Here is a 56,251-nt window from a genome sequence, read left to right as displayed (position 1 = left end):
GTACAGCGACAGGATGATCAGGATCGCGACGACGAGGACGTTGCCCATGGCCGACGCCGCGCCGATCTCGCGGTTGCGGAACGCCTCGAGGTAGGTGAACAGCGGCGGGATCATCGTCTGTCCGCCGGGTCCGCCCTCGGTGAGCACGTAGATGAGGCCGAACGAGTTGAACTGCCAGATGAAGTCGAGCGACGTGACCGCGAAGATCACGGGTCGCAGCGCGGGAAGCGTGACGTGCCAGAAGCGCCGGAAGACGCCGGCGCCGTCCACGGCGGCCGCCTCGTGCTGCTCGGCCGAGATCGCCTGCATGCCGGCGAGCAGCAGCACCGTCGTCTGCGGGATGCCAGACCAGACGCCGACCACGATCACCGCGGGCAGCGCAGTGGAGAAGTCGCCGAGCCAGTTGACCCCCGGGAGGCCGAACCACTCGAGCATGCCGTTGAGCGGACCGGAGTTCGGGTTGTAGATCATCCGCCACACGATCGCGATCACCACCGGCGGCATCGCCCACGGGATGAGCGCGAGAACGCGGGTGACGCCCTTGAGGCGCAGGTCGCTGTTGAGCAGCAGCGCGAGGCACATCGCGCACACGAGCGTCAGCAGGGCCACGGATGCCGACCAGATGAGGCCGATGCCGAAGGAACCCCAGAAGCGCTGGTTGTCGGCGAGGTCGATGTAGTTCTCGAAGCCGTTGAAATTGATCTCGGCGTTGCGCTTGAGCGTGGCATCGGTGAAGCCGATCGCGACACCGCTGACCAGCGGGATGACGGAGAAGATGATGATCGGCAGCAGCGCGGGGACGACGAGTGCGATCGCCTCCTTGCGCTGGGCGCGCGTGCGTGCGCCGATCTGGCGCACCTTCTGCGGGGGCTTCTGCGCCCGTTCGGCGGTGATGCTCATCCGGCAGCCCTCCCCAGGTCGACGGGCGCGAGTGGGATGCCCGCGCGCTCCGTGCTCTCGAGCGTCGATCCGCGCACCACGAGCCGCGGCGCGACGGCGACGGTCTGGGTCGGCCGCTCGGCGTCGGCGATGCGGGCGAGCAGCAGCTCGGCCGCGACTCGACCGCGCTCGGCGGCCCCCATGTCGACGCTGGTCAGCCCGGGGCGCATGACCGCGGCGAGCTCGGTGTCGTCGATGCCGGTGACGGCGAGATCGCCTGGCACCGAGAGCCCGAGGTCTTCCGCGGCGCGCAGCACTCCGACTCCGATGAGGTCGTTCGCGGCGATCACCGCGTGCGGACGCTCGGCACCGCTGAGCAGCGGGATCGCCGCCTCATACCCGGCGGCGATCGTGAAATCGGTCGCGACCACGCTCTGTGCCCGCACCTCGGGGTGCGCGGCGACAGCGGCGGTGAAGCCGTCGCGCCGGAACGCACCAGGCGTCGTGTCGACGGGGCCGTTGATGAACGCCAGGTCGCGGTGCGAGCGCTCGGCGAGGTGGTCGACGACCTGTCTCATCGCGGTGAGCGAGTCTGCCCGTACGGTGTCGAACCCGGCATCCCCTGGCACCCGCCCCAGCACCACGACCGGAACCGGCACCGCACTGAGGGCATCGAGCAGCTCCGGCGTGACGCGCAGCGGCGAGATGATGAGGCCGTCGACGTAACCGCGACTGAGGTCGCGGACGACGTCGACGGATGACGACGCGTCGCCCGTCGACGAGAGGATCAGGCGGTAGCCGGATGCCGAGGTCACCTTCTGAATGGCCGTCATCATCTCGACATACACCGGGTTGCCGATGTCGGCGACCGCGTAGGCGAGTTGGAAGGTGCGGCCGCGCTTGAGCGACTGCGCGGTCGCGTCGGCGACATAGCCGAGCTCCGAGGCGGCCTTCTCGACTTTGGCGATGGTCTCGGCGCTCGCTATCTGACCGTTGAGCGCGCGCGAGGCGGATGCCACCGACACGCCTGCGCGCGCGGCCACCTGCGTGATCGTTGCTCGGGGCATGAACTCTCCCTTGAGTGCTGTAAACGTTCCCATCGCCACTGTAAACGTTCTCACGACGAATTGGGATAGTCAAGACCCCTGGCGAGCGACAGTCATGCTGTACGAATATCGCGCGACAACTGATTGTCTTTTCTTCGTTGCTATGTTCTAATCGTTGTCATGAGGTGGCAGGGCCAGGCGATCGGCGACGTGGACGCGGACGCCCTCCCCGGTCTCGAGAGCCGCACGGGCATCGTCCGCTCGGTGACGACTCCCGAGTTCGCCGGCATGACCTTCCATGAAGTGCTTGCGAAGTCGGCGCTGAACTCGGTGCCCGGCCCCTCGAAGATGCCGTTCAGCTGGACGATCAATCCCTACCGCGGATGCAGTCATGCATGCGTGTACTGCCTGGATCCGAGCACGCTCGTGCTCTGCGCAGACGGCTCGCAGCGCCCTCTGGCCGACCTCGAAGTCGGCGATGAGATCATCGGCACACGGCGCAGGGGGGCGTATCGCCGCTACGTGAAGACGCGCATCGAAGCGAGATGGTCCACCCAGAAGCCCTCATACCGCGTGACGCTTGCAGACGGAACGCAGGTGATCGCGAGTGGCGATCACCGCTTCCTCACGGACCGCGGATGGAAGCATGTCGCAGACGCGCACGCAGGCCAGCGTCCGCACCTCACATCGAACGACCGATTGATGGGCTTCGGCGTCGGGCATCCGGGTCCGAGAGACGGCGACGCCGTGAAGACGGTCGCCGATCTTCGGGTCGTGAGCATCGATCCGGTGCCAGGGCTGCGAGATCTCGTCGACATCACGACCGGCACCGGCGACTTCATCGCCAACGGAGTCATCAGCCACAACTGCTTCGCCCGAGGGACGCACGAGTACCTCGACCTCGACGGCGGTGCGGACTTCGATTCGCAGATCGTCGTGAAGACGAACGTGGTCGAGGTGCTGCAGCGGGAGCTGCGGCGTGGATCGTGGAAGCACGAGACCGTGGCGCTCGGCACGAACACCGATCCGTATCAGCGGGCCGAGGGGCGGTACAAGCTCATGCCCGGCATCGTGCAGGCGCTCGCGGACTCGGGCACGCCGATGTCGATCCTCACCAAGGGAACCCTGATCCGCCGTGACATCCCGCTGCTCGTCGAAGCCGCGAAACGGGTGCCGATCGACATCCAGATGTCGATCGCGATGTATGACGAGGCTCTGCAGCACGCCATCGAACCGGGGACGCCGAGCACGCAGGCGCGACTCGACACCGTCCGGGCCCTCAGCGACGCCGGCTTCAGGGTCGGTGTGTTCCTCATGCCCGTGCTGCCGCACCTCACCGACTCGCTCGCCGCCATCGACGAGGCTCTGCGGCGCATCAGGCAGTCCGGCGCCGACCACGTCGTCTACGGATCGCTGCACCTGCGCCCCGGCGTGAAGCCGTGGTTCTTCCAATGGCTCGAGCGAGAGCATCCCGAACTGCTCTCGTCGTACCGCGGTCTGTACCCGGGCGTCTCGGTCGAGGCTCCCAAGGCGTACCGTCAGTGGCTGGCCAGACGGGTCCGCCCGCTCATGCGCGCGCACGGGCTCGACGCCCGCTCCGAAGAGGAGAACGACAGCATGCGCGGCCGGCGCATGCGCGAGCGTCCGGCTCCGGCATCCGTCCGCACCACCCGGGCCGACATGCTCTTCTGAGCGGGATCGATGCCGGGAGCTACGGCTCGCGGCGCGTCAGCGGTTCGGTCCAGATGACGAGGAAGAACAGCGCGAAGGGTCCGAACAGCAGCGTCACGAAGAACCACCACAGCTTGCTGCGTCCCTGAACACCCGCCAGCCCCGCGGCCAGCATTGCCAGCGTCACCCACCCCGCTCCGGCCCAACCCTGCCACTCCATGACCCCAGACTATGTCCCCGCGCATCACTCAGGAGAATCACGCAGAAACCGCCGGAATCCCACCCCGTGGGGGCGCGGACCCGGCGGTCTCTCCTGGATCGTGAACGGGCTCGTATCGTGAACGGGCCTGGACCGTGAACGGGCTCAGGAGGTGAGCTCGGCCTCCGACGGCATCCGACCGGTGATCTCCTCGATCACGTCGTCACCGGGGGCCGCCTGCTCGAACGGCGCGTCGATCTCGGCACGACCGAGCAGATCCTCCATCCGGCGGCGACGGTGGCGGGTGATCAGCGTGACCACACGGCCCGAGCGCCCGGCACGGCCCGTGCGGCCCGCACGGTGCAGGTAGGTCTTGTACTCGTCGGGCGCGTCGGCCTGCACCACGAGGTCGATGTCATCGACGTGGATGCCGCGGGCGGCGACATCCGTGGCGACGAGCACCTGCACCTTGCCGGCGGTCAGCTTCTGCAGGTTGCGGGTGCGCTTGGCCTGGTTGAGGTCACCGTGCAGCGAGACGGCGGCGATGCCGGCATCCTCGAACTGCTCGGCGAGCATCTCGGCGTAGGCGCGGGTGCGCGCGAAGACCAGCGTCTGGCCGTCGCGGTCGACGAGCGAGGTGAGCACCTCGGCCTTGTCGCGGTGCTCGATCACGAGCACGCGGTGGTCGATCGTGCTCGAGTCCTGATCTTCACCCGCGACCTCGTAGACGGCCGGATCAACGAGGAACTCGTCGACGATCGCGGCGACCTCGCGATCGAGCGTCGCCGAGAACAGCAGCTTCTGACTGCGTGAGATACCCGGTTCCTGAGCCTGCCCAAGGGCGGTGCCGGTCTTGCGCAGGATGCGCTGCACGGGCTCGGCGAAGCCGAGCTCTGCCATGTGGTCGGCCTCGTCGAGCACGGCGATGCGGATCTCGGAGAGGTCGAGCTTGCGCTGCTCGATGAGGTCTTCGATACGACCGGGGGTGCCGATGATGATGTCGACGCCCTTGTTCAGCGCGCCGACCTGACGCGCCTGGGGCACGCCGCCGTAGATCTGCGTGGTGAACAGGCCGACGCTGCGAGCGATCGGCTGCACGGTGCGGTCGATCTGAAGGGCGAGCTCGCGGGTCGGCGCGAGGATGATCGCGCGGGGCTTGCGGCCGATCTCGCGGCGCTTGCCCTTCTGCGACAGCAGGATGCTCTCGACCAGGGGCGCGCCGAACGCGATCGTCTTGCCAGAGCCGGTGCGTCCGCGCCCCAGCACGTCACGGCCCTCGAGGATGCTGGGGATCGTGGCCGCCTGGATCGGGAAGGGGGTCTCGGCGCCCATGTTCTTCAGGATCTCGACGATGTTCGACCCGAGTCCCAGGTCGCCGAAGGTCACATCGGCGACCTCGGTGGCCTGCACGGCCTCTGCCTCGAGCCGCTCGTGCACGACGTCGACGTGGTCGTCGTGCGTCTTGGCGGTAGATGTCGCGTTCCAGTCGCTGCGATTCGGGCGGATGTCACGGCTCTGACGTGCGGGACGCTCGGAGCGGTCGAAGCGCGGGCGCTCGGCGCGGTCGGATCCGTCGCGGCGGTCGTCGCGGGCCGGACGCGAGCCGCGGTCGAAGCGCGCGTCGCGCGCGGGGCGCGAATCGCGGTCGAACCGGTCACTGCGGCCGTAGCCACCACGGTCGTCACGGGCAGGACGAGCGTCACGGTCGAAGCGGGCCGGGCGGCCAAAACCGCCACGGTCATCACGTGCGGGGCGCTCGCTGCGGTCGAAGCGATCGGCACGCGACGGACGGGCATCACGGTCGAACCGGTCGCTGCGGCCAAAACCGCCACGGTCATCACGTGCCGGGCGAGAGTCGCGGTCGAAGCGGTCGCTGCGGCCATGACCGCCACGGTCGTCACGTGTCGGGCGAGAGTCACGGTCGAAACCGCCACGACGCTCGAACCCGCCGCGCTCGTCGCGCGCCGGGCGCGCATCGCGGTCGAAGCGGTCGCCCCGTGCAGGACGGGCGTCCCGGTCGAAACGGTCGTTGCGGCCGTAACCGCGGTCGTCACGCGCCGGGCGCGCATCGCGACCGAACCGGTCGTCGCGCGCGGAACGCGCATCCCGGCCGAACCGGTCGTCGCGCGCCGGACGCGCGTCACGACCGAACCGGTCGCCGCGGTCGAAGCCGCGTCCACCGCGGTCGTCGCGATCAGCTCGGTGGTGCGGGGCCTCACGGCGGCCGGACTCGGCTCGGTTGCGGATGGAGCGGGCCTCGTCGCGGCCTGCACGCTGAGCGTCAGACCAGCGTCCCTTGGGCGCCGAGCCCTCGGTGTCGGCCGCGCGGTAGCCGCGGTGCTTCGGGCTGACGCTGCCGGGGCGACGGTCGGCACGGGCATCCGACGAGAACGAGCGGCGGTCGCCGCCGTCGGTCCGGCGATCGTCGTCGCGCGACGGGCGTCCGCCTGCATGGCGGTCGTGGAACGAGGTCTTCTTGGCGTATCGCGGCTCGAAGTTGCGGGAGGGGCGTCCGCCCTTGGGCTTGCCGTTCTTGGGCATGGTGTTTCCTGACTGTCTCTGACACGAGAACAGCGTCCCTTCCGCGGGCACAGAGATCAGCGCGCGTGGGACATACCCGGGCATCCGTCGGCCGGGGCCATTCATGTGATGGTTATGAACCATCGGCCCCTGGGCTCACAATGAGCAGTGCTCGGAAGAAACCGCATGACGCGGGTGCCCGAAGCCGACTCCCTCCAGAATACCGGGCTTTGCTGGGAGTGTGCCCGCCGTACGATGGCGACATGCCCCTTGATGACGTGTTCGACTCCCCCACCGGCGTCCAGATCCACCTTCGACGCGGCGACGTGACCGCGCAGATCGCACAGGTCGCCGCATCCCTGCGCCATCTGACGGTCGGCGGCGTCGAGATCGTTCCGCCGTACCCGTCCGATCAGCCGACGCCGTCGTGCTCGGGCGTGGTGCTCGCACCGTGGCCGAACCGCATCCGCGACGGCGTCTGGCAGGACGGCGACATCGAGCGCGCTCTCGCCGTGACGGAGCCGAAGTTCCGCAACGCCAGCCATGGGCTGCTGCGCTTCACCGCCTACGAGATCGCCGAGCACACCGACGAGTCGGTCACGCTCGCGGCGACCGTCGTGCCGCAGACCGGGTACCCGTACCTCGTCGCGACCTCGGTCACGTACGCGCTCACGGATGCCGGGATCGACGTCACGCACACCCTGACGAACCACTCGGTCGACCCCGCTCCGGTGGCGCTCGGCACGCATCCCTTCTTCGTGATCGGCGGCGTCGACGCGCGCGAGCTGGTGCTTCGTCTGCCGGCCGAGACCTACTTCGAGACCGACGACCGGATGCTGCCCGTCGGCGAGAGCCCCGTCGCCATGGGAACCGACCTTCGCGAGGGCCGTCGCCTCGGCGACGTGCAGCTCGACACGGGATATGCGAACCTGCACCGCGACGCCGACGGGTTCGTGCGCACGACGCTGACCGCCCCGGATGGCCGGGCGGTGACGCTGCAGCAGGGCCCCGGCTTCGACTACACGCAGGCGTTCACGACCGTGAAGTACCCCGGCCAGCCGCTCGCGGTGGCGATAGAGCCGATGACCGCGCCGGCCGAGGCGTTCAACTCGGGTCGCGGGCTGCGCCGGCTCGCCGAGGGCGAATCGTGGACGCTGGAGTGGGGCATCCGCTTCTCCTGACTCCGCCCCGGCTGCTGAGCCTGCAGACGGAAAACGCCGGTACCGGATGCTGCCCACCAGCGTTTCCCATCCGGCCGCCAGCCTCGCAGACGGAAAACGCCGGTCCCGGATGCTGCCCACCCGCGTTCCCCACCCGGCCGCCAGCCTCGCAGACCGAAAACGCCGGTACCGGACGCTGCCCACCAGCGTTTCCCAGCCGGCCGCCAGCCTCGCAGACGGAAAACGCCGGTCCCGGATGCTGCGCACCGGCGTTTCCCATCCGGCCGGCAGCCTCCCAGACGGAAAACGCCCGTACCGGATACTGCCCACCAGCGTTTCCCATCTCGATGGGCGCGTCGAGCGTGCTCAGTCGACCTGATTCGCCGGCGGCAGACCGCGCGAGCGCAGCTCACGGCGCGTCGGATGATGCTCGCCGCCCTCTGCGATCGCGGTGGCGAACACGGACGCCGCAGCCGCAGCGGCCGATGCGGCTGCCGCCGCCGCTGACGCCGCAGCAGCGGCGGCCATCATCGGATCGTTCGCACGCGGTTCGGCGGGGACGACGACGGTCGCCGTGGCCGGAGCCGGAGTCTCCGCTGTCGCGTGCGCAGTCCCCGCTCCCCCGGGCGCAGCCGCCGCTCCCCCGGGCGCAGCCGCCGAGGTCGGCGCCGCCTCAGCCTGTGCCGGTGCGGCAGGAGCATCCGAAATGTCCGCGACAGGCGCGGCCGCCGCAGCGTCCGCGGCGGCACCCGTGCCAGCCGGCGTCGGGCCTTCCTGGCCGTCACCCGGCTCCCCGCCAGCGGGTCCGTCGTCGCCCCCGCCAGCCGCGCGTCTGGCCGCACGACGCTCCTTCGCCCCTCGACGAGGTTGTAGAGCGTGGGCAGCACGATGAGCGTCAGCACGGTCGACGACACGAGGCCGCCGATGACGACGATCGCGAGCGGCTGCGAGATGAAGCCGCCGTGCCCGGTGATGCCCAGCGCCATCGGCGTGAGCGCGAAGATCGTCGCGAGTGCCGTCATGAGAATGGGGCGCAGACGCTTCTCACCGCCCGCCATCACCGCTTCTGGCGTCGACAGCCCCTTCTCGCGGTACTGGTTGACCAGGTCGACGAGCACGATGGCGTTCGTCACAACGATGCCGATCAGCATGAGCACGCCGATCAGCGAGGCGACGCCCAGCGGCACACCCGTGACGATCTGCAGCAGGATCGCGCCGGTCGCCGCGAACGGCACCGACACGAGCAGCAGCAGGGGCTGGCGCAGCGACTTGAACGTCGCGACCATCACCACGTAGACGATGAGGATCGCGGCCAGCATCGCGAGCCCGAGCTGCGAGAACGACTCGGTCTGCTGCTCTGCGACGCCGCCGATCTCGGCGCGCGCACCGTCGGGCAGGTCGACCGCGTCGAGGGCTGCCGCGACCGACGCGGTGGCGACGGCGAGATCGTCGGACGCAGGGGGCACGGTGATCGTCGCCGTGCGGCGTCCCTGCTCGGTGGAGATCGAGGTCGGGCCGTCGCGCTGCTCGACCACTGCGAGCTCCTTCAGCGGCACGGGCCCGGTCGCCGTCGGGATCGTGAGCTCCTTCAGCGCGTCGACGGATGCCGGAGGCTCGGGGTCGACGAGGTACACCGTGAGCGCCGAGTCGTCGACCTCGACCGAGCCGATCTGCTGCGGGCGCATCGTGTTCGACACGATCGACCCGACCGCGATCTCCGACAGCCCGCGTGCCGCGGCGGCCTCGCGATCGACGACCACGGCGATGTACGGCAGCGAGGCGGAGAGGTTGTTCGTGACCTGGCCGATGCCGTCCCGTCCGTCGAGCTCGTCCATGAGCGCGTCGGTGCCCGACTGCAGGTCATCGGCGTTGGGCGCGGTCACGGTGATCTCGATGTCGCTCGATCCGAAGCCGCCCGAGCTGGCCGCGACCGTGATCTCTCCTGCGCCATCGAGCTCGTCGACCTTCTTCTGCACCTCGGCGCGCAGCTGCTCCTGGTCGGCGTCGTCGCTGGTCTGGATGGAGTAGGTGATGCCGGCGCCGCCGGAGAACGCGTCGCGCAGCGCCGAGCCGCTCGATCCGATGGAGGCCTGCACGTGCGTGATGCCGTCGACGCCGTCGAGGGCCTTCTCGACCTTCTTCGCAGCCTCGGACTTCGCCTCCAGGCTGGCGGTCTCGCCGATCTCCTGGGTGACGGTCATGGTGTTCTGCCCGGAGTCGCTGAGGAAGTTGATCTTCATCAGGGGCGCCGCGGCCAGGGTTCCGGCGAGCACGACCACGGCGAGCACGACCGTCGTGGCCGAGTGCTTCAGCGTCCAGCCGAGGATCGGCCGGTACATCCGCTGCAGGGGCGTGGGCGGGGCATCCGGATGCTCGGGATCGATCCGCGAGCCGTCCTCGGCGACCAGCGGCTTGCCGGGCCGCAGGAACCAGTACGCCAGCACCGGCACGATCGTCAGTGCCACCAGCAGCGAGGCGACCATCGCGATCGTGACGGTCATCGCGAACGGACGGAACAGCTCTCCGACCATGTCGCCGACGAACACGATCGGCAGGAAGACCGCGACGGTGGTGATCGTCGACGCGGTGATGGCGGATGCCACCTCGCGCACGGCCAGGCGGATCGCGTCGCCCTTGTCGGCACCCTCGACGTAGTGCCTCTTGATGTTCTCGATCACGACGATCGAGTCGTCGACGACGCGTCCGATGGCGATGGTGAGCGCACCGAGCGTCAGAACGTTGAGCGAGTATCCGAACGCCTGCAGCCCGATGAACGTGATCAGCACGCTCGTGGGGATGGAGATCGCCGTGACGAGCGTCGAGCGGATCGAGAGCAGGAACACGAGGATCACGATGACGGCGAACGCGAGCCCCAGCATGCCCTCGGTCGCGAGCGTCTCGATCGACTGCTGGATGTACGGCGCCTGGTCGAAGATCACGGTGAACTCGGCATCGGGAAAGGCTTCGCTGAGCTCGTCGAGCGCGGCCAGCACGCCATGCGAGACCTCGACGGTGTTCGCCGCCGGCAGCTTCGTGACCGCGATCGACAGGGCGTCCTCTCCGTCGACACGGGAGATGGAGGTGACGGGGTCTGCGACCTGCTCGACGTCGGCGACGTCGCCGATCGTGACGTCGGACCCGCTGAGCGGCAGGGCCGCGACATCATCGGCCGAGGACAGCTTCGCGCCCGACTGCACGGTGAGCGTCTCATCGCCGTCGGTGATGTCGCCGCCGGGAAGCAGCACGCCGTTCTGCTGAAGCGCCTGCCCGATCGCCTGGGGGGTCTGCCGCGCCGCCGCGAGCTTCGCCGCGTCGGGAGTGATCGTGATGCGCTGCCCGACACCGCCGACGATCTGCGCGGCGTTGACGCCGTCGACGTCCTCGAGATCGGGGATGACGGTCGTCTCGAGATCCTGCTGCGCGGTCTCGGAGTCGCCGAACCCGGTGACCGCGATCTGGATGACGGGGAAGTCGTCGATCGAGACGCTGAGCACCTGCGGGCTGACGTCCTCCGGCAGCTGCTGTGAGATGCGGTTGATGGCCTGCTGCATCTTCTGCTCGGCGGTGGCGAGGTCGGTGCCGTAGGCGAACATCGCCTGCACGATCGAGGCATTCGTCGTGCTCGTCGCGCTGCTCGACTCGAGCCCGGGCACCCCCTGGATCGCGTTCTCGATCGGCGTCGAGACGTCGTTCTCGACGACCTCGGGCGAGGCACCGGGGTAGGTGGTCATGACGACCAGTGCCGGCAGCTCGAGCGAGGGGATCAGCTCCTGCTTGAGGTTGGTGAGAGCCAGGCCGCCGAAGACGGCGGAGACGATGGTGATCAGCGCGATGAGTGCGCGGTTGCGCAGGCTGAGGGTGGCGAGGTTCGACACGCGGGTGCTCTTTCAGTCGCTCGTGGTCGTGGATTCGGTTCCGAGGATGCGCGTGAGCGCACCCTCGATCAGGCCGGCGTTCAGGGTCTCGTCATGGATGCGGGCGTGCCAGAGCACGCCGTCGATGAACACGGATGCCGCGGTGGCCCGCTCGATGCCGTACGCGGGCACGAGGAAGCCGACCATCCGCTCGGACCACCGGCGGGCGAGCGCGCGCAGCTGCGGATCGTCGACCGCGGCGGTGACGACGGCGCGGTCGGCCTCGAGCGCGCGGGCATCGGCGAGGCCCTGCACGAGGAGGTCGGTGAGCACGGCGGGGGTCGCGCCGTGCTGCTCGAGCGCCGAGCGGATGCCGTCGATGCGGGCGTCGACCCCGGTGACCAGGTGGTGCAGCGCCTCGGAGCGCAGGTCGTCGAGCGTGGCGAAGTACTGGGTGGTGGCGCCGAGCGGCACGCCGGCACGGGCTGCGATGAGGCGGTGCGTGACGGCATTGACCCCCACCTCGACGATCAGCTCGGCGGCGGCCGCGATGATCTCGCGACGGCGCGCCTCGGGGTCGCGGCGGCGACGTGGCGAATCGCTCATGGCCCCTCCCCGCATCGAAGATGTACGTCTGTACATTATGGTCCCGCGAACCTGTGCCCCGACTGGCAGACCCTCAGCCCAGAGCGCCGCCGAGTGCGAGACCGGCGCCGGCCGCGGCGAGCGAGAGCACCAGCATGCCGACGACGTCGAAGACGGCGGCCCGCTGCTCGCCGTCGCGCCACAGCGAGATCGCATCGATCATCGCCGTGCTGAAGGTCGTGTAGCCGCCGAGGAACCCCCCGCCCACCACGAGGGCCGCGCCGGGAAGCATCCCGATCACCACCCCCAGCAGCAGCGAGCCGGTGATGTTGATCACCATCACTCCCCACGGGAATCGCGATCCGGTCAGACGCGCCACGCCGATGTCGACCAGGTATCGCGTGGCCGCTCCGAGCCCGCCGCACGCCGAGGCGAGCAGGAACACGAGAGGGCTCACGACGCGCTCCTGCGGCCCAGCGCGCCCCCGAGACGCAGGCCCAGCCACGCCGCGAGGAGTCCTCCTGCGAGGCTCACGGCGATGTACCCGACGGCGAGCAGCGGCGACGCCTCCCACAGCTCCACGCCGTCGACCGCGAAGGCGCTGTAGGTGGTGAAGCCGCCGAGCAGGCCGGTGCCGAGCAGGATCCGCAGGTCGCCGGAGGGAAGACGAGCCGTCAGGACGCCCAGCAGCAGCGCGCCGACGATGTTGACCGTCAGCACGGCTGAGGGGGCGCCGGTGATCAGCATCCCGAGCCCCAGCCGCGCGGCGGTGCCGACGGCACCACCCGTCGCGGCGAGCGCGGCTCGACGCAGCACGGTGCTCGCAGGCGGTGGGGTGCTCACCTGCGTCACTCTAGTCGCGCGCTCGGGAGCCTCCGCGCCGCGCATGCATAGACTCGAGATGGCGGTGCGGCTCCGCTCCCGATGCCGCTGCACCGCCGGGAGGACGACGCTCGAGTGCTCACGCGAAGGATCTTCGGCTGGTCGCGTCTGCTGACCGCGGCCGTGTGCATCGCGGCGCTCGTGCACCGCATGCTGTGGGGTATGGGCTCTCAGACGCTCGCCGGCGCCAACTTCTTCGCGTACTTGACGATCCAGTCGAACACGGCGTTCGCCGCGCTTGCGGTCGTCGCAGGGGTGATCGCGCTGCGCCACGACGAGGATCCGGGCTGGCTGACCACCGCGCGGGCGCTCGTGCTGAGCTGGACGATCACGGCGGGCCTCGCCTTCGGGCTCATCGTCTGGCAGGCCGGCGAGAGGGGCATCCCGATCACGGTGCCCTGGTCCGACGTCATGCTGCATTTCGTGCTGCCCGCGTGGACGATCGTCGCATGGGTGTTCGGCCCCGGGCGCCGCGCGGCGTCGTGGCGGGTCGTTCCGTTCGTGCTGCTCTACCCGCTGCTGTGGGGTGTGTTCACGATCTGGCGCGGCAGCCTGATCGGCTGGTATCCGTACTACTTCCTCGATCTGAGGCAGGTGTCTGGCCTGGGCGAGATGGTGCTCAGCTGTGCCCTCGCGCTGTCGATCTTCGCGGCGGTCGCCTCCGGCCTCGTGCTGCTCAGCCGCGTGCGCCCGACCGTTCCGCCGTGGGGTGAGATCAGCCCTCGTCCTCTGGCGGCTCTGCGAAGAAGACAAGCGATGCGCGCGCGGCGATCGTCGCGTCGCGCTCGCTGAGATCGGCGAACTGCTCGGCCTCCGGGCCGCCGACGAGCCCGACGAGAACGGGCTCCCCGGTGAAGGGCTGCAGATTGAGCCAGGTGCGGATCACCGCGTCGCCTCCCACGACGTGCCAGATCGTCGCCTCGGTCGTCCAGAACGCCTCGTCGAAGCGCATCCAGACCGTCTCGACGAAACCGGATGCCAGCGCCGAGATCGCACCGCGGTGCGAGAACGGCAGGGCGGGGGCGAACTCGATGCCCTGCTTCTGCAGCACGCCGAGCGGCGCCGTGACGATCACGCGGTCGTATGAGAGCGCCTCCCCTGTGCCCAGGCGCAGGCTCACGCCTCTGTCGTCGTAGGCGATGCGCACGACGGGCGACGCGGTGGTGACGTCGAGCCCGTCGAGGTGCTCGTTCAGGAAGGCGTCCAGATCGCCGATCACCCCGTGCACGGCGTCGGCGGGGAACGCGGGCGGGTACCAGCTCGAGGCTCGCGCCGGGTCGGCGCCGGTCATCGCCGCCATCCAGCCGAGGGATGCGGCGAGCGCCGGGTCTTCGGGGTCGGCGCCACTCGCGATGAGGGCGTCGATGATGGGCAGGTCGGATGCCTGCGACTCGGCGCTCTGGACGGCCTGGGCCACGGCGGTGCCGTCGACCGCCGGCGCCTCGCCGTCGGCTGTCCGCGCCGTCGGCGCGTCGAGCGTCAATGTGCGATCGCCGATGTCGACGAGCCGGTCGCCGAGGGCGGTGAGCTCGTCGCCGCCGAGCAGCCAGGCGCCCAGCTGCGGCGGGATCGGCCACTGCTCGTCATCGACCTCGCTGCGGATGCGTCCGCCGAGCCGCTCGCGGGCCTCGAACACGGTGACGTCGTGGCCGGCATCCGCCAGCATCCGGGCGGCGATCACGCCCGCGGCACCCGCGCCGACCACGGCGATCCGCTCGGTGTCGCCGGCGCTGGCGATGAGGGCGAGCGCGGCGCGGCGCGCGGCGTCGACCGCGCCGATCACGGTGCCGGGATTCGCGGTGTCGACGGCCTCGCCCGCGAAGAACACGCGGTCGAGCACCGGCTCGGCGAGCCGCTCGCGCTCACCTGGGTCGGCGCCGACGGGCAGGTAGCTGATCGACCCGAACGAGTAGGGATCGGTGGCCCAGGTGCTGCGCAGCCAGCCGGCCGGCGCCGGCACAGCCGACGGAGCCGTGGGCCTGGGCCCTGGGGTCTTGGTGCGCGTCGGTGCGGGCTGGGGCTCGGGCGTGCAGGCGGCGAGCAGCAGTCCGACGGCGCCCGCTCCGGCGCCGACGAGCAGGGTGCGGCGCGTGATGCTCATCGTGCCTGCCAGACTACCCGCGGGATACGCACGCGCGCTCGGGCGGAGAACGCACGCAAGGGAGGAGCCCAGACACACGAGCTCCCTCCCGAGCCTGCGAACCCCTCCCGAACGTGCGGCGCGAGAACCCTCGGGGCGGGTGCCTTACAGGTTCGCCTCGGCGTAGACGCGCAGCGCGTCGCGCACGAACTCGGCGCCGGCGGTGCCGCCGTCGCCGGTGGCGTAGTTGGCCCCGAATCGCGGGTCGGCGACGTACATCTCGCCGAGCCCGATCACGTACGTCTTCACGTCGCCACCGGGGACGGATGCCGGGGTGCCGGGAATGCCGGTGAGCCACTCGACGTGACGACGGGCGATGTCCTGCGCCTCATCCGATTCCGGGTCGACGCCGCTCTCGGCGGCGGCGATCCAGTCGCGACCAAGATCGGCGACGCGCTGCTGCCATGCGCTGCGCTCGTCGGCGCTCATGCCGCGCCACCAGCGGTCGCTGTCGGCGTAGGCGTTCTTTCCCCAGCGCTGTTCGACCTCGTCCTTGTACTGCGTGTGGTCGAAGCCGTCGAACATGTTCTCGGCCATGATCTCTTCTCCTTCTCTCAATGCGTTGATGGTGTTCTCGACGGACGCGATCTGGCGCAGCATCCGCTGCTGCTCCTGGCGCAGCCAGGCGAGATGCGTCTCGAGGGCGGATGCCTCTGCGCGGCGTCCTGATCCCACGGACGGGTTCAGGACCTCGGCGATCTGCGGAAGACCGAGCCCGAGCTCGCGCAGCAGGAGGATGCGCTGCAGGCGCACGAGCGCCGCCTGGTCGTAGTGCCGGTATCCGTTGTGCGCGATGCGCGACGGCGCGAGCAGTCCGATGTCGTCGTAGTGACGCAGCGTGCGGCTCGTCGTCCCCGCCAGCCGGGCGATCTCCTGGATCGACCAGTCCATGACGTCTCCTCTCGTCGATGACTCCACCGTAGAAGTTGACGTTGCGTCAAGGTCAAACGGCGTTCAGCGCATTGCCAGGCACAAATCGAGATATATCGTGTTACAGTGAGTCCAACGCGATATATCTTGATATCGACTCACCAAGGAGAAACGACATGACCGAGAAGTGGCTCATCGCCCCCGGCGAGGAACGCGTCATCGACATCGACTCCGCCTCCCGCCTCAAGGTCGGGCTCGTCGGCGGCCAGGTCGATGTGATCGCGCACGACGAACCGGGCATCCGCATCGAGGTGCACGGGGTGACCGTCAAGGACCTGCGCATCGAATCCGACGGCACCCAGGTCGAGATCGACCACCCGCAGATCGGGTGGGACAACTTCCTCGACGTGTTCCGCAACTTCGGCGCAGGCGGCCCCAAGGCCGAGGTCAGCATCGCCGTACCGCGCGCCATCGCCCTCACGCTCGGCGTCGTCAGTGCAGGAGCGCTCGTCTCGGGCATCCGCAACGACGCCAAGCTCAACACCGTCTCGGGAGACCTCATCGCCGACGGCATCAGCGGCGATCTGACGGCCAACTCCGTCTCGGGCGATGTGCAGGTGCGGGCCCTCACCGGCTCGATCAACGCGAACAGCGTCTCCGGAGACGTCGCGGTGACCGGCAGCCTGCGCAAGGCGACCGTCGACACGGTCTCGGGGTCGATCCTCGTCGACGCGGTCGGCGACATCAACACGATCAACCTCAACACCGTCTCGGGCGGGATGACCGTGCGTCTCGACGAGACCCTGCCTGCCAACTACGTGCTGCGCAGCATGAGCGGTCGACTGACGGTCGACGGCGTCGAGCGCTCCAGCGGCGGCCCCAGCAGCTACACAGGGCAGATCGGCGAACTCGCCGGCAGCTTCGTCGACGTGCGGGCCAACTCGGTCTCGGGCGGGGTCACGGTGCTTCGTCGCCCGCAGGTGTCGGTCGCCGACGACGCGGAGTGGGAATCATGAGCCCCGCGGTCTTCTCGCACGGCGATCTGCGCCTGTACCTGCTGTCGCTGCTCGACGAGGCGCCGCAGCACGGCTACGGCATCATCCAGGCGCTCACCGACCGCACGGGCGGAACGTACACGCCCAGCGCCGGAACGATCTATCCGCGGCTCGCGAAGCTCGAGGAGGAGGGCCTGGTCTCCAAGACCGTCGACGGCCGCACCACGATCTACGCGATCACCGATGCAGGACGCGCCGAGCTGGCCGCTCGCGAGGGCGACCTCGCCGGCATCGAGCAGGGTCTCGCCGACTCGGTGCGGCTGATCGCCAACGAGGTGCGCCAGAGCGTGCAGGACGCGATGCGCAGCCTTCGCGCCGACCTCGCCACTGCCGCCCACGAAGAGCATCGCGCGGCGAAGTCTCGCCCGCGCTTCGACGGGATGAGCGATGACCGGGTCACCAGCCGCGAGCACCTGCAGCGGGCGGATGCCTCGATCAACGCATTCCGTGCCCAGGTTCGCACCGACCTGCGCACGCATGTCGCCCGCGGAGGCTCGCTTCCGGCATCCGTCGTCACCGAGCTCGAGCACGCGATGGACGAGGCGTCGCGCGCCGTCACCCGCGCGCTCAGCACTCTGTCGACGGAGCAGTAGCACCCGCTCACGACGCCCTCTCCCGACGGATCGGGAGGGGGCGTCGTCATGTCAGGCCGGATCGACGGTCGTTCCGCGCGACTCCGGCCCGTCCTTCGGCGCCCTGGGGGCGGATGCCAGAATCAACCCGATCAGGCCCTGCAGCACGGCACCGGCGATCATGACCACCAGCACCGGCGCCCACTCGCCGCCCGAGCTGTACCAGGCTCCTGCACCGAGCGGTCCGACCGTCGAGATCGCGTAGCCCACGCCCTGCGCCACACCCGACACCCGCGTCGCCTCCGCGGCACCGCTGCCCGCTCGCGCGATCAGCGCGAGGGTCAGGGGGAAGGCGGCCATGCCGACGCCCATCAGCACAGCCCACAGCTCGGGAGCGGCCGAGGGCGCGAGCCACAGCCCCAGCATGCCGACGGCGGTGCCCAGCGAGACGGCGACGACGCCGATGCGCACGCCGCGCAGCGTGTGCGCCATGCTCACCGCGACGATCCCGGCCGGGATGCTGACCACGATCACGATCCCGAGCAGCACGCCGGCCCGCGCGGGACTGATCCCCGTCTCGACCGCGATCGTCGGCAGCCATCCCATGATCACGAACGCCAGCAGCGCCTGCAGCGCGAAGAAGACGGTGAGCGCCCACGTGCCCTGCGGCAGCGGAGTGCGCACCTGCGAGACGGGGGCCGCGAGAGCGCCGTCGATGTCGTGACCACGTGCGGCGACCACCCAGACGACGAGCGCGAGCAGGGCGAACACCGCCCACGAGCCGAGCCCCACGGACGCCGAGCCGAACACATGCGCGACAGGCACTCCCGCCGACGCGCCGATCGCCGCCGAAGCGGAGAGGACGGTCGTGTACGCGGTCGTCACCGACCGGATCCGGCTGCCGCTGGTTGCGCGCACGAGCGCAGGCAGCATGACGTTGACGACCGCGATCCCGGCCGTCGCGAGCACCGTGCCGCCGACGATCGCCGCGGAATGAGGAGCGAAGCGCACCAGCATCCCGACCGCGACCGCCGCCATCGCCCACGTGACCGCGGCGACCGCGCCGATGCGCCGGCTCAGCCACGGCGTGAACACGCCACCCACCGCGAACATGGCGGTCGGCAGCGCCGGAATGAGGATCGCGGCCCGCGGCGTCAGCGCACCCTCGTCGATCAGAAGGGGCAGCAGCACCGATGCCGTCGTCACGGCGAGGCGCAGGTTGACCGCGAGCAGCAGCAGCGCGACCAGCATGAGCGCGAAGGTGCGACGGGTGGACAGGTTCACCTGTCCATTGAAGTCGCCCGCGGCGCTGTCCGCGAATCCGTTCCGGCTGCCGGAGCGCTGCAGCGCGTCTACTCCGTCCAGATGTCCTTCTGATCATCGGGCACCGAATCGCCCTGCGGCACGACGAGCACCGAGCGGTGCTGCCGGTGGGCGAGGCGGGCCGCGACCGACCCGGTGAAGAACTCGCGGATCGACTCGCCGATGCCGCGCTTGCGCGTGCCGACGACGATCAGCTGCGCGTCGAGCTTCTCGGCCAGCTGCTTGATCGCCAGCGCCGGGTCGCCGACGAGCTGACGTGCCGTCCACGGCACGTCGACCTCGGCGAGAGCCTGCTCGGCCGCGCGCTGCACGTCTTCGAACTCGGCTGCGCCCGCGTCGAGGTTCAGGTCGATGGGCGCCGAGTGCACGTAGCCGTCCGGGTCCTCGTAGGTGACGAAGCGGGTCACGTCGACGTGCACGACGACGAGGGGCGCGCTCAGCAGTCGCGCGTAGCGCAGCGCCTCATCGAGGACGTGCGGCGGCTGGCCCGGCTGGAGGCCGACGATGACTGCTTTCTGCAGGGCCGCGTTCTGTGCCGCTTCATCAGCTGCTCTTGGCGTGGAATCCGTCATGTCGATCCTTCCGCAGGGCGGCCGCAGGACGGCCGGATGCTCTGGCGTGCGTGCTATCCTGAATGCTACTCTTACCGGCTTCGCGCCGGTGCCGTGAATATCATCGGGCCCTGCACAAGCCCGCTGCTGAACTCGTAAAAGGGGGTCTCGCGCATGGGCCGTGGCCGTCAGAAGGCGAAGCACACCAAGATCGCCCGCGAACTCAAGTCGTACAGTCCCGACGTGAACTTCTCCGCACTGGAGAGTGAGCTCGGACACCCGGCGTCAGACGACCAGTACGTCGACAAGTGGGCCGACCTGTACGAGGACGAAGACGAGGACGAGCTCGAGCGAGCCTGATTCTTCCCTCCGCGCCCTGAGTCCGTCGAAGGGCAGACACCCTGGCGACCGGCATCCGCCGCGTCGACCAGGGTTTTCGTCGTCGGACCGGGCGCCTCACGGCGAGGGGTGACCCCGCTCACCAGCGACCGTGCCTGCGCTCCCACTCGTCTTCGACGGTGACCCGACGACCGGCGATCATGCCGGCGGGGAAGGTCAGCACGAGCACGGCGGCGACAGCGATGATCGGCACGGTCCAGCCGCCGGTGGCGTCATGCAGTATCCCTATCAGCACCGGGAAGACCGCGGCGAGCACATAACCGGCGCTCTGCACGAAGCTCGACAGCAGCACAGCGTTCTCGGGTGTGCGCGAGCGGATGCTGATCAGGACCAGGGCCAGCGGGAACGACACCCCGACCAGGCCGAAGAGGGTCATCCACAGCCAGAGCAGCTCGGGCACGGGGAACAGGAGCAGCCCCAGCAGACCGGTCAGCGCGCCGACGGTCCCGACGATGAACAGAGGCCGCGTCGCCTGGAATCGCACGACCAGAACCGGCACGAGCAGCCCGGCGGGCAGGCCGATGAACGCCCACAGCGACAGCAGGAACCCGGCCGTCGCGGCATCCACGCCGGCGGTGTCGATCAGGATCGACGGCAGCCACGCGAACGAGACGTACGCCATCGTCGACGACGTGCCGAAGGTCAACGCGAGCGCCCACACCAGCGGAATCCGAGCGAGCCGCGCGAACAGGCGGCGGTTGGTGGGCGCGGTGGCGATCGGACCGGTCGCGGCGAACACCGGCTCGTCCGGTGCACCCTCCGGCCCATGCCCGACGCGCACCCCCGCTGCATCCGACGCCCCGGAACGCGGAGCCGGAGCCGAACCGCCGCCGGGCGCTGGTCGGAGCAGCATCACCAGCCACGGGACGACGCCGGCGAACGCGAAGGCCGCCCACATCGCCATCGAGAATCGCCAGCCGAGGGCATCCGCCACGGGCACGGCGACCAGCGGCGGCACGAAGGTCGAGAACGCCATCGTCGTGGTGTAGACCGTCATCATCACGCCGATGCGGTCGGCGAAGTACTTCTTCACGAGCGGCGGCAGCAGGATGTTCGCCATGCCCACGCCGGCGAAGATCACCGCCGTGCCCAACAGCAGCCCGATCGAGTCGACGGCGAAGCCGCGGCCGACCAGTCCGACGGTGATCGCGCTCAGGGCGATCACGGTCAGGCGCTCGATGCCGAGCCTGCGCTCGAGCATCGGGGTCAGGATGCCGAAGACCGCGAAGCACGCCGGGGGCAGAGTGCCGATCACGCCGAGCACCGCCGGCGGGACCGCGAAGTCCTCGCCGATCAGGTCTACGACGGGAGAGAGCGAGGCGACGGCCGAGCGCAGCGAGAAGGCGCAGAGCAGGATGCCGAGCACCGCCAGCATCCGACCGCGCCACCGCGGCTGCGCCGAGGCGCTCACGACGACTGCGACTGCTCGACCCAGGCGAGGTACTCGGGCGTGACGGTGCCCGTGACGTAACGTCCGTCGAAGCAGCTCATGTCGAGGTCGGTGAGCTCGGTGCCCTCGATGATCGCCGCCTTGAGGTCGTCGACCTCCTGGTACACGATCCGGTCGCAGCCCAGCTCCGCAGCGATCTCGGGGATGGTGCGGTCGTGAGCGATGAGCTCGTGCCGGGAGGGCATGTTGATGCCGTACACGTGCGGGTGCCGCACAGGCGGGGCGGCCGAGGCGAAGATCACCGACTTCGCACCGGCGTCCCTGGCCATCTGGATGATCTGCTTGCTCGTCGTGCCCCGCACGATCGAGTCGTCGATGAGCAGCACGTTCTTGCCGCGGAACTCCGCCGACATCGCGTTGAGCTTCTGGCGCACGCTCTTCTTGCGCACGGCCTGCCCCGGCATGATGAACGTGCGGCCGACGTAGCGGTTCTTGTAGAAGCCCTCGCGGTACTCCTTGCCCAGCTTGCGCGCCACCTGCATGGCAGACGGACGCGACGAGTCGGGGATCGGCATGACCACGTCGATCTCGTCGAGCGGCACATGCTTCGCGATGGTGTCGGCGAGGCGATCGCCCATCCGCAGGCGCGACTCGTACACCGAGACGCCGTTCATCACCGAGTCGGGGCGTGCGAGGTACACGTACTCGAACGCGCACGGGACGAGCTGCGGGTTCTCGGCGCACTGGCGCGAGAACAGCTCGCCCTCGTTCGTGATGAAGACCGCCTCGCCCGGCTCGACCTCGCGGACGACCTCGTAGTCGGCGTTCTCGAGCACGAGCGACTCGCTGGTCACGACCCACTCGTCGTGCCCCTCGGCGGCCGCACGGCGGCCGAGGATCAGCGGGCGGATGCCGAACGGGTCGCGGAACGCGAGAAGGCCGTGTCCGGCGATGATCGAGATCACCGCGTAGGCGCCCTCGATGCGGTTGTGCGTGCGCGCGACGGCGTCGAAGATGCGGTCGGCGTCGAGATCGACGCTCGAGGTGGATGCCTGCAGCTCACCCGCGAGGACGTTGAGCAGCAGCTCTGTGTCGCTCGACGAGTTCAGGTGCCTGCGGTCGCGGTTGGCCATATCGGCGGTCAGCTCGCGGGTGTTGGTGAGGTTGCCGTTGTGCACGAGGACGATGCCGTAGGGCGCGTTCACGTAGAACGGCTGCATCTCCTCCTCGTTCGAGGCTGTGCCCTTGGTCGCGTAGCGCACGTGTCCGAGGCCGATCTTGCCGAGCAGTGCTCGCATGTCGCGCGTGCGGAAGGCCTCGCGCACCATGCCCTCGGCCTTCGCCATGTGCATGACGCCGTTCGGCTCTGCCGTGGCGATGCCCGTGGCATCCTGCCCGCGATGCTGCAGCAGCAGCAGGGCGTCGTAGATATCCTGGTTGACCGGTCCGTTGCCGACCATTCCGACGATGCCGCACATGGGTGTTACTTCGCTCCGTCCGCGTATGCGCCGACCAGGCGCACTGCCCCGCCGTCGACGCCCTTGGCGCCCTCTTCGAATTCGCCGTCCGGACGTGCACCGGTGTGCACCGTGGCGACCTGCCATGCGGCGATGCCCTGCGCGCCGATCGCGGCGATCGCGGCGTCCTTCTGCTCCGCCGCCACCACCGCGAGGAAGCCGATGCCGAGGTTCCAGGTGCCCTCGGTGTCGACGATCGGCGTGCTCGCGATGTCGGCCAGCACACGGAAGACGGGACTGGGCGTCCATGTCGACCGGTCGACCTCGGCCCAGCTGCCCTGCGGCAGCACGCGGGCGAGGTTGGCGGCGATGCCGCCGCCGGTCACGTGGCTCAGCGAGTGCACGGCCCCGGGGAGGGCTTCGATGAGCCTCAGCAGCGGGGTCGTGTACAGGCGAGTCGGCTCGAGCAGCGCCTCGCCCCAGGTGGTGCCGAAATCTGTCGCGTTGTCGCCGTAGCCGATGCCGGCGTTGGCGACGATGTGGCGCACGAGCGAGTAGCCGTTGGAGTGCAGACCGCTCGATCCGAGCGCGATCACGGCGTCGCCGTCCTGAACCAGGTGCGCGCCGAGCAGGGCATCCGCCTCGACGACTCCCGTCGCGGCACCCGCGACGTCGTAGTCGCGCGGGCCGAGCAGACCCGGGTGCTCTGCGGTCTCACCGCCGACCAGCGCGGTGCCGGTGGCCGAGCAGGCCTCGGCGATGCCGCGCACGATGTCGGCGATGCGCTCCGGCACGACCTTGCCGCAGGCGATGTAGTCGGTCATGAACAGCGGCTTGGCGCCGACCACGACGATGTCGTCGACGACCATGCCGACCAGGTCCTGCCCGATCGTGTCGTGCTTGTCGATGGCCTGCGCGATCGCGACCTTCGTGCCGACCCCGTCGGTGCTGCTGGCGAGCAGCGGACGCGTGTAGCCGAGCAGCGCGCTGGCGTCGAACATGCCGGCGAAGCCGCCTACGCCCCCGATCACCTCGGGTCCATGCGTCGCGCGCACGGAGGCCTTCATGAGTTCGACGGCGAGATCGCCTGCAGCGGTGTCGACGCCGGCCTGGGCATAGGGATTGGTGGGGGTGTCTGCCACACGTCAAGCCTACCGGCCCGCGCGGCTGCATCGACCCCGCGTCTCGGTGCTCTCGCGGCAGCTCTCGACACCCTGTGCTAGTATGGGCGGTTGCGCGAAGTTCCGCCGTATCTCACCGGCGCAGCGCACACATTCCGGCCGGGCATGAGTGGCCGATCCGCACCGATGCGGGTCACGGCGCCCCGGCCGAACCACAGGCGGCAGCATGCCGCCCGCAGACAGACCAGAGATCATGAGCAGTACCAGCACTTCAGCGCGCTCCGGCGCGCCCATCCACGATCACGACCACGACCACGCAGCCGACACCGAACCGGTGGAGCTGGCCTGGCGCCAGGCCGATGACGACGTCTTCGTCGCGACCAGCCGAGGCGAGTTCGCCGGCTTCGTGACCGTCGACGACACCGCTCACGTGGTGCACGACAGCCACAGCCGCCGCATCGGCAGCTACCCCAGCCTCGCCGCCGCTCGGCAGGCGCTGGTGGATGCCACGCGGCCGCCTTCGCGCAGCCGCGAGCGTCTGCGCCGCCGCATCCTCGCGCGCCGACGCTGACCGTCGCACGCTCCCCCGTCTGCACCGTCAGCATCAGTGCCGTCGGCGGGCTGTTGACCATACGATGGGGCCATGGTCGACAAGCCGCAGTGGCTGATCCGCGAGGACGCCGGCACCTCGGTGCTCGTCGCGCTCGCCCTGCGGCAGCTGCTCGGCATCCGGGCTCCGGAGGATCTGCCGGCGCTGCGCGGGCTCGACGTGCGTCGCCCCGACGCGACCGAGGTCGATGACGCGCTCGAGAAGCAGTGGCGCGACTACTGGGACATGACCGTCGAGCCGCGTGCGCACCGCTCGGAGGTGCCGCTCGATCTCGTCGAGGGGTTCGACACTCTCATCGCTCTGCCGACCACGGGCGCCGAGGAGCTGCGCGATGCCATCGTGCCGCACGCGGACGCCGTGCTGCACTATGCCCAGCGTGCGCACAACAGATACGTCGACTCGGTCAGCTCCTCGGGCGGGGCGTACCGCGCGTACGCCAGCGCGATCGCCGAGTTCGAGCGCGAGATCGGGCGCCGCGCGCACTCGTTCGAGCTGAACGTGCAGGTGCTGCCGTTCACCCAGCGCGGCATCTGGTGGATCGGCGCGCTCAGCGTCGCCGTGACCGACGGACTGCGGCGCGACGTGGTCGCCTTCGATGCGGCGATGCGTCCGGTGATCGCCGAGCTGGCCTAGGCCTGGTCGTCGTCGTTCTCGACGACGACCTCGTGCTCGACGCGCACGACCCTGGCGTGCTTGCGGGCCGCACGATCGAGTCCCACGGCGATGATGCCGCCGAGCGCCACCCCGATCGGCACCGTCCACAGCAGTGCGAAGCCGAACACCTGCCCGGGCGGGTAGACGACCCCGAGCACGTCGGAGGGCTCGTATGAGCCGAGCAGCGTCAGGATGCCCGCCACGATGACGCCCACCACGGCGCCCGTCACCATGAACACGCCGTAGCGCGGCACGGGGCGGATCTTCGCTTCGACCGTGGAGTGGCTGGGTGTGCGGGACATGCTCCCATTCTCCCACGCCCCGTCTATGCGCGGGCGCCTACGCGTGGGCGGCCGCCCTGTCGACGGCAGGCGACGGTAGCGGGGATCGGGATCAGGGGCGAAGGGGGAGAAGGTCGGAGAGGTCGGCCCTGGTTCCGGATGCCATGACGCGGCCGGCTGCGACAGCATCCGCCCATTGCTCGGCACCGGTCGCCAGGGCGATCCAGGTCGCAGCCTCCATCTCCACCACGTTCGGAGGCGTGCCGCGGGTGTGCCTCGGCCCCTGCACGACCTGCACGGCGCCGAACGGAGGCACGCGCACCTCGACGCTGTTGCCCGGCGCCTTCTCGTCGAGCAGCTGCAGCAGATAGCGCACGGCAGTGGCGGTCGCCGTCCGTGCCGCGCCGCCCGCGGCGACCGCCGCGAGCGCATCGCGCCCCGCCCCCACGTCGATCCTGCGCGCCGCCATACCTCCAGGCTACGCGCCCCCTCCCTCTCCCTCTTCCCTTCCGCTCAGAGCCGTGAACGTCCGGAGATGGGAACTCCGCGCGCGGGGCGGCATAGGCTCGGATCCGATGACTGGTCCTGCTGAAGAGATGCGCGGCGCCCGCGCCGAGCTGATCGCGGCCGCCCGCGACGGCCGCACCTGGATGCCTCCATTCCCGCAGCCCGTGAACGAACCCGCTGCCGCATCGGTGCTCATCCTGTTCGGCCGGCTCGACAGCATCCCCGCCCGCACCGATGCCGAGACCGTGTCCGCCGACCTCGACGTGCTGCTGCAGCGGCGCGCCGCGACCCTCTCGTCGCACCCGGGCCAGGTGGCGTTCCCCGGCGGGAGACGCGACCCCGGCGACAAGGACGCGGTCGACACCGCGCTGCGTGAGGCGCGGGAGGAGACAGGGCTCGACCCGTCGGGAGTCGAGATCCTGGCGACGCTGCCCGAGCTGCCCCTCGCGGCGAGCAACCATCTGGTCACTCCCGTGCTCGGCTGGTGGCGCACGCCGTCGCGTGTCGCGGCGGTCGACCACGCAGAGACCGTCGACGTGTTCCGCGTGCCGGTCGCGCAGCTCGTCGATCCCGCCAACCGGCACACCTCGACGCTGACCCGCGACGGCCTGACCTACCGCGGTCCCGCGTTCGACATCGACGGCACGCTCGTGTGGGGCTTCACCGCAGGCATCCTGAGCGCTCTCTTCGACGCGACCGGCTGGGCGCAGCCATGGGACCGCAGCATCGAGCGCCCCGTCACGATCTGATCGCCTCGATGCCGCGCCGGTAGGCTGGCGGCATGAAGATCCTCGTCCTCGGCTCGGGCGCGCGCGAGCACGCGATCATCCTCTCCCTGCGATCGGAGCAGACCGATCACGAGATCTTCGCCGCACCCGGCAACGCCGGTATCGCGCAGGATGCGACGCTGGTCGACCTGGATCAGCTCGACGGCGCCGCCGTCGCCGGCTTCGCGAACGAGCACGGCATCGACCTCGTGGTCGTCGGCCCCGAGGCACCCCTCGTCGCCGGCGTCGCCGACGTGCTGCGCGAGCGGGGCATCCCGGTCTTCGGCCCCGGCCGCGCCGCAGCGCAGCTGGAGGGCTCGAAGGCGTTCGCGAAGCGGATCATGGATGCCGCAGGCGTGCCCACCGGGCGCGCGGTGCGCGCGGCCACGGTCGCCGAGGTCGAGTCGGCGTTCGACGACCTCGGCGCCCCTCACGTCGTGAAGGCCGACGGCCTCGCTGCGGGCAAGGGCGTCATCGTGACCGCCGACCGGGCCGAGGCTCTGGCGCACGCCGAGCACTACCTGCCATCTGGCCCGGTGCTCGTCGAAGAGTTCCTCACCGGTCCCGAGGTGTCGCTCTTCTTCCTCAGCGACGGCGACACCGTGCGCGCCCTCAGCCCGGCGCAGGACTTCAAGCGGGCGCTCGACGGCGACGGCGGACCGAACACCGGCGGCATGGGCGCGTACTCCCCCTGCCCTGGCTCTCCGACGGCTTCGGCAGCGTCGAGGCGTTCGTCGCCGAGGTGACCGAGACGGTCGCCGTGCCCGTCGTGCGTCAGCTCGATGCCGAGGGCACGCCGTTCATCGGCCTGCTCTACGCCGGCCTCATCCTCACCCCGGCCGGCGTGCGGGTGATCGAGTTCAACGCCCGCTTCGGCGACCCCGAGACCCAGGTCGTGCTGCCGCGCCTGCGCACACCGCTGTCTCGTCTGCTGCTCGCCGCCGCGTCGGGCACCCTCGAGGACGAGCCGCAGCCCGAGTTCTCCGACGAGGTCGCGATCACCGTGGTGCTGGCGAGCGAGGGGTATCCCGAGTCCCCGCAGACCGGCCGCATGATCGAGGGGCTGGCGGATGCGGCATCCGTCGACGGCGTCTCGATCGTGCACGCGGCGACCGGCGCTCCGGATGCCCCCGGCGGGTCGCTCATCGCGACCGGCGGGCGGGTGCTGAACGTCGTCGCCACCGGATCCGACTTCGCGGATGCCCGTGCCCGCGCCTACGAGGCGATCGGCCGCATCTCGCTCGACGGCGCGCACTACCGCCACGACATCGCCGCCCGCGTCGCCGAGTAGGTTCGCGGAGTCGCATCCGCCGGCATCCGCATCCGCCTTCATCCGTCGCATCCGCCCGGACGGATGTCGGCAGCATTCACGCATGTCGGCGGGAACAGCCCGTTCCTGCCGACATGCGTGCATCGCGCCGACATCCGTGTGGCACCCGCGCCCGGATGCACGCGCGCGTCCCTATCCGGAGCACGGGCGTGGGGCACCGTGGCGCATCGGCCGTGACACATTAGCGACAGCTTCATAAACCAGTAGTTAACGACTGTTAAGCATCTTTTGCTTGACCTTCGGTAAAAGATCCCTATGCTGAGGGACAGGCCCGACGGCGCAGTCGAGCCTCGGCGCGAGCCGTCCTCCCCTCAGAAAAGGACACGCAATGCACCACGATCACGCTCACCCCACGATCTCGCCGAAGCCGATGAGCCGCCGGACGATGCTCAAGGCCCTGGCCGCGTCGTCGGTCGCCGTCAGCCTCGGAGGCGCGGCATTCGGCGCCTCGGCAGCGACCGCCGCGCCCCCGGCACATGCCGCAGACGGCAAGGGGGCCCGCCTCGTGCCCAAGAGCCGCATCGGCATCCAGCTGTTCACCGTGCGCGACAAGGTCGCATCGGTCGGCTTCCGCGCCGTCTTCGAGGAGCTCGCCGAGATCGGCTTCTCGGATGTCGAGTTCGCCGGCTACACGCAGGGCAACGTCGGCCCGATCACCATCGCCGAGATCCGCCGTCTGCTCGATGACAACGGACTGCGGGCGACGGGATCGCACGTCAACCTCACGCCGGCGAACATCGACCAGCAGATCGAGATCGCCCACCAGCTGGGCACGCAGTTCCTCGGTCAGGGCGGCCCCATCACCCGCACCAACACCGTCTCGGGGTGGACGACGGCGGCGCAGACATGGAACGAGATGGGCGCGAAGGCGGCCGCATCGGGCATCCGGCTCTACGCCCACAACCACGCCGGAGAGTTCGGCTTCACCTCCGACGACCCGACCCGACGAGTGTACGACCTGCTCTGGGACGAGTTCGACCCCGCTCTGGTCGCGTTCGAGATGGATGTCTTCTGGGCGCACGTCGGCCAGCACCTGAGCCCCGGGTTCTCGCCGATCGACTACGTGCTGCGCGACCCCGACCGCTTCCCGCTGCTGCACCTCAAGGACGGCAAGCTGAACCCAGAGAGCGGCAACGGCTACGACATCATCGAGTTCGGCGCCGGCGACATCGACTACCAGTCGTTCCTTGCTCCGCTGCGCAACCGCGGGCAGCGCTGGGGCATGTACGAGCAGGACAACGCCGCGACGACGGCCGTTGCGCCCAACCCCCTCGACTCGCTCGGCAATGCCGCACGCAGCTATCGCGGCATCGAGGGCCTGCGGGGCGGTGACGCGAGCGGTCGCTGATCGGATCGCATGATCTCGCGACGAAGGAGCGGATGCCCGGATCGGGGCATCCGCTCCTTCTTTCGACGGGATAGCGGCCACTGAGAGCGGCCATCCCGGTCAGCCGTTGAGCGAGAAGCTCTGGGGAAGGATCGCGGGCGAGAGAGCGTGCTCGACCGCGAGCATGCTCGCGCCGATCACCGCGGCGCGGCCGGCGGTCGCGGCAGGGGCGATGGTGAGATGCTCGGTCGCCAGCGGTGTCGAGCGCGTGTAGACGACCTCGCGCACGCCCGCGATGAGGTGCTCACCGACGCGGGCCATCGCTCCGCCGATCGAGATGACCGACGGATTCAAGAGGCTCACCGACGCAGTGAGCACCTCGCCGATATCGCGTCCTGCCTGCCGCACGGCCTGAATCGCCTCGAGATTGCCTGCCTTGACCAGCTCGACGACATCGGCGCCGGAACGAGCCGGCACCCCCAGCGCCGTCAGCGCACGGGCGATCGCCGGACCGGATGCCAGGGCTTCGAGGCATCCGCGATTGCCGCACTGGCAGGGCACGTCCGACCCTCTCGCCACGCGCACGTGGCCGATGTCGCCGGCGATGCCCTGCGCACCCCGCAGCAGTCGCCCGTCCGACACGATGCCCGCACCGATGCCTGTGGCGACCTTCACGAAGATGAGGTGATCGGCCTTCGGCCAGGCCACCGAGCGCTCGCCGAGCGCGGAGATGTTCACGTCGTTGTCGACGAGCACGGGCACCTGCAGGTGCTGCTGCACCCATCCGGGCACGTCGAAACGGTCCCACCCCGGCATGATCGGCGGGTTGGTCGGACGACCTGCCGGGTACTCGACCGGCCCAGGCACTCCCATGCCGACCGCTGCGATGCGGTCTTTGCCCAGTCCCGATTCGCTCATCAGCGCGAGGGCCGTCTCCGACACCCAGGTGAGCACGGCCTCGGGCCCCTGCGCGACCTCGATCTGACCGGTGCGCTCCGAGAGGATGCCGCCCGTCAGGTCGGATACGGCCACCGTGGTGTGCGATGCGCCGATGTCGACGGCCAGCACCACTTTCGCCGCGGGGTTCAGCGCGAACTGCGACGGCGGGCGCCCTCCGGTCGAGGTGGCGTCGGCCACGGCGGTGATCAGTCCCGCCTGCATGAGCTCATCGACGCGGGCCGCGACCGTCGAACGCGCCAGCCCCGTGGCCTTCGCCAACTGGGCCCGCGTACGCGGCATCCCGTCGCGCAGCAGCTGGAAGAGTTCGCCGACGCCGACCGAACTCACATTCGAACCCATTCATCTCCCTGTGTCTCGCGGTCGGTCCGACGCGCCACCAGGGCGATCGGCGGCACTGACCTCAGTAGGCGAAGTCTACGCGGCCCGCCGGCCGCGCCCAGATCCGGGGGCTCAGGTCGAGCGTCCCACGCGCTTGACGGCGAAGCGCTGCTGAAGCAGCACGGCGATCACGATGATCACGCCCTTCGTGACCGACTGCATCGACGAGCTGAGGTTGTTCTGCACGAACACGTTCGTGAGCGTGGCGAAGATGAGCACGCCCAGCACGGTGCCGACGATGGTGCCACGGCCGCCGATCAGCAGCGTTCCTCCGACGACGACGGCGGCGATCACGTCGAGCTCGAGCAGCGTCCCGTGCGTCGAGGTGCCGGCGGTGGTGCGGCCCATGATCATGACCGCGCCGATGCCCACGGTGAGCCCGGCGAGCGCGTACAGCCACATCGTGTGACGCTTGACCTTGATTCCGGCCAGGCGTGCGGCCTCGGCGTTGCCGCCGATGGCGACGGTGCGGCGCCCGAAGGTCGTCCGGTTGAGCAGCAGCCAGCCGAGCACGGCGACGACGACGAAGATCCAGATGAGCATGTCGATGCCGAGGATGTCGGCGTTGAGCGCCTTCACGAAATCGCGGTCGGAGATGACCAGCGTGCGGTTGTTCGCGAGGATCTCGGCCAGCCCACGCGCGCCGACCAGCATCGCGAGCGTGGCCATGAAGGCGATGACCTTGCCATAGGCGATGACCACGCCGTTGATCAGGCCGGCGACGAGCGCCACGGCGACGGCGACGAGCACGGTCACGATCCAGTGACTGCCCTTCGCAGCCGTCTGCACGGCGGCGAGCGAGGCGACGACCGACGACAGCGCCATCACCGCTCCCACCGAGAGGTCGATGCCGCCGGCGATGATCACGAAGGTCGCGCCGATGCTCACGACACCGACGATCGACGCCTGGCGCAGGATGACCAGCGCGTTGTCGAAGTTCGCGAAGTTGGGCGAGGTCAGCGCGCCCACGATGACGAGCAGGATGAGGGCGAGCACCAAGCCGAGATTGCGGCCCACCGAGCCGGCCATGAGACGGCTCAGCGGTGAGGTGCGAGGGTCGGTGTTGGGTCGTGCCGCCTCAGCGGCGGAAGGCTGGGCGCTCACGCGGCTGCCCCTTTCATGACGAGGTCGAGCACACCGTGCTCGTCGATCTGGGATGCGGGAAGGGTGTCGAGCACGCGGCCGTCGCCGATCACGAGCACGGTGTCGGCGAGGCCGAGCACCTCCTCGATCTCGCTCGACACCACGACGACGGCGTCGCCGGCCGCGGCGAGACGACGGATGAGGGCGTAGATCTCGGTGCGCGCACCGACGTCGACACCGCGGGTCGGCTCGTCGAGCAGCAGCACGCGACTGCCGTGCACGAGCCAGCGGGCCAGCAGGATCTTCTGCTGGTTGCCGCCGGACAGCGTGGCGGCGGGGCGCTCGGGATCGGCGGGGCGCAGGTCGAGCGCGGCGATCTGATCGTCGGCGATGCTGATCTCGCGCTTCTCGTCGAGCCAGCCGGCCTTCGCGAGACGAGCGAACGATGACAGCGTGATGTTCTTGAAGATCGGCTCGCCGAGCACGAGGCCCTGGGACTTGCGCTCCTCGGGGCTCAGCCCGACTCCGGCCGAGACAGCGGCGGTGACCGACCCCCGAGGGATGCGAGTGCCGTCGACGGCGACGGTGCCCGCTGTCGCCCGACGGGCTCCGTAGACGGTCTCGAGGATCTCGCTGCGTCCCGACCCGACGAGGCCGGCGAGGCCGACGATCTCACCGGCGCGAACCGAGAACGACACGTCGTCGAACACGCCATCGAGTCCGAGGCCGTCGACCTCGAGCAGCACGGGCGCGTCGGCGGCGATCGGAGTCGCCGGAGGGAAGACGTTCTCGACCGTGCGGCCGGTCATGTGGCGGATCAGCTCGACCGTGGTCGTGTTCTTCGCCGAGAGGTCGTTGGCCACCGTCGAGCCGTCCTTCAGCACGGTGATCCTGTCGCCGATCGCGCGGATCTCCTCCAGGCGGTGGGTGATGTAGACCACTGCGATGCCCTGGGAGGTGAGCTCTCCGATCACCGCGAAGAGATTGCGGACCTCCTCGCTGTCGAGCACGGCGGAGGGCTCGTCCATGATGATCAGCTTCGTGTCGTGCGAGAGTGCGCGCGCCATGCTGACGATCTGCTTCTCTGCGGCGCTGAGCGAACCGACCTCGGCGTGCGGCGACATGCGCCCGTGGCCGAGCCGCTCGAGCAGTCGCTGCGTCTCGCGGGTCAGCTCACGTCGGCGGGTGATGCCGAAGCGCTCGAACTCGTGGCCCAGGAAGACGTTCTCGGCGACGGTGAGGCCGTCGACGACGTCGAGCTCCTGATACATCGTCGCGATGCCGAGCGAGATGGCGGTCTGCGGGTCGGAGATCTCGACGGTCTCCCCCATCCACACGATCTCTCCCGCGTCGGGCTGATGCACGCCTGCCAGCGTCTTGATGAGCGTGGACTTGCCTGCGCCGTTCTGGCCGAGCAGGCAGTGCACCTCTCCGGCCCGCACGTCGAGATCGACGCCCTTCAGGGCGTGGACGCCGACGAAGCTCTTCTGCACACCGTGCATCCGCAGTAATGCCGGTGACTGGTCATCTTCGATCACACGAGGAACATAACATGCCGGATCACTGCACGCCAGCATGGGATCGGCTGCCGGATCGCCCGCGGCGCGAGATCGGCAACCGATGAGCCGATCGCCCGCAGGCCAGGAGATCAGAGGGGACGACACCACTTCTGTCGTTCGTTATGCAAAAGTCATACGTTCTCGACTGACTTCTGTTACGTTGGTCCTGACAGTGCACGTGCTCATCCGGATCTGTACGACGCCGGCCGCCGCGCACCGCACCTACTGCATCGCGTTTCAAGGAGGAAAGACATGCACGGCATGCGCACACGTCGGCTGCGGCCGGTCATGGCCGGAGCGGCCGCACTGCTCGCGGTCGGCCTGCTGGCCGGCTGCACCAGCGACGGCTCGGAGGGCGAGACCACCGACCGTCAGGGAACCACCAGCGACGAGAACGCCGCCACGGGCGACAGCGTCGTCATCGGCTGGTCGGGCCCCGAGGCCGACCACGGCTGGCTCGGCGCCATCAACTCCGGCGCCATCGCCGCAGCCGAGGGATTCGACGACGTCGAGCTGCGACAGGCGGAGGGCACCAACGACGCCAGCCAGCAGATCGCCGCTGTCGAGCAGTTCATCAACGAGAAGGTCGACGCGATCGTGCTGCTGCCGACCGACGGCGCGGCCCTCACCGAGGTCGCCATGAAGGCCATGGAAGCCGGCATCCCCGTCATCAACGTCGACCGCGAGTTCTCGAGCACCTTCGCCTCGCGCGCCACGATCCTCGGCGACAACTACGGCATGGGCGTCAGCGCCGGCACCTACATCTGCGAGCAGCTGGATGGCCAGTCCGACGCCGTGGTCGCGGAGATCGCGGGAATCGACTCGCTGCCGCTGACGCAGGACCGCTCGCAGGGCTTCAAGGACGCCCTCGAGGACTGCGGCCTCGACGTGACGGCCCGCGTGGCAGCCGACTTCACCGTGGCGGGCGGCGAGAGCGCCGCGTCGCAGCTGCTGTCGGCCAACCCGAAGATCGACGCGATCTGGAACCACGACGACGACCAGGGTGTCGGCGTGATGGCTGCGATCGATGCAGCAGGTCGCGACGACTTCTTCCTCGTCGGCGGCGCCGGCAGCGTCAACATGATGGACCGCATCAAGGCCGACGACGGAGTCATCAAGGCGACCGTGATCTACCCCTCGACGCAGGCGGCCGACGGCATCGCGCTCGCTCGCCTGATCGCTCAGGGCAAGACCATGAGCGATCTGATCACGCCCAGCGTCCCGTACCGCATCGTGCTGGACGCACCGGTGGTGACCAAGGACAACGTCGACGAGTTCATCGACCTCGCCTTCGAGTCCTGACCACCTCGGTGGGGCGGCGCAGTTCGCCGCCCCACCACCTCATCCCGGAGGAGTGCACATGTCTGCACCGCTGCGCGTGGCGATGATCGGCCACGGATTCATGGGCGCCGCCCACTCGGTCGGCTGGCGCCAGGCTCCCGCCGCCTTCACCCTGCCGGCTCAGCCGGTGATGTCCACACTCGTCGGGCGCAACGCCGAAGCCGCAGGCGAGGCAGCCGCCCGCTGGGGATGGCAGGAGGCGGCAAGCGACTGGCGCGAGGTCATCGAGCGCGACGACATCGACATCGTCGACATCGTGACGCCAGGCGACTCGCACGCTGAGATCGCCGTGGCGGCGCTGGCAGCCGGCAAGCACGTCCTCTGCGAGAAGCCTCTCGCGAACTCCGTCGCCGAAGCGCAGCTGATGGCGGATGCCGCCACGCGCGCGGCGGCATCCGGCATCCGGTCGATGGTCGGATTCACCTACCGACGCGTCCCCGCCGCCACGCTCATGAGGGACATGATCGCCGAGGGACGCATCGGCAGCATCCGCCAGGTGCGGGCCTCGTACCGCCAGGACTGGCTCGCCGACGCGGATACCCCGATGACCTGGCGGCTCGACAAGGACCGAGCAGGCTCGGGCGCACTCGGCGACATCGGCGCTCACGCGATCGACATGTGCCAGTTCGTCACGGGGCAGTCGCTGCGCAGCGTCTCGGGCATCGTCGAGACACTCGTCGAAGAACGCCCGCTTCTGGGTGAATCCGTCGGTCTCGGCGGAACCGCCGGCGACGGCCGCGGCCGCGTCACCGTCGATGACGTCGCGCTGTTCAGCGCACGCCTGGACTCCGGCGCTCTCGCCTCGTTCGAGGCGACCCGGTTCGCGACGGGGCGCAAGAACGCCCTGGAGATCGAGGTCTCCGGCGAGCGCGGTGCCCTGCACTGGAACCTCGAGGACATGAACGCCCTGAACTTCTACGACGCCACGAAGGACGCCGGAGAGCAGGGGTTCACCCGCATCCTGGTGACCGAGCCGCAGCATCCGTATCTCTCGGGCTGGTGGCCGGCCGGGCACATGCTCGGCTACGAGCACGGGTTCTCGCACCAGGTGAAAGACTTCGTCGAGGCGATCGCCGCGGGCGCGCAGCCGACGCCGAGCTTCGACGACGGGCTGCACGTGCAGCGTGTGCTCGACGCGGTCGAGCGCAGTGCCGCCGACAGGTCGGCGTGGACCGAGGTATGACGTCGGCCTGAGCGGTCGGCAGAAGAAGCATCCGGCGCGAGCCGGCGAGAAGGAGGACGACGATGTCACGACGAGTAACGCTGTTCACCGGCCAGTGGGCCGACCTGCCCTTCGAGGAGGTCTGCCGTCTCGCCGGCGAGTGGGGGTACGACGGTCTCGAGATCGCGTGCTGGGGCGATCACCTCGACCCCTGGCGCTGGGATGACGCCGAGTACATCGCCGACCGCAAGGCGATCCTCGAGCGCCACGGCCTTCAGGTGTGGACCATCTCGAACCACCTGAAGGGCCAGGCGGTCTGCGACGACCCGATCGACGAGCGTCACCGCAACATCCTCTCCGACCGCGTGTGGGGCGATGGCGACGCAGAGGGCGTGCGGCAGCGGGCTGCGGAGGAGATGAAGAACACCGCACGGCTGGCCGCGAAGCTCGGGGTGAAGACCGTGACCGGGTTCACCGGTTCATCCATCTGGAAGTACGTCGCCATGTTCCCGCCCGCCACCGACGAGATGGTGGAAGCCGGCTATCAGGACTTCGCCGACCGCTGGAATCCGATCCTCGACGTGTTCGACGAGGTCGGCGTGCGATTCGCCCACGAGGTCCACCCGTCCGAGATCGCCTACGACTACTGGACCACCCGACGCACGCTGGAGGCGATCGGCCACCGCGAGGCGTTCGGCCTCAACTGGGACCCGTCGCACATGGTCTGGCAGGACCTCGACCCCGTGGCGTTCCTGTGGGACTTCCAGGACCGCATCTACCACGTGCACTGCAAGGACACCAAGAAGCGACTCGGCAACGGACGCAACGGACGCCTCGCATCGCACCTGCCGTGGGCAGACCCCCGCCGCGGATGGGATTTCATCTCGACCGGCCATGGCGACGTGCCCTGGGAGGACGCCTTCCGGATGCTCAACGCCATCGGCTACGCCGGCCCGCTCTCGGTGGAGTGGGAGGATGCCGGCATGGACCGGCTCGTCGGCGCTCCCGAGGCCCTGGCCTTCGTGCGCAAGCTGTCGTCGTACGAGCCGTCCGGCGCAGCCTTCGACGCCGCGTTCTCGACGCGCTGACGTCGGCGGACGCGCTGCAGGGGAGGGTTCGGATGCCGGGCCCTCCCCTTGTCTGCGCTCGCCGCGCTGCTCTCAGAGGCTGATCCAGTACTGGCGGACGCGCTCACCGGATTCCGCGGCTTCGGGCTTCTCGATGACCCCGGCCAGTTCGCCGCCCGCGCCTTCGATCGTGCGGTACGAACCCACGTTGTCGTCGTCGCAGGTGAGCATGACGCGGTCGTAGCCCTGCGCGCGGGCGCGGTCGAGCACGAGGTCCAGCGCGGCGCGGGCGATGCCCCGGCGGCGGCGGGACGGGCGCACGGAGTAGCCGATGTGCCCGCCGTAGCTGCGCAGCCAGTCGTTCAGCTCGCGACGGAACGCGATGAAGCCGACGACCTCGTCATCGTCGGTGATCCAGAAGTAGTCGCAGGCGACATGGCCCTCGGGCAGGGTCGCGTTCGGGTCGGCGTAGAGCTCGGCCTTCTCGATGAAGGCCGCACAGGCATCCCGGTCGGCCGACTGCCCGCGCTCGAGACCGGCTCCGTCGATGTGCACGTCGCCGAACTCGGCGACGGTGTCGGACCAGGAGTCGAAGAGGGACAGGGACGGGGATGCCAGGGCGATCGTCATCGCTCCATCCCATCATGCCGGCGACCGGCCTCCGGCATCCTTTCGCCTGCTCCGCCTGCACGGCCTGCGCCGCCTGCTCCGCCTGCTCGGCCTGCACCGCCTGCACCGCCTGCACACATGTCGGCAGAACGCACACATGTCGGCTCAGACCAGCGATCTCCGCCGACATCCGTCTATCGCGCCGACATCCGTGCGGTCGGCAGTCGGCGACCAGGGCACCCGGCATCCGGGGCACCCGGCGACCGGCACCCGGCACCCGGCGTCTGCGGCACCCGCGCGGATGGCATCCGGCCCCTCCGCCTGCACACATGTCGGCAGAACGCACACATGTCGGCTCAGACCAGCGATCTGCGCCGACATCCGTCCATTGCGCCGACATCTGTGCGGTCGGCACCCGGTGTCAGCCGCGTCGCACGAAGTACCAGTTCGCGACGAACCAGCTGATCACCAGCGCGAAGTAGAACACGATGGCCGTCCAGCGGGAGACCGGGTCGGTGTCGACGACCGCGTGCACCACCAGCTGCACCGTGCCGAGCACCAGCGCGACGACCCCGACTGCAGCAAGACCCTTCGTCCCTGCCACCCGATCGCGTTCGTCGGCGTACTCCAGGGCGTTCACGCGCTCGAGGTCGCCTGCACTGCCCCGACGGGCGAGCACGGCGCCGAGCCCTCCGCCCACCGCACCGATCAGCAGGGCGACAGCGGCCACGGTCTGGCCGAACACGAAGCAGATCAGCGCCCCTGCAGCACACATCGCGACGAGTGCGGCGTTGGTGCGCGACATGGGCCAGGGGCGGCGAGCGGACCCGGCGGCATCGTCATGCATCGACATCGAAGACCTCCTCAACGGTCGAGCCGAAGTGCCTCGCCAGATGCACGGCGAGCGTGAGAGAGGGATCGTAGCGGCCGGTCTCGATCGCGTTGATGGTCTGGCGAGACACCCCGAGCGCGGTCGCGAGCGCCTGCTGCGAGAGACCGCGTTCGGTCCTCAGCTCTTTGACCCTGCTCTGCACGACTCCCAACGTAGGCGACGGGCGACCGCGTGTAAAGCCGACTTGACATCGTGGAGATATGTCAAGCATGCTTGTCATGTCAAACGTGCTTTACACATCGGAGGCCATCATGCAGGACGCACTCGTCGACTTCACCCAGTCCCTCCCCCTCTGGCTGCAGTGGGCGGGGGTGATGCTCGCAGCCGCGATCCCGTTCATCGAGTCGTACTTCGGCACGCTGATCGGCGCCATCGCGGGCGTGCCGCTGCCGATCGCCGTGCTCGCCGCCGTCGTCGGCAATGTCATCTCGATGCTGGTCTTCGTCTTCCTCGCCGATGCCGGCCGTCGTAAGGTTCTCGCGCGTCGCGGGGCAGATGCGGAGACGGATGCCCCCTCGCCTCGTCGCGTGAAGGTGAAGCGCATGTTCGACCGCTTCGGCGTTCCCGGCGTCAGCCTGCTCGGCCAGACCGTGCTGCCCAGTCAGATCACCTCGGGGATGATGGTGTCGTTCGGAGCCAACCGCAACGTCGTGATCTTCTGGCAGGTCATCTCGATCATCGTCTGGGCCATCGTCTTCGCCCTCATCGGCCAGGCCGGCATAGCCCTCTTCCGCTGAGGCCTGGCTCCAGCCGGGCTCGACCCCGGGGGCGTTCGCCCAGATCCGGCAACCCGACCCAGATCCGGATGCCTGCGGCCCAGGCATCCGGATCTCAGGCCGACGTCCGCACCTCGGGCGCCCCAGCAGAGCGGCCCAGACACCGGCAACCCGACCCGGATCCGGATGCCAGCGGCCCGGGCATCCGGATCTCAGGCCGAACCCCCGCGTCCCAGGCGCCGCCCCGACACCGGCAACCTGCTCCACATCCGGACGCCTGCGGCCCAGGCATCCGGATCTCAGGCCGACTTCCGGATCCCAGGCGCCACGCCCCAGCCGGCGGGCCCACACACCGGCCTTTCGCCCCAGATCCGGATGCCACAGCACCGGGCATCCGGAACTCAGGCCGACTTCCGGATCCCGGGCGCCACTCCCCAAGCCCCGGCGTTTCTCCCCAGACCCGGATGCCACAGCACCGGGCATCCGGAACTCAGGCCCACGTCCGGACCCCAGACCCCACACCCCAGACCCGGCACACCGCCCCAGATCCGGATGCCACAGCACCGGGCATCCGGAACTCAGGCCCACGTCCGGATCTCAGACGCCACTCCCCAGATCCGGCATACCGCCCCAAACCCGGATGCCACAGCACCGGGCATCCGGAACTCAGGCCAATTGCCGGTTCCCGGGCGCGCAGCAGGGCGCCTCGCGGCGGCGGTCAGTGCGACTGTGACCGCTCGGCACGGTTCCGTCCGAGGAACAGCGCGGCGATCAGGGCGATGCCCAGCACGCAGGCCGGCAGCATCATCGCCTGCGCCATACCGGCCGAGAAGCCCTCGGCGACCTGCGGCGGCATCTGCCCGCCGCCGGCGAGACCGGCCGGAGCCTCGGAGAGCCCGGGCAGGTTCGCTTCGAGCCTCGACTGCATGAACGCCGCGATGGCGGCCGAACCGACCACCGAGCCGATCGTGCGAGTGGTGTTGTAGATGCCGGCACCTGCGCCCGCCTGACGCGGCGGGAGGTTGCGCGTCGCCGTGGTCGCCAGCGGTCCCCACATGCCCGCGTTGCCGATGCCGAGCACGGCGGAGGGCAGCAGGAACATCCAGGTCGGGGTGTCCATGTTCATCAGCGCGGCGTTCCACAGCTGGCCGCCGGCGACGCACAGCAGGCCGGGGATGAGGATCCACCGCGGGTCGATGCGGTCGAGCAGCTTGCCCGCACCGGGGGCGAGAACACCCGAGAGCACGGCCATCGGGATCATCAGCAGCGCCGCCTCGGTGGGTGTCAGCCCGCGAGCGAGCTGCAGGAAGAACATGAAGGGCAGCGACATGCCCGTCACAGCGAACCCGACCACCGCGATCGCCGCGTTCGCACCCGAGAAGTTCCGGTCGCGGAACAGCGCCAGCGGCACGAGGGGCTCGCTCTTGGTCAGCGCCTGCTGCACGATGAACAGCGCCAGCACGACCACACCGGCGATGATCAGGCCCCACACCGACACGGGGCCCGCGATGGTGCCCCAGTCGTAGGCCTCACCCTCCTGCAGGCCGAACACGATGAGGAACAGCGCGACGGCGCTGAGCACCACGCCGACGAGATCGAAACGGTGCGGATGGGTCTCGAGCGTGGGCACGAGGATCCAGGCGAGCACGAACCCGACGACGCCGACGGGGATGTTGACGAAGAAGATCGCCTCCCAGCCGAATGCGTCGACGAGCACACCGCCCAGCAGCGGGCCGACGAGTGTGGCGACGCCCGCGGTCGCACCCCACAGCCCCATCGCGGCACCCCGGCGCTGCGGCGGGAAGGTGCGCGTGATCACGGCCATCGTCTGCGGCGTCATGAAGGCCGCGCCGAGGCCCTGCGCCGCTCGGGCGGCGATGAGGCCCTCCAGCGTGGTCGACAGTCCGCACCAGAGGGATGCCAGGGTGAAGATCGCCAGGCCGATCAGGTAGATGTTCTTCGGCCCGAACCGGTCGCCGAGGCGCCCGGTGATCAGCAGCGGCACCGCATAGGCGAGCAGGTACGCACTGGTCACCCACACCACGTTGTCGAGGTTGTTCGTGTCGGGGTCGAGCGCGGCCTTGATCGCCGGGTTCGCCACCGAGACGATGGTCGTGTCGACCAGCAGCATGAAGAAGCCGATGACGAGCGCCCACAGTGCGGGCCAGGGGCTGCGGGTCTGCGTGCGGGTCGCCTGCGTCGAAGTCACCCGGCAACGCTACTCCTCCCCGCCGACACCGGGACGCACTGTCAGCGCAGCGCCGTGGCGAGCTGAGCGTCGGCGAGCTCGCGGTCGGCGTAGACGAGACGGATCACCTCGGGGTCGGGGTTCCCGGCATCCGGAGCACGATGCACCAGACGCAGCCCGACCTTCTCGGCCACCGCGGCTGACGCCCGGTTGTGCTCGACGAGATAGGCGATGACCGGGGTGTCGGGTGAGACGGAGCGAGCGGCGGCGAGCGCGGCGCGCGCGAGCTCGGTCGCATAGCCGTGGCCGTGATGGTCGGCCGAGATGCGGTAGCCGAGGTTCCACACCCGCTCTCCCGGCTCACCGGGCAGCATCGTGCACCCGCCCGCGCCGATCACCTCGCCGGTGTCGCGCAGCCGCACGACCCACGAGCCGAGCCCCATCTCGTCCCATGCCGCCGCCCACCGTGCGAACATCCGCTCGGTGGGCGCCCTGTCGGCATGCCGCAGCGTCGGGTAGTGCAGCCACACCCTGGGGTCGGCATGGATCTCGTGGATCGCCTCGAAATCGGCATCCGTGGGGCGCCGCAGGCGCAGGCGGTCGGTGAGGGTCTCGTCATCCATCGCCACGAGGGTACGACGCACCGCCGACACCCGCTCCCACCGGATGGGAAGATGGGAGCGTGAGCGAAGCACAGAGCATCCCCGGCTGGCGGCACCTGTACTCGGGCAAGGTCCGCGACCTGTACGCCTCGGAGGACCCGGCCGACACGCGCATCCTCGTCGTGGCCAGCGACAGGGTGAGCGCCTTCGACTTCGTGCTCAGCCCCGGCATCCCGCAGAAGGGCGAACTGCTGACGCAGCTGAGCGACTGGTGGTTCGAGCAGCTCTCCGATGTGCCGAATCACCTCGCCGAGGGTGAGATCCCGGATGCCGTGGCCGGCCGAGCCATGCTCGCGATGGCCCTCGAGATCCTGCCCATCGAGTGCGTGGTGCGCGGGTACATCACCGGCACCGGCTGGGCGGAGTACGTCGAGCACGGCACCGTGTGCGGCATCGCTCTGCCCGCCGGGCTCTCGAACGGCGACCGCCTGCCCGAGCCGCTCTTCACTCCCGCCTACAAGGCACCCCTGGGCGAGCACGACGAGAACATCACCTTCGAGCGCGTGGTCGAGCTGGTGGGCGCCGAGCGCGCGGCTCAGCTGCGTGACGCCTCGCTCTCGCTGTACCGCCGCGCCTCGGAGATCGCCGAGCAGAAGGGCCTGATCCTCGCCGACACGAAGTTCGAGTTCGGCGTCGACTCAGAGGGCACCCTCCGCCTGGCCGACGAAGTGCTCACCAGCGACTCGTCCCGCTACTGGGATGCCGAGGCCTGGGCGTCCGGCACGACGCCGGAGGAGCGGATGGCGAGCTTCGACAAGCAGATCGTGCGCGACTGGCTCGCAGCCAACTGGGACAAGCAGGGCGAGCCGCCCGCGCTGCCCGACGAGGTGGTCGAGCAGACCGCCGCCCGCTACCGCGAGCTCATCGGACGCCTGAAGGGCTGAGCCCGGCCGGCGTTCGCCGGCGTCCGCGGGCACCCGCACCCCGGCTCAGGCTATGGCGTCCACCAGCTGCTGCTGCCGGGCCGCCGCTCGCGCTCGGACCTCATCGAAGTCGACGCCGACGACCTCGCCGTCCTTCACGACCACGTCGCCGTCGACCAGCACCGTGGTCACATCGCGCCCCGAGGCGCACTCGTAGAGGAATGCCTCGGGCGACGTGTACCCAGCGGCATCGGGTCCGTCCATGCTCACCAGCACCACGTCCGCGCGGCGTCCGGTCTCGAGCGCGCCGAGATCATGGCCGAACCCGGCTGCCCTGGCACCGCCGGTGACAGCCATCGCCAGCGGCTCCTCGGCCGAGACCGCATTGCGGTTGTGATTCGGGGTTCCCTCGATCAGCTGCTGACCGACTCGCGCGAGCATCGCGATGCGGAAGATGTCCAACGTGCCGAGGTTCGCCACGCCGTCGCTGCCGATGCCGATGTCGACGCCCCGGCGCCACATCCGCAAGGCGGGCGCCGACCCGATGGCGTAATTGCCTTTCGCGCAGTGGCACGCCGACGCGGCGTGCCGGGCGTAGAGGTCGATCTCGACGTCGCTCGTCAGCACGGAGTGCGCGCCGTGCAGGGTGCTGTCGAAGACTCCGATGTCCACGAGGTGTTCGATCGGGCGCCGTCCGAACTGCTCGAGGCAGAAGTCGATCTCATAGGTGCCTTCCAGCAGGTGCGTGTGCACCTTCACCCCGCGCGCTCTCGCCTCCGCGTGCACCGCGGTGACCAACTCGGTGCTGCAGGTGATCACCTGTCGCAGCGACATGCCGCCGTGCACGCGGGCAAGCCGTCCGTCGACGATTCGAGGCAGGGCGTCGGCCACCTCGACGTTGCGCGCGATGGCCTGCTCGGTCGTCATGATCATCGATGCCGGGATGCGCGAGCCGCCGTCCATGGTCGACACCGCGACCGTCGCGCGGATGCCCGTGCGCTCAGCCGCTCTGGCCATCGCCTCCGGATGCGGCCCGCCCGCCTCGAGCATCTGGGTGGTGCCGCTGCGCAGCATCGTGGCGTAGGCAAGGTCGCCGGAGAGCTCGACGTCTTCGGGCGTCAGCTGCGCCTCGAACGGCAGATAGTACTCTCGCCAGGTCGGCACCCTCAGCTTGCGGGTGCGACCCAGGGTCGTGATCATTCCCCGCATGAGGGTCTGAGCGGTGTGGAAATGGGCATCCGTCAGGCCGGGTATCGCGATCATGCCCCTGCCGTCGATCCGCTGGGCGGCATCCCATCTGCCGGTTATCTCGCCCGTGGTGCCGCGATCCACGATCACTCCGTCCCGGATGGCCAGCGCGCCGTCGGCGATGATCGTGTCATCGCGGTCGAAGGTCACGAGGTGGACGTTGCGGAGGATCGTGTCAGCGGTCTGGTTCACCATGGTTCTTCCGGGTATGAGTGGGGATTGTTGAGCGGATGCCTGCGTCAGAACGCCACGCCGAGACGACGCGACACCGCGCGGTCGACGACGTTGACGAGGCCGTACAGCGCGAGCACCAGGACGACGACGAGGGCACCAGCGCTCCACAGCGTGAAATAGTCGGCGTTGACCGCGGCCAGCGTGATCATGTCGCCGAGGCCGTCGCCGGTGGCCAGCCATTCGGCCAGCATCGCGCCGCTCACCGCCGCAGGGATGGCGATCCGGGCGGATGCCGTGATCGCCGGCACCGCGTACAGCAGGCGCACCCGAAGGGCCGCCGACAGCGGCGAGCCGCCGGACGCGCGGATCACGTCGATCGCGCCCTCGGGCGCCGCCCGCAGACCGAGGATGACCGTGACCAGCGTCGGGAAGAAGGTGACCAGCGTGATCAGCACCGTCACACCGAACAGCCCGCGGCCGAACAGCAGCACGATGAGCGGGGTGAGGGCGACCAGCGGCATGGACCGCAGCACGATGGCGAAGGGCATCGCCGCTCGCTCCAGTCCCGGCACGGCCACCAGGGCGATCGCGCCGAGGACCGCGACGGCCGTCCCCACTACGAAGCCGATACCCGCATGCACACCCGTCTCGGCAGTCGCGACGGCGAACCTGCTCCAGAACACCGATGCGGGCTCGGAGGTGAGCATGTTGCCCTCGGTGAGGAAGCGGAGGACATCGATCGGGTCCTTCACGAAGAACGCATCCAGTTGGAACGCCGGACGCAGCGACCACCACAGCCCGAGCAGCAGCGCCGCCGAGACGACCGAGCCGAGGATGAGCTGCCACCGCGCCACGGTTGCCTGTTCCGCGCCGGCGACCGTCGTGCCGACCGAGGCTCCCCTGCCCGCCCAGGGGAAGACGAGCCTGCCGATCAGCGTGACGAGACCGTAGCCGAGGGTGGCGATGGCCCCGATCGTGAGCGCGATCGCCCACACCCGCTCGGTGAGCAGGGAGTCCTGCGCATTGACCAGGATCGCGCCGAGGCCTCGGTCTGCCCCGAAGAACTCGGCGATCAGCGCGCCGAGCACCGCCGCCGGCACCGCGATCTGCAGCGCGCCGAGCAGGTTCGGCACCGCCGAGGGCAGTCGTACGTAGCGCAGCACCGCCCAGCGTCCGCCGCCTGATGTGGTGACCACGTCGACTGCACGTTCGTCGGTCGACTTCAGCCCGAGGAGCACGCCGATCAGCAGCGGGAAGTACACCTGCAGAGCGGCGATCGTCACACGCGCCGGTTCGCCTGGCATCGTGACCACGATGATGGGCGCGATCGCGACGAAGGGGATCACGTGCACGACCACAGCCACTCGCATCACGATCGGCTCGACGGGAGCCCACACCACGCCCACCGCGGCGAGCGGCAGCACGGCCAGCGCCCCGAACAGGAATCCGAGTGCCGCCACCCGGAGGGTCGGGCCGATGTTCGCCCCCAGCAGGGGCGCGTCCTGCACGATGCGACCCGCCAGCTCCCAGGGATATGGCACGAGGTGCGTGCCCGAGAGCAGGGCTGCCGACAGCATCCACAGCGCGAGCAAGCCGACGACCATCGCGACCGGGAGCGGCCAGCGTCTCTCCTGACGCGATGCACCGGGCCGCCGCACCGCTCTTGTGCTCGAGGTGCTCGCGGTCGTCACGCGGCCCGCCCCGGCTCGGTCTTCGCCTGGAAGAGCAGACGCGAGAGCTCGTCGGTGAGGGCGTGGAACGCGGCCGACTGCTGCACCTCGGGTGTGCGGGGGCGTCCGAGCGGGATCTCGACCTCCGCGACGATGCGGCCGGGGCGAGCCGCCATCACGTAGACGCGGTCGCTGAGGAACACCGCCTCGTCGAGCGAGTGCGTGACCAGCAGAGTGGTGGTGGGCCGCTCCGTCCAGATCCGCTGCAGTTCGACGTTCATCTGCTGGCGGGTCATGTCGTCGAGGGCGCCGAAGGGCTCGTCGAGCAGCAGCACCTTCGGCTCGAGCACGAGAGAACGCGCGATGGCGACGCGCTGGCGCATACCGCCGGACAGCTGCGCCGGCCGAGCCTTCTCGAACCCGGTGAGCCCGGTGAGAGCGATCAGGTCGGCGATCGCCTTGCGATCGACCTTCTTGCCGGCGACCTGCAGGGGCAGGGCGATGTTGGTCTCGACGCTGCGCCAGGGCAGCAGCGCGGCATCCTGAAACGCCACACCGACCGAGTGACCGCCCTGCACGGCAGCGGGGGTGTCGCCCAGCACCGCGACCGATCCCGAGGTGGGATCGTCGAGCCCCGCGAACATCCGCAGCAGCGTCGACTTGCCGCATCCGGAGGGGCCGATCAACGCGATGAACGAACCCACCGGCGCGTCGAGGGAGACGTCGTCGAGCGCCTGCACGGCGCGCCTGCCGTCGGCGAACGTCTTCGAGACGTGCTCCGCGACGAAGCCCGTCATCGAGAACCCTCCTCCTGCACACTGAGGTCGAAGAGATCGGCGGCGTCGACCTCGATGCCGATGGTGTCGAAGAACTCCTGCTGGCTCTGGATGCCCTCCTCGGTGATCTGCACCAGACCCTGGTCGGTCGTCGGATTGGCGGCGAGCTCCGCCCAGACGGCGGCGGAGGCCTTCTGCTGGTCGAGCTCGAGGCCGAGCTGCTCTCCATACACGTCGTAGACGGTCTGCGCTGCGGCATCCGGGTCGGCCACCGACTCCTCGAGACCCTTCGTGATCGCCTTCAGCATCGCCTCGACGGTGGCGCGCTTCTGCGGGTCCTCGAGCGAGTCCTTGCGCACCACCAGCAGCTGGCTCCAGCGGTTGTAGCCGTAGTCCGCCAGCCGGATCGTCTTCGTCTTGACTCCGGCTGCCTCGAGGGCGATGGGCTGGTTGGCCAGCGTTCCGCTCATCGCATCCACCTCGCCCGAGATCAGCGATGCCGGGTCGGAACCCGTGGAGACCTCGTCGATCTTCGTCTCATCGACGCCGTTCAATGAGAAGAAGGGCGTGTACACGCGCGCGTCGGTCTGCGAGATGCCGAAGCGCCTTCCCTCCAGGTCCTTCGGCTCGGAAATGCCACTGGCCTCGGTCGTGATGATCGCCGACGACGAGGTCTGGTAGATCGCTCCGATGGCGACCAGCGGCGCGCCGGCTCGGACGCTGTTGGCGAGACCCTCGCTCGAGAGGCTGCCGACCAGGGCGTTGCCGCTGACGATCTGAGCATCCGTGGTCACTTCGGGACCACCGGGGAGGAGCTCGACATCGACGCCCTCGTCCTCGAAATAGCCTCTGGCGGAGGCGACGATCGGCGCCATCGACTCGACGTTGGGGATCCAGCCGAGCTGGAAGGCGGCCGATTCCAGCGGCTTCACATCGGCGCCGTCGGACGCCGGCGTCTCGGAGCCGCCGCTGCAGGCGGTGAGCAGAGCGAGGGCGGCGATGCCGGCGACGGCGGCGACGCTGCGGCCGACGCGCGCGGGCGCGGAGAGGTGGGACATCGTTGTTTCCTTTCGTACCGTTCGGGTTCAGGTGATCAGGGAGCGATCAGACGGTGAAGAGCTCGATCGCGCGTTTGCGGTCGATCCGGGTCGGGATGGTCAGCCGGGGGCGGAGGGATCGTTCGTCCTTCCAGTCGACCGCGGTGACGCCGTGGCCGAGGCCGCCGTAGCCGACGACGACCGGATGCCGGACTGCGTCGACCAGGACGGTCTCATCGAGCGCGATGGCCATCGCCAGCGGGTCGACGCGGCCGAAGTCGGGCATGCGCGCGATGGCGGGGTCGCTTGCCTTGCGGTGCTCATGGATCCCGCGGAGGATCCCGGCGGCGTCGGAGTCGCCGGCCCAGAATGAATCGAGCTCGGCTGGGCTGAAGCGCACCTGCTGAGTGAGGTCCCAGGTGATCAGCGTCAGCGGGACGGTCGAGTAGACGATCTCGGCGGCGATCGGATCTGCGAAGACGTTGAACTCGGCGTTGATGCTGGCGTTGCCCCATCCGGCCGGTGTTCCCCCCATCGAGACGACTCGGCCGATGCGCTCGGGCAGACTCGGGTCGATTCTGATCGCCAGCGCGACGTTGGTGAGCGGCCCGAGCGCCACGATGGTGAGCTGTTCGCCATAGCGGTCGGCTGCGTCGAGGATCGCCCGCACGGCACCGGTGGCGGCCTCGGGCGCGAGCGGGGCATCGGGCCAGGCGAAGCCGCCCATGCCGTCGTCGCCGTGGATGTGCGGGGCTTCGACGGATGCTCCCAGGATGGGGCCGGCTGCGCCGCGGTGCACAGCGACTCCAGGAGCGAGAGCGCCGACCAGCCGGCGAGCGTTCTCGGTGACCACGTCGATGCCCACGTTTCCTGCCACCGTGGTGATGATCAGCTGCTCGGGAGGCAGGCCGCTGAACGCCATGGCGAGCGCGTGCGCGTCGTCGATGCCGGGATCGGTGTCGATGAGGAACATCCGGGGGTCCATTCGTCAGTGATGCCGTCGGCCAGTGCAGAACGATGTCGAATCGTTTCCGCACATCAATATAAGACGCCTGTGGTGCGTGGGGAAGAGGGTTGTCGAAACGTTACCGCAGAATTTCAGGATAGGCTTGCGACGAAGACAGGCACGATGGAGGGTGAGGGCCGTGGAGAACCGCCGCACGACCATCGTCGACGTCGCCAGAGCAGCCCGCGTGTCCGTGTCGACCGCTTCTCGCGCACTCAACGACCGCGACCGCGTGGACGAGAGGACGCGTCTGCTCGTGCGAGGTGTCGCCGCCGAACTCGACTACCGCCCGAACGTTCGCGCCCAGAGGCTCCGCACCGGCCGTTCCCAGAGCATCGCGCTGGTGACCGCCCTGCCGGAGCAGGTCGTGAACGAGGTGTCGGAGCTCGGGTTCATGCTCGAACTGTCGATGCCGATCGCGAAGGAGTGCCTGAACCGCGGCTACACCCTCACGATCGTGCCACCCGTGTCGGACGTGGCCCAATTGGACGCGCTCGACGTCGACGGAGCAGTCGTGATGGACGCCAGTGGCGAAGACCCGATCACCTCGCGGCTGCGCTCGCGGGGCGTGAAGGTCGTCACGCTCGGACGGGCCGCGCACGCGGACGGCTACCTCGATCGCGGGAGTGCCGGCGCCGACGTCATGCTCGCTCATCTGGCCGCGCAGGGCGCCCGACACGTCGGGGTCATGCTCAGCGTGGAGGACTACAGCGTGACATCGACCGTGCTCGAGTTCATCGAGTCCGGAGCCGCCCCGGTGCGATGCACCGTGCTGCGCGCCCACGCGTCCGAAGGAGAGTCCGCCGGTCACCGTGCAGCGCTGGACACCCTCAGGGCCGACCCCACCCTGGACGCCATCTACGCCCCGCTTGACGCCTTCGCCGCCGGCGCCATCCGCGCCGCGGACGAGCTGGGGATCGCCGTGCCCGACCGCGTGATGGTCGCCACGAACTACGACGGGCGCCGCGCCACCGCATCCGAGCCGCCGATCACCGCACTCGACCTCGATTTCCCCGCCCTCGGCCGCGAGATCGCGGGCCTGGTCTTCGCCGCGCTCGACACGGATGGCGTGCACACCGCACCGTCCCCGTCGCCCAGGGTGATCCCGCGCGCATCCACGGCGCGGCTCTCGGCGCCACGGTCCGATGAGCCAGACGGCCGGTAGCCGATAGTGTTTCCTCGGCCCTGATCCCAGACTCCCGAGGAGCCCTCATGCCGCTGTGGAAGATCCACGGCGACGGTCGCACCGTCGCGCCCGGCGCCGTCGTCCGCCCCGAAGAGCGCCTGAACTGGCCGGCGACCATCGCGATCGGCGTGCAGCACGTCATCGCCATGTTCGGCGCGACGTTCCTCGTGCCGATCCTCACCGGATTCCCCGTGCCGACCACGCTGCTGTTCAGCGGCGTCGGCACCATCCTGTTCCTGCTGGTCACCCGCAACAAGCTGCCCAGCTATCTCGGTTCGTCGTTCGCGTTCATCGCCCCTGTCACGGCCGCCACCGCGACGAACGAGATCGGCTCGGCACTCGCGGGCATCGTCGCGGTCGGCGTGCTGCTGGCGATCATCGGCGTCGTCGTGCACACCGTCGGAGTGCACTGGGTCGACCGCTTCCTGCCGCCCGTGCTGGCCGGCACGATCGTCGCGCTCATCGGGTTCAACCTCGCCGGCGCCGCACGCGGCAACTACGAGCAGGCGCCGATCACCGCGACCTTCACGCTCGCCGTGACGATCCTGTTCGCCGTGGTGTTCCGCGGCTTCCTCGGCCGCATCTCGATCTTCCTCGGCGTCATCGCCGGCTACATCTTCGCCGGCGTCAGGGGCGAGCTCGACTTCACCTCGGTCGAGCAGGCCGACTGGGTGGGCCTGCCCACCTTCCACGCGCCGAACTTCGTCGACCCCGGCACCTGGTCTGCGATGGCGATGTTCCTGCCCGTGGTGCTCGTGCTGATCGCCGAGAACGTCGGCCACGTGCGCGGAGTCGCGACCATGGTCGAAGACCCCGCGATCAACCAGCAGACGGGCAAGGCGCTCATCGCCGACGGCATCTCGACCTCGCTCGCGGGCTTCTTCGGCGGCTCGGGAACCACGACCTATGGCGAGAACATCGGCGTCATGGCATCCACCCGCGTCTACTCGACCGCGGCGTACTGGGTCGCCGGCATCACCGCCATCCTGCTGAGCATGTCACCGAAGTTCGGCGCCGTGATCAACTCGGTCCCCGCGGGAGTGCTCGGTGGCGTCACGACCGCGCTGTACGGCCTCATCGGCGTCATCGGCATCAAGATCTGGGTCGACAACCGCGTGGACTTTTCGCGCCCGGTGAACCAGTACACCGCCGCGGTCGGTCTGATCGTCGCCGTCGGCGGCTTCATGATCAAGGACCCGGAGTCGGGCTTCGAGCTCGGCGGCATCGTGCTCGCCACGGTCGGCGCGATCCTCATCTACCACCTCGGCAACCTCGTCGCGCGCCTCCGCGGCACGGGCGCCGACGACCCGAAGCCGCTGGCCGGCGTGGGCGCACCCGGAGGCGACCCGGCCTGACGCCCCGGCGCAGGAGAACACGCGAGCGCAGGCTGGATTCCACCGAATCCGTCCTGCGCTCGCGTGTTCTCCTGTTCCCGGGCATCCGGATGCCTGGTGGCGCACTCATCCGGGCCTGCTGCCGGGCATCCGGATGCCCTGGGCGCGCCTCAGCGGCGGATGATCCGCTGCTCTATCGCCGCCGCGACCGCCCCTGCCCTCGTGTCGACGCCGAGCTTGGCGTAGATGTGCGAGAGGTGCGACTTGACCGTCGCCTCCGACACGAACAGCGCCTTGGCGAGCTCGCGGTTGCCGAGTCCGTCGGCGAGCAGCTCGAGCACCTCGACCTCCCGCTCGGTCACGCGCGGCTCGGGCGACGACGCCCGTCGCATCAGCATGGCCGCGACCGAGGGCGCGAGCGCCGGCGATCCCTCGGCGACAGACCGGATGCCCGCGAAGAGCTGCTCGGGAGGCGCATCCTTCAGCAGGTAGCCCCCGGCGCCGGCATCCAGCGCCCTCAGGATGTCGGACTCGCTGTCATAGGTCGTCAGCACCAGCACCGCCGGCGCTTCGCTCAGCGCACGCAGTCCGGCGGTGGCCTCGATGCCGCCCACGCCGTCGCCGAGGCTGAGGTCCATCAGCACGACGTCCGGCCGCTCGCGCTCGACGACCGTGATCGCCTCGGCCGCGCTCGACGCCTCGCCGACGACGATCAGGTCGTCGCTCGACTCGATCAGCGCGCGCACCCCGGCGCGCACGACCGGGTGGTCGTCGACCAGCACGAGTCTCAGCGTCATGCTCCGCCCCTTCCGGTGCCGGTCGCCGCGACGGGGAACACCGCCGATAGCGTCGTGCCCTCACCGGGCGCGCTCTCCACGTCGAGGTGACCGCCGACAGCGGCGATGCGCTCGGCGATGCCGTCCAGCCCGTAGCCGCGCCCCTGCGCTCGGCGATGGGCGGCAGCCTGTCGGCGGGCCGCGGGCCTGGCGTCGAAGCCGACGCCGTCGTCGCGGATGTCGAGGCGCAGCTCACCCGGCTGCGCGGTCAGGCTGACCACCGCGCGGGTCGCGCGGGCGTGCTCGGCGACGTTGGCGAGGGCCCCGCGCACGGTGCGGATGACGGCGGATGCCACCGGCAGGGGCACCCGGCCGATCTCGCCGTGGCTGCGGAAGTCCACCGTGAGGTCGCCCTGCGCGGCATCCGTCACCGCCCGCTGCACCGCGGCCGACAGCGACGCGGCCGTGCCGTCGAGCTCGGCCGGTGCGAGATCACGCACCACCCGCCGCACCTCGTCGAGCCCCGCTCGCGCCGAGTCGGCAGCCGTGCGGACCTGGTCGCGCGCCGCATCCGGCCGGCGCTCCCAGCCCTGCTCCGCGGCCTGCAACAGCAGGTTGATGCTCGTGAGGTTCTGCCCCACGGAGTCGTGGATCTCGCGCGAGAGGCGGGCGCGTTCGGCGAGACCGCCGGCGCGGTGCTCGGCCGCGACGAGCTCGGCCTGCGCCTCGGTGAGCTCGTCGACCAGTCGCTGCCGCGCGGTGGCCTCACGATCGAGCGCACGGTACGCGACGACCGTGGCCACGGCGATGCCGACAGGCCCGGCGAAGATCGTCGGGTCGAGCTCGGGGTTCAGCCGCAGCTCGGCCGCGATCACCACGGCCGTCATCACCGACACGACAGCAGACGCCGGCCAGAACGGCAGGATCTGCAGCACCTGGAAGGCCAGCGGCACCGCGCACCACGCGAACGAGGGGGCCGTCAGGGTGAGCCCGACCCAGAGCACGCAGACGATCAGCGTCCATGCCGCCGGCCATGCGCCGTGGCGCGGGACGATCCCCTGCATCATCGCGATCACGGCGAGCACGACGGCTCCGCCGAGGATCATCGCGGCCGTGGCATCCCACTCGTGCCGCAGCACGTATCGCACGGCGCAGACGGCGAGGAGCACCAGCAGGACGACCTGCAGCATCCGGGCGAAGCGCACCGGCGCGAGGATGCCGCGGACGCCTGTCTCAGGGGCGTCGAGCGCGGATGTCATGGGCACAGCCTACGGATCGGAGGGTCCTGCGGGAATCATCCGATCGGCTGTGATCCTGGGAGCGATCCCACCGGATGCCAGCAGAATATCGGCCGAATGGCAAGCCTTGACATGCGAGAAATCGCCTGGGTACGTTGAGCGGGCTTCGGCGGGAGAGACGGTGCGAAGATGCCCGGCACTCGACGTCGAGGTGCGCTCGCCGACCGGGCGGGCGTCATCGTTCAGTTCAAAAGGAGCACTGAATGCGCATCACCAGAACCTTCGCCCTCGCAGCGACCGCGGTCGTCGCGCTCGGCATCGGCGCCATGGCGCCGGCCGCCAGCGCCGCCCCTGCGGCGAGCAGCGGAGACACCCCGACCTACCAGGAGTTCGCGGCGTCGACCTATCGCGACGTCGACGGCGGCTACGTCGTCAACGGTGACGAGCTCGTCTCGACCCAGGGCGACCTGAGGAGCTTCTACGACAGCCTCCTCGGCCCCGACTCGATGACCGACGGTCTGATCGTGAACACGGTGAACGGCGTCGACGACAAGTGGTCGGCGTCGCAGGTCGGCAACCTGACCTACTGCGTCAGCACCAAGTTCGGTGCTCGTCACGCCGACGTGGTCGCGGCGATGGCCAGCGGCGCGGCACTGTGGGAGTCGGCGTCGTCGAAGGTGGACTTCGTCTACGTGAGCAGCGCCGACAGCAGCTGCACCACCCGCAACAAGTCGGTGCTGTTCTCGGTCGAGCCGGTGCAGACCTCGCAGTACATCGCACGGGCGTTCTTCCCGAGCAGCCCCGACCGTCAGATGAACGTGCTGATCGACGACTCCATCTGGACGTCGGGTTCGTGGACCCCCACGAACATCATCGGCCACGAGCTCGGCCACACGCTGGGCTTCCGCCACGAGCACACCCGCCCCGAGTCGGGCACCTGCTTCGAGGACAACAACTGGCGTCCGCTGACCCCGTACGACTCGTCGTCGATCATGCACTACCCGCAGTGCAACGGCTCGTCCGACGACCTGTCGATGACCAGCTCCGACCGCGCCGGCGTCGTGGCGCTCTACGGCAGCTGATCACCTTCTCCTCATGCAGGGCCCGGTCGCGATACCGGGCCCTGCGTCCGTCCGGGGGCTTGCGCGGGCATCCGGTGTCGACATCCAGATTGCGGCGGGCGGATGTCGGGAATCTCAGACCAGACGTCCGCAGGGCGGCGTGTCGCGGTACGACTCGCCGTGCATGCGCCCGACCGTCCGAGGCCTCCGACACGACCCGGGTCGGGACGGCTGTCAAGGCCCCGCCGCGGCATCCCGGGCGGGCGGTAGCGTCGGCACATGGTCGACGTCACCGCTCTCTCCGATCTCGCCCGAAGCCGTCACCTGCATGTGGCGGTAGCCGAATCGCTCACCTCGGGAGCGCTGGCCAGCGCCGTCGGCGCCGGCGCCGAGGCGAGCACCTGGTTCAGCGGGGGCGTCGTGGCGTACCTTCCCGAGGTGAAGGAGTGGGTGCTCGGCTTTCCCGCCGATCGCGACCCGACCTCGGCGGAGTGCGCCGAGCAGCTCGCTCGCGGCGCGCGCGAGCTGCTCGATGCGGACCTGTGCGTCTCGACGACGGGCGTAGGGGGTCCGGATGCCGAGGACGGGCACCCCGCGGGAACCGTGTTCCTCGGGTGGGCGACACGCGACGGCGCCGGTCACCGGCGCCTTGCCCTCGACGGGGAGCCCGACGAGGTGCTCGAGGCCACGGTAGAGGCGGCGGTGCAGCTGCTGACCTTCCACGCCGGCCGGGTGGACGGTGCGGGGGATCACTGACCGAATGGCCGCGACCAGGCGTGTCGAGGGTCGACGCGCCGTGTGCCCGCTGAATCGTCTGAGATTCCCGACGCGAGGCGGAACCGGATGCGCGCTCCGGGCGGCAGCTGGCCCGCCAGGTCGCGGGCACGGTCGGTCAGCGCGCCGATGATCGGATAGCCACCCGTCGTCGGATGGTCGGGACCGAACAGCACGGGCTGCCCGTCGGAAGGCACCTGGATGGCACCGGCGACCGCTCCTTCGCTGGGCAGTTCGTCGGGGATCGCGCGTTGCAGAGCACGCTCGCCGTGCAGGCGGATGCCGACTCTGTCGGAGCGCGGAGTGACCAGCCATTCCTGCTCGGTCAGCAGCCCGACCGAATCGCGCACGAACCAGTCGTCGCGGGGACCACGTGTGATGTCGAGCACGGTGAGGTCACCGGGTGCCGGCAGCTCGCGGGGCGGCGACGCCGACTCGACCGCGGTCGTCGGGGCGTCGCCGATCGCGATGAGGTCGCCGGCCCGCAGGGGCGCGGGGCCGATCCCAGAGAGGGTGTCTGTCGATCGGCTGCCCAGCTGATCGGGCATCCGGATGCCGCCGCGCACCGCGATCGAGACCCGCAGCCCTCGCATCGGCGGACCGATCTCGAGCCGGTCGCCGTCGGCCACGGCGAACGGGGCGCCATGAGGGATGCTGACGGCCCTCCCGTCGGCACGGATCACCGCGAGCTCGGCATCGGCGCCCGCGACGGCCGCGACCCCGGCTCCGCGGAATCCCAGTGCGATCGCGCCGACGCCCTCCAACACGGCCGCGGAAGGGGCGTTGCCGACGGCGCGGTTCGCGTCGCGGAGAGCGACGCGGTCGGCGGCTCCGGATGCCGGAACCCCGAGCTCGGCGTGGCCGGGCCGGCCGAGATCCTGCACGAGAAGCTGCAGCCCCGGATCGATGACCTCGACGGCACGCTCATCCGCGCCCGCCGGAACCACCAGACCATCCGGCCCACCACCCGCGCGCCGCGACTCGACACGCCGCTCCGCGGCCGAAGCATCCGAAACCCCCGACACAGCAGCACGCGCACCCGCGCCCGTCGGAACCACCAGACCATCCGGCCCACCACCCGCGCGCCGCGACTCGACACGCCGCTCCGCGACCGAAGCATCCGAGACCCCCGACACAGCAGCCCGCTCCGCGTCCACGAAACGCACGACCGTGCCGGGTGCGAGCAGGGCCGGAGGGTCTCGATGCACGTCCCACATCACGGCATCCGCGGTTCCGATCAGCTGCCATCCGCCAGGGCTCTCGCGCGGGTACACGCCGCTGAACCGTCCGGCGAGCGCCACCGATCCGGCGGGCACACGTGTGCGGGGCGACGTGCGGCGC

At 69.8% G+C, this 56,251-nt stretch carries 52 protein-coding genes and 2 pseudogenes (2 of these 54 only partly in view); 20 read left to right on the top strand and 34 right to left on the bottom strand.

The genetic code is table 11. The features are described 5' to 3' along the window. Together FVO59_RS07270 and FVO59_RS07265 are read right to left on the bottom strand one after the other, a co-directional pair. A protein-coding gene (locus FVO59_RS07270; RefSeq protein ID WP_182256120.1) for a carbohydrate ABC transporter permease crosses the window boundary here: on the bottom strand, nt 1-900 show its 5' portion. The gene continues 42 nt to the left of window position 1, outside the view; the window shows 900 of its 942 coding nt (coding positions 1-900); it begins with the start codon at nt 898-900; its stop codon lies off the left edge, out of view. Beyond that, a complete protein-coding gene (locus FVO59_RS07265; RefSeq protein ID WP_182256118.1) occupies nt 897-1,946 on the bottom strand; it encodes a LacI family DNA-binding transcriptional regulator in 1,050 nt (349 codons plus the stop codon). The genes FVO59_RS07270 and FVO59_RS07265 overlap by 4 nt, the downstream gene beginning before the upstream one ends. Nucleotides 1,947-2,105: 159 nt before the next feature. On the opposite strand from FVO59_RS07265, the gene FVO59_RS07260 reads away from it, so the two are divergent. Next, nucleotides 2,106-3,617 (top strand): Rv2578c family radical SAM protein, encoded by a 1,512-nt coding sequence (locus FVO59_RS07260; protein ID WP_182256116.1) that lies wholly within the window; start codon nt 2,106-2,108, stop codon nt 3,615-3,617. A 19-nt stretch (nt 3,618-3,636) separates the two neighbouring features. On the opposite strand, the gene FVO59_RS07255 is transcribed toward FVO59_RS07260, so the two are convergent. Then, entirely contained in the window at nt 3,637-3,816 is a 180-nt protein-coding gene (locus FVO59_RS07255) for an antitermination protein NusB (protein ID WP_182256114.1), read from the bottom strand. 144 nt (nt 3,817-3,960) lie between these two features. Beyond that, nucleotides 3,961-6,336, bottom strand: a complete 2,376-nt coding sequence (locus tag FVO59_RS07250; protein WP_182256112.1) for a DEAD/DEAH box helicase — start codon at nt 6,334-6,336, stop codon at nt 3,961-3,963. Between the two features lie 242 nt (nt 6,337-6,578). Here FVO59_RS07250 and FVO59_RS07245 point away from each other — a divergent pair, with 242 nt between their 5' ends. Then, nucleotides 6,579-7,496, top strand: a complete 918-nt coding sequence (locus tag FVO59_RS07245) for an aldose 1-epimerase family protein (protein WP_182256110.1) — start codon at nt 6,579-6,581, stop codon at nt 7,494-7,496. A gap of 345 nt (nt 7,497-7,841) precedes the next feature. On the opposite strand, the gene FVO59_RS07240 is transcribed toward FVO59_RS07245, so the two are convergent. The 5 genes and pseudogenes from FVO59_RS07240 to FVO59_RS07220 all read right to left on the bottom strand — a co-directional run bounded on the left by FVO59_RS07240 (nt 7,842) and on the right by FVO59_RS07220 (nt 12,757). Beyond that, the gene (locus FVO59_RS07240; RefSeq protein WP_182256108.1) at nt 7,842-8,003 is read right to left on the bottom strand and encodes a hypothetical protein; all 162 of its coding nucleotides are present in this window, start codon (nt 8,001-8,003) and stop codon (nt 7,842-7,844) included. A 210-nt stretch (nt 8,004-8,213) separates the two neighbouring features. Then, a pseudogene (locus FVO59_RS07235) lies at nt 8,214-11,350 on the bottom strand (efflux RND transporter permease subunit); the annotation flags it as partial. A gap of 12 nt (nt 11,351-11,362) precedes the next feature. Further along, nucleotides 11,363-11,935: a TetR/AcrR family transcriptional regulator gene (locus tag FVO59_RS07230; protein WP_182256104.1), complete on the bottom strand. Its 573-nt coding sequence runs from the start codon at nt 11,933-11,935 to the stop codon at nt 11,363-11,365. Between the two features lie 73 nt (nt 11,936-12,008). After that, nucleotides 12,009-12,371, bottom strand: a complete 363-nt coding sequence (locus FVO59_RS07225; RefSeq protein ID WP_182256102.1) for a fluoride efflux transporter FluC — start codon at nt 12,369-12,371, stop codon at nt 12,009-12,011. Next, complete coding sequence (locus tag FVO59_RS07220) at nt 12,368-12,757, bottom strand: fluoride efflux transporter FluC (protein ID WP_259363490.1); 390 nt, start codon at nt 12,755-12,757, stop codon at nt 12,368-12,370. The genes FVO59_RS07225 and FVO59_RS07220 overlap by 4 nt, the downstream gene beginning before the upstream one ends. An 81-nt stretch (nt 12,758-12,838) precedes the next feature. Here FVO59_RS07220 and FVO59_RS07215 point away from each other — a divergent pair, with 81 nt between their 5' ends. Then, a complete protein-coding gene (locus FVO59_RS07215) occupies nt 12,839-13,588 on the top strand; it encodes a Pr6Pr family membrane protein (RefSeq protein WP_182256098.1) in 750 nt (249 codons plus the stop codon). Here the strand turns inward: FVO59_RS07215 and FVO59_RS16625 are convergent. Both FVO59_RS16625 and FVO59_RS07205 read right to left on the bottom strand, forming a co-directional pair. Further along, nucleotides 13,512-14,897, bottom strand: a complete 1,386-nt coding sequence (locus FVO59_RS16625; protein WP_182256096.1) for a flavin monoamine oxidase family protein — start codon at nt 14,895-14,897, stop codon at nt 13,512-13,514. The genes FVO59_RS07215 and FVO59_RS16625 overlap by 77 nt on opposite strands. A 144-nt stretch (nt 14,898-15,041) precedes the next feature. Then, nucleotides 15,042-15,827: a MerR family transcriptional regulator gene (locus tag FVO59_RS07205; RefSeq protein WP_182256093.1), complete on the bottom strand. Its 786-nt coding sequence runs from the start codon at nt 15,825-15,827 to the stop codon at nt 15,042-15,044. A gap of 155 nt (nt 15,828-15,982) precedes the next feature. On the opposite strand from FVO59_RS07205, the gene FVO59_RS07200 reads away from it, so the two are divergent. Further along, the gene (locus FVO59_RS07200; protein WP_182256091.1) at nt 15,983-16,822 is read left to right on the top strand and encodes a DUF4097 family beta strand repeat-containing protein; all 840 of its coding nucleotides are present in this window, start codon (nt 15,983-15,985) and stop codon (nt 16,820-16,822) included. Next, a complete protein-coding gene (locus FVO59_RS07195; RefSeq protein ID WP_182256089.1) occupies nt 16,819-17,454 on the top strand; it encodes a PadR family transcriptional regulator in 636 nt (211 codons plus the stop codon). Before FVO59_RS07200 ends, FVO59_RS07195 begins: the two co-directional genes overlap by 4 nt. A gap of 51 nt (nt 17,455-17,505) precedes the next feature. Here the strand turns inward: FVO59_RS07195 and FVO59_RS07190 are convergent, their stop codons facing one another. Continuing rightward, complete coding sequence (locus FVO59_RS07190) at nt 17,506-18,717, bottom strand: MFS transporter (RefSeq protein WP_182256087.1); 1,212 nt, start codon at nt 18,715-18,717, stop codon at nt 17,506-17,508. Nucleotides 18,718-18,785: 68 nt separating this feature from the next. Then, entirely contained in the window at nt 18,786-19,328 is a 543-nt protein-coding gene (locus FVO59_RS07185) for a universal stress protein (protein ID WP_182256085.1), read from the bottom strand. Nucleotides 19,329-19,481: 153 nt separating this feature from the next. Here FVO59_RS07185 and FVO59_RS07180 point away from each other — a divergent pair, with 153 nt between their 5' ends. Next, nucleotides 19,482-19,667 (top strand): DUF3073 domain-containing protein, encoded by a 186-nt coding sequence (locus tag FVO59_RS07180; protein ID WP_182256083.1) that lies wholly within the window; start codon nt 19,482-19,484, stop codon nt 19,665-19,667. Nucleotides 19,668-19,785: 118 nt separating this feature from the next. Here FVO59_RS07180 and FVO59_RS07175 read toward each other — a convergent pair whose 3' ends face one another. From FVO59_RS07175 to purM, 3 genes are read right to left on the bottom strand one after another with little or no spacing between them, the layout of a single operon-like run. After that, on the bottom strand, nt 19,786-21,117 hold the full coding sequence (locus tag FVO59_RS07175; protein WP_259363489.1) for an MFS transporter: 1,332 nt from the start codon (nt 21,115-21,117) through the stop codon (nt 19,786-19,788). Next, the gene (gene purF / locus FVO59_RS07170; RefSeq protein ID WP_182256081.1) at nt 21,114-22,574 is read right to left on the bottom strand and encodes an amidophosphoribosyltransferase; all 1,461 of its coding nucleotides are present in this window, start codon (nt 22,572-22,574) and stop codon (nt 21,114-21,116) included. The genes FVO59_RS07175 and purF overlap by 4 nt, the downstream gene beginning before the upstream one ends. Before the next feature lie 5 nt (nt 22,575-22,579). Next, nucleotides 22,580-23,695 (bottom strand): phosphoribosylformylglycinamidine cyclo-ligase, encoded by a 1,116-nt coding sequence (gene purM, locus FVO59_RS07165; RefSeq protein WP_182256079.1) that lies wholly within the window; start codon nt 23,693-23,695, stop codon nt 22,580-22,582. 232 nt (nt 23,696-23,927) lie between these two features. On the opposite strand from purM, the gene FVO59_RS07160 reads away from it, so the two are divergent. Beyond that, nucleotides 23,928-24,245 carry a hypothetical protein gene (locus FVO59_RS07160; RefSeq protein WP_182256077.1) on the top strand — a complete coding sequence of 106 codons (318 nt, stop codon included), beginning with the start codon at nt 23,928-23,930 and terminating at the stop codon, nt 24,243-24,245. Between the two features lie 72 nt (nt 24,246-24,317). Then, the gene (locus tag FVO59_RS07155) at nt 24,318-24,917 is read left to right on the top strand and encodes a zinc-binding alcohol dehydrogenase (protein WP_182256075.1); all 600 of its coding nucleotides are present in this window, start codon (nt 24,318-24,320) and stop codon (nt 24,915-24,917) included. On the opposite strand, the gene FVO59_RS07150 is transcribed toward FVO59_RS07155, so the two are convergent. Both FVO59_RS07150 and FVO59_RS07145 read right to left on the bottom strand, forming a co-directional pair. Next, the gene (locus tag FVO59_RS07150) at nt 24,914-25,240 is read right to left on the bottom strand and encodes a potassium transporter Trk (RefSeq protein ID WP_182256073.1); all 327 of its coding nucleotides are present in this window, start codon (nt 25,238-25,240) and stop codon (nt 24,914-24,916) included. The two genes, FVO59_RS07155 and FVO59_RS07150, sit on opposite strands and share 4 nt — an antisense overlap. Nucleotides 25,241-25,331: 91 nt before the next feature. Beyond that, nucleotides 25,332-25,688 carry a sterol carrier family protein gene (locus tag FVO59_RS07145; protein ID WP_182256071.1) on the bottom strand — a complete coding sequence of 119 codons (357 nt, stop codon included), beginning with the start codon at nt 25,686-25,688 and terminating at the stop codon, nt 25,332-25,334. A 106-nt stretch (nt 25,689-25,794) separates the two neighbouring features. Between FVO59_RS07145 and FVO59_RS07140 the strand changes: the two genes are divergently transcribed. From FVO59_RS07140 to FVO59_RS07130, 3 genes and pseudogenes are all read left to right on the top strand, one after another. Next, the gene (locus FVO59_RS07140) at nt 25,795-26,475 is read left to right on the top strand and encodes an NUDIX hydrolase (protein WP_182256069.1); all 681 of its coding nucleotides are present in this window, start codon (nt 25,795-25,797) and stop codon (nt 26,473-26,475) included. Between the two features lie 32 nt (nt 26,476-26,507). Further along, nucleotides 26,508-27,784 (top strand): annotated as a pseudogene (gene purD, locus FVO59_RS07135) (phosphoribosylamine--glycine ligase). A gap of 367 nt (nt 27,785-28,151) precedes the next feature. Further along, nucleotides 28,152-29,171 carry a sugar phosphate isomerase/epimerase family protein gene (locus tag FVO59_RS07130; RefSeq protein WP_259363488.1) on the top strand — a complete coding sequence of 340 codons (1,020 nt, stop codon included), beginning with the start codon at nt 28,152-28,154 and terminating at the stop codon, nt 29,169-29,171. Between the two features lie 99 nt (nt 29,172-29,270). Here the strand turns inward: FVO59_RS07130 and FVO59_RS07125 are convergent, their stop codons facing one another. From FVO59_RS07125 to FVO59_RS07115, 3 genes are all read right to left on the bottom strand, one after another. Then, nucleotides 29,271-30,449, bottom strand: a complete 1,179-nt coding sequence (locus FVO59_RS07125; RefSeq protein WP_182256067.1) for an ROK family transcriptional regulator — start codon at nt 30,447-30,449, stop codon at nt 29,271-29,273. Between the two features lie 111 nt (nt 30,450-30,560). Further along, nucleotides 30,561-31,592: an ABC transporter permease gene (locus FVO59_RS07120; protein WP_430736339.1), complete on the bottom strand. Its 1,032-nt coding sequence runs from the start codon at nt 31,590-31,592 to the stop codon at nt 30,561-30,563. After that, nucleotides 31,589-33,073 (bottom strand): sugar ABC transporter ATP-binding protein, encoded by a 1,485-nt coding sequence (locus FVO59_RS07115; RefSeq protein ID WP_259363525.1) that lies wholly within the window; start codon nt 33,071-33,073, stop codon nt 31,589-31,591. Before FVO59_RS07115 ends, FVO59_RS07120 begins: the two co-directional genes overlap by 4 nt. A 309-nt stretch (nt 33,074-33,382) precedes the next feature. On the opposite strand from FVO59_RS07115, the gene FVO59_RS07110 reads away from it, so the two are divergent. From FVO59_RS07110 to FVO59_RS07100, 3 genes are all read left to right on the top strand, one after another. Further along, a complete protein-coding gene (locus FVO59_RS07110) occupies nt 33,383-34,432 on the top strand; it encodes a substrate-binding domain-containing protein (protein ID WP_220465709.1) in 1,050 nt (349 codons plus the stop codon). A gap of 58 nt (nt 34,433-34,490) precedes the next feature. After that, complete coding sequence (locus tag FVO59_RS07105) at nt 34,491-35,654, top strand: Gfo/Idh/MocA family protein (RefSeq protein WP_259363487.1); 1,164 nt, start codon at nt 34,491-34,493, stop codon at nt 35,652-35,654. Between the two features lie 62 nt (nt 35,655-35,716). Next, on the top strand, nt 35,717-36,721 hold the full coding sequence (locus tag FVO59_RS07100; RefSeq protein ID WP_182256063.1) for a sugar phosphate isomerase/epimerase family protein: 1,005 nt from the start codon (nt 35,717-35,719) through the stop codon (nt 36,719-36,721). 72 nt (nt 36,722-36,793) lie between these two features. Here the strand turns inward: FVO59_RS07100 and FVO59_RS07095 are convergent, their stop codons facing one another. The 3 genes from FVO59_RS07095 to relB form a co-directional block, all read right to left on the bottom strand. Then, nucleotides 36,794-37,330: a GNAT family N-acetyltransferase gene (locus FVO59_RS07095; protein ID WP_182256061.1), complete on the bottom strand. Its 537-nt coding sequence runs from the start codon at nt 37,328-37,330 to the stop codon at nt 36,794-36,796. A gap of 400 nt (nt 37,331-37,730) precedes the next feature. Then, nucleotides 37,731-38,162: a hypothetical protein gene (locus FVO59_RS07090; protein ID WP_182256059.1), complete on the bottom strand. Its 432-nt coding sequence runs from the start codon at nt 38,160-38,162 to the stop codon at nt 37,731-37,733. Continuing rightward, nucleotides 38,149-38,343 carry a type II toxin-antitoxin system RelB family anti-toxin gene (relB, locus tag FVO59_RS07085; protein WP_182256057.1) on the bottom strand — a complete coding sequence of 65 codons (195 nt, stop codon included), beginning with the start codon at nt 38,341-38,343 and terminating at the stop codon, nt 38,149-38,151. The genes FVO59_RS07090 and relB overlap by 14 nt, the downstream gene beginning before the upstream one ends. 76 nt (nt 38,344-38,419) lie before the next feature. Between relB and FVO59_RS07080 the strand changes: the two genes are divergently transcribed. Next, nucleotides 38,420-38,938: a hypothetical protein gene (locus FVO59_RS07080; RefSeq protein ID WP_346265690.1), complete on the top strand. Its 519-nt coding sequence runs from the start codon at nt 38,420-38,422 to the stop codon at nt 38,936-38,938. 697 nt (nt 38,939-39,635) lie between these two features. Here the strand turns inward: FVO59_RS07080 and FVO59_RS07075 are convergent. Both FVO59_RS07075 and FVO59_RS07070 read right to left on the bottom strand, forming a co-directional pair. Continuing rightward, nucleotides 39,636-41,126 (bottom strand): DHA2 family efflux MFS transporter permease subunit, encoded by a 1,491-nt coding sequence (locus FVO59_RS07075; RefSeq protein WP_259363486.1) that lies wholly within the window; start codon nt 41,124-41,126, stop codon nt 39,636-39,638. A 41-nt stretch (nt 41,127-41,167) separates the two neighbouring features. Further along, nucleotides 41,168-41,728: a GNAT family N-acetyltransferase gene (locus FVO59_RS07070; RefSeq protein WP_182256055.1), complete on the bottom strand. Its 561-nt coding sequence runs from the start codon at nt 41,726-41,728 to the stop codon at nt 41,168-41,170. Nucleotides 41,729-41,787: 59 nt separating this feature from the next. On the opposite strand from FVO59_RS07070, the gene FVO59_RS07065 reads away from it, so the two are divergent. Beyond that, nucleotides 41,788-42,651 (top strand): phosphoribosylaminoimidazolesuccinocarboxamide synthase, encoded by an 864-nt coding sequence (locus tag FVO59_RS07065; RefSeq protein ID WP_182256053.1) that lies wholly within the window; start codon nt 41,788-41,790, stop codon nt 42,649-42,651. A 45-nt stretch (nt 42,652-42,696) separates the two neighbouring features. Here FVO59_RS07065 and FVO59_RS07060 read toward each other — a convergent pair whose 3' ends face one another. From FVO59_RS07060 to FVO59_RS07040, 5 genes are read right to left on the bottom strand one after another with little or no spacing between them, the layout of a single operon-like run. Next, nucleotides 42,697-44,073 (bottom strand): amidohydrolase family protein, encoded by a 1,377-nt coding sequence (locus tag FVO59_RS07060; protein ID WP_182256051.1) that lies wholly within the window; start codon nt 44,071-44,073, stop codon nt 42,697-42,699. A gap of 44 nt (nt 44,074-44,117) precedes the next feature. Further along, a complete protein-coding gene (locus FVO59_RS07055) occupies nt 44,118-45,743 on the bottom strand; it encodes an ABC transporter permease (RefSeq protein ID WP_182256049.1) in 1,626 nt (541 codons plus the stop codon). Beyond that, nucleotides 45,740-46,519 (bottom strand): ABC transporter ATP-binding protein, encoded by a 780-nt coding sequence (locus FVO59_RS07050; protein WP_182256047.1) that lies wholly within the window; start codon nt 46,517-46,519, stop codon nt 45,740-45,742. Before FVO59_RS07050 ends, FVO59_RS07055 begins: the two co-directional genes overlap by 4 nt. Beyond that, nucleotides 46,516-47,556 (bottom strand): ABC transporter substrate-binding protein, encoded by a 1,041-nt coding sequence (locus tag FVO59_RS07045; RefSeq protein ID WP_182256044.1) that lies wholly within the window; start codon nt 47,554-47,556, stop codon nt 46,516-46,518. Before FVO59_RS07045 ends, FVO59_RS07050 begins: the two co-directional genes overlap by 4 nt. Nucleotides 47,557-47,602: 46 nt before the next feature. After that, nucleotides 47,603-48,508 (bottom strand): nucleoside hydrolase, encoded by a 906-nt coding sequence (locus FVO59_RS07040; RefSeq protein WP_182256042.1) that lies wholly within the window; start codon nt 48,506-48,508, stop codon nt 47,603-47,605. A gap of 172 nt (nt 48,509-48,680) precedes the next feature. Between FVO59_RS07040 and FVO59_RS07035 the strand changes: the two genes are divergently transcribed. Beyond that, a complete protein-coding gene (locus FVO59_RS07035; protein WP_182256039.1) occupies nt 48,681-49,706 on the top strand; it encodes a substrate-binding domain-containing protein in 1,026 nt (341 codons plus the stop codon). Between the two features lie 47 nt (nt 49,707-49,753). Continuing rightward, nucleotides 49,754-51,082 (top strand): uracil-xanthine permease family protein, encoded by a 1,329-nt coding sequence (locus tag FVO59_RS07030; RefSeq protein WP_182256037.1) that lies wholly within the window; start codon nt 49,754-49,756, stop codon nt 51,080-51,082. A 149-nt stretch (nt 51,083-51,231) separates the two neighbouring features. Here the strand turns inward: FVO59_RS07030 and FVO59_RS07025 are convergent, their stop codons facing one another. Continuing rightward, on the bottom strand, nt 51,232-51,858 hold the full coding sequence (locus FVO59_RS07025; protein WP_182256034.1) for a response regulator: 627 nt from the start codon (nt 51,856-51,858) through the stop codon (nt 51,232-51,234). Continuing rightward, the gene (locus FVO59_RS07020) at nt 51,855-53,096 is read right to left on the bottom strand and encodes a sensor histidine kinase (RefSeq protein WP_182256032.1); all 1,242 of its coding nucleotides are present in this window, start codon (nt 53,094-53,096) and stop codon (nt 51,855-51,857) included. Before FVO59_RS07020 ends, FVO59_RS07025 begins: the two co-directional genes overlap by 4 nt. Nucleotides 53,097-53,338: 242 nt before the next feature. Between FVO59_RS07020 and FVO59_RS07015 the strand changes: the two genes are divergently transcribed. After that, nucleotides 53,339-54,157, top strand: a complete 819-nt coding sequence (locus tag FVO59_RS07015; protein ID WP_182256030.1) for a M57 family metalloprotease — start codon at nt 53,339-53,341, stop codon at nt 54,155-54,157. 258 nt (nt 54,158-54,415) lie between these two features. After that, complete coding sequence (locus FVO59_RS07010; protein WP_182256028.1) at nt 54,416-54,892, top strand: CinA family protein; 477 nt, start codon at nt 54,416-54,418, stop codon at nt 54,890-54,892. On the opposite strand, the gene FVO59_RS07005 is transcribed toward FVO59_RS07010, so the two are convergent. After that, on the bottom strand, nt 54,886-56,251 hold the 3' portion of the coding sequence (locus FVO59_RS07005; RefSeq protein ID WP_182256026.1) for a 5-oxoprolinase subunit B/C family protein. It continues 407 nt past the right edge of the window; only the last 1,366 of its 1,773 coding nucleotides appear in the window; the start codon falls outside the window, past its right edge — the gene reads right to left on this strand; its stop codon occupies nt 54,886-54,888. The two genes, FVO59_RS07010 and FVO59_RS07005, sit on opposite strands and share 7 nt — an antisense overlap.

The organism is Microbacterium esteraromaticum, assembly GCF_014084045.1.
Taxonomy (GTDB): domain Bacteria; phylum Actinomycetota; class Actinomycetes; order Actinomycetales; family Microbacteriaceae; genus Microbacterium; species Microbacterium esteraromaticum_D.
Note: the sequence above shows the minus strand (reverse complement) of the source record. Positions and strands in the feature narration are given on the sequence as shown.

Excerpts from the sequence above, each read along its gene's own strand:
- FVO59_RS07110 (WP_220465709.1), top strand. The coding sequence starts at position 33,383 with ATGCACGGCATGCGCACACGTCGGCTGCGGCCGGTCATGGCCGGAGCG.
- FVO59_RS07050 (WP_182256047.1), bottom strand. The coding sequence starts at position 46,519 with ATGACGGGCTTCGTCGCGGAGCACGTCTCGAAGACGTTCGCCGACGGC.
- FVO59_RS07080 (WP_346265690.1), top strand. The coding sequence starts at position 38,420 with ATGTCAAACGTGCTTTACACATCGGAGGCCATCATGCAGGACGCACTC.
- FVO59_RS07145 (WP_182256071.1), bottom strand. The coding sequence starts at position 25,688 with ATGGCGGCGCGCAGGATCGACGTGGGGGCGGGGCGCGATGCGCTCGCG.
- FVO59_RS07070 (WP_182256055.1), bottom strand. The coding sequence starts at position 41,728 with ATGGATGACGAGACCCTCACCGACCGCCTGCGCCTGCGGCGCCCCACG.
- FVO59_RS07200 (WP_182256091.1), top strand. The coding sequence starts at position 15,983 with ATGACCGAGAAGTGGCTCATCGCCCCCGGCGAGGAACGCGTCATCGAC.
- FVO59_RS07250 (WP_182256112.1), bottom strand. The coding sequence starts at position 6,336 with ATGCCCAAGAACGGCAAGCCCAAGGGCGGACGCCCCTCCCGCAACTTC.
- FVO59_RS07160 (WP_182256077.1), top strand. The coding sequence starts at position 23,928 with ATGAGCAGTACCAGCACTTCAGCGCGCTCCGGCGCGCCCATCCACGAT.
- FVO59_RS07185 (WP_182256085.1), bottom strand. The coding sequence starts at position 19,328 with ATGACGGATTCCACGCCAAGAGCAGCTGATGAAGCGGCACAGAACGCG.
- FVO59_RS07155 (WP_182256075.1), top strand. The coding sequence starts at position 24,318 with ATGGTCGACAAGCCGCAGTGGCTGATCCGCGAGGACGCCGGCACCTCG.
- FVO59_RS07230 (WP_182256104.1), bottom strand. The coding sequence starts at position 11,935 with ATGAGCGATTCGCCACGTCGCCGCCGCGACCCCGAGGCGCGCCGTCGC.
- FVO59_RS07020 (WP_182256032.1), bottom strand. The coding sequence starts at position 53,096 with ATGACATCCGCGCTCGACGCCCCTGAGACAGGCGTCCGCGGCATCCTC.
- FVO59_RS07205 (WP_182256093.1), bottom strand. The coding sequence starts at position 15,827 with ATGGACTGGTCGATCCAGGAGATCGCCCGGCTGGCGGGGACGACGAGC.
- FVO59_RS07105 (WP_259363487.1), top strand. The coding sequence starts at position 34,491 with ATGTCTGCACCGCTGCGCGTGGCGATGATCGGCCACGGATTCATGGGC.
- FVO59_RS07130 (WP_259363488.1), top strand. The coding sequence starts at position 28,152 with ATGCACCACGATCACGCTCACCCCACGATCTCGCCGAAGCCGATGAGC.
- FVO59_RS07040 (WP_182256042.1), bottom strand. The coding sequence starts at position 48,508 with ATGTTCCTCATCGACACCGATCCCGGCATCGACGACGCGCACGCGCTC.
- FVO59_RS07060 (WP_182256051.1), bottom strand. The coding sequence starts at position 44,073 with ATGGTGAACCAGACCGCTGACACGATCCTCCGCAACGTCCACCTCGTG.
- FVO59_RS07115 (WP_259363525.1), bottom strand. The coding sequence starts at position 33,073 with ATGCACGGTGTGCAGAAGAGCTTCGTCGGCGTCCACGCCCTGAAGGGC.
- FVO59_RS07025 (WP_182256034.1), bottom strand. The coding sequence starts at position 51,858 with ATGACGCTGAGACTCGTGCTGGTCGACGACCACCCGGTCGTGCGCGCC.
- purF (WP_182256081.1), bottom strand. The coding sequence starts at position 22,574 with ATGTGCGGCATCGTCGGAATGGTCGGCAACGGACCGGTCAACCAGGAT.
- FVO59_RS07240 (WP_182256108.1), bottom strand. The coding sequence starts at position 8,003 with ATGGCCGCCGCTGCTGCGGCGTCAGCGGCGGCGGCAGCCGCATCGGCC.
- FVO59_RS07260 (WP_182256116.1), top strand. The coding sequence starts at position 2,106 with ATGAGGTGGCAGGGCCAGGCGATCGGCGACGTGGACGCGGACGCCCTC.
- FVO59_RS07010 (WP_182256028.1), top strand. The coding sequence starts at position 54,416 with ATGGTCGACGTCACCGCTCTCTCCGATCTCGCCCGAAGCCGTCACCTG.
- FVO59_RS07180 (WP_182256083.1), top strand. The coding sequence starts at position 19,482 with ATGGGCCGTGGCCGTCAGAAGGCGAAGCACACCAAGATCGCCCGCGAA.
- FVO59_RS07015 (WP_182256030.1), top strand. The coding sequence starts at position 53,339 with ATGCGCATCACCAGAACCTTCGCCCTCGCAGCGACCGCGGTCGTCGCG.
- FVO59_RS07125 (WP_182256067.1), bottom strand. The coding sequence starts at position 30,449 with ATGGGTTCGAATGTGAGTTCGGTCGGCGTCGGCGAACTCTTCCAGCTG.
- FVO59_RS07255 (WP_182256114.1), bottom strand. The coding sequence starts at position 3,816 with ATGGAGTGGCAGGGTTGGGCCGGAGCGGGGTGGGTGACGCTGGCAATG.
- FVO59_RS16625 (WP_182256096.1), bottom strand. The coding sequence starts at position 14,897 with ATGAGCATCACGCGCCGCACCCTGCTCGTCGGCGCCGGAGCGGGCGCC.
- FVO59_RS07090 (WP_182256059.1), bottom strand. The coding sequence starts at position 38,162 with ATGTCGATGCATGACGATGCCGCCGGGTCCGCTCGCCGCCCCTGGCCC.
- FVO59_RS07045 (WP_182256044.1), bottom strand. The coding sequence starts at position 47,556 with ATGTCCCACCTCTCCGCGCCCGCGCGCGTCGGCCGCAGCGTCGCCGCC.
- FVO59_RS07265 (WP_182256118.1), bottom strand. The coding sequence starts at position 1,946 with ATGCCCCGAGCAACGATCACGCAGGTGGCCGCGCGCGCAGGCGTGTCG.
- FVO59_RS07215 (WP_182256098.1), top strand. The coding sequence starts at position 12,839 with ATGCCGCTGCACCGCCGGGAGGACGACGCTCGAGTGCTCACGCGAAGG.
- FVO59_RS07140 (WP_182256069.1), top strand. The coding sequence starts at position 25,795 with ATGACTGGTCCTGCTGAAGAGATGCGCGGCGCCCGCGCCGAGCTGATC.
- FVO59_RS07030 (WP_182256037.1), top strand. The coding sequence starts at position 49,754 with ATGCCGCTGTGGAAGATCCACGGCGACGGTCGCACCGTCGCGCCCGGC.
- FVO59_RS07095 (WP_182256061.1), bottom strand. The coding sequence starts at position 37,330 with ATGACGATCGCCCTGGCATCCCCGTCCCTGTCCCTCTTCGACTCCTGG.
- FVO59_RS07100 (WP_182256063.1), top strand. The coding sequence starts at position 35,717 with ATGTCACGACGAGTAACGCTGTTCACCGGCCAGTGGGCCGACCTGCCC.
- FVO59_RS07195 (WP_182256089.1), top strand. The coding sequence starts at position 16,819 with ATGAGCCCCGCGGTCTTCTCGCACGGCGATCTGCGCCTGTACCTGCTG.
- FVO59_RS07245 (WP_182256110.1), top strand. The coding sequence starts at position 6,579 with ATGCCCCTTGATGACGTGTTCGACTCCCCCACCGGCGTCCAGATCCAC.
- FVO59_RS07150 (WP_182256073.1), bottom strand. The coding sequence starts at position 25,240 with ATGTCCCGCACACCCAGCCACTCCACGGTCGAAGCGAAGATCCGCCCC.